Source organism: Novipirellula galeiformis (genome assembly GCF_007860095.1).
GTDB lineage: Bacteria > Planctomycetota > Planctomycetia > Pirellulales > Pirellulaceae > Novipirellula > Novipirellula galeiformis.
Window position 1 is genome coordinate 949939 of record NZ_SJPT01000001.1, and the last position, 57671, is coordinate 1007609.

42 protein-coding genes, 1 tRNA gene and 1 pseudogene (2 of these 44 only partly in view) are annotated in these 57671 nt (G+C 56.6%); 29 read left to right on the forward strand and 15 right to left on the reverse strand.

The window, feature by feature from the left end:
• From Pla52o_RS03395 to Pla52o_RS03405, 3 genes are all read right to left on the reverse strand, one after another.
• Window positions 1-294: the beginning of a dihydrofolate reductase gene (locus Pla52o_RS03395; RefSeq protein ID WP_146593142.1), read on the reverse strand. It extends 321 nt beyond the left edge of the window; 294 of the gene's 615 nt are visible here — the first part of the coding sequence; the start codon lies at window positions 292-294; its stop codon lies off the left edge, out of view.
• A complete protein-coding gene (locus tag Pla52o_RS03400; protein WP_146593143.1) occupies window positions 291-1085 on the reverse strand; it encodes a thymidylate synthase in 795 nt (264 codons plus the stop codon). The genes Pla52o_RS03395 and Pla52o_RS03400 overlap by 4 nt, the downstream gene beginning before the upstream one ends.
• 366 nt (window positions 1086-1451) lie before the next feature.
• Window positions 1452-2117, reverse strand: a complete 666-nt coding sequence (locus Pla52o_RS03405) for a class I SAM-dependent methyltransferase (protein ID WP_231612057.1) — start codon at window positions 2115-2117, stop codon at window positions 1452-1454.
• 333 nt (window positions 2118-2450) lie between these two features.
• Here Pla52o_RS03405 and Pla52o_RS03410 point away from each other — a divergent pair, with 333 nt between their 5' ends.
• The 4 genes from Pla52o_RS03410 to Pla52o_RS03425 all read left to right on the forward strand — a co-directional run bounded on the left by Pla52o_RS03410 (window position 2451) and on the right by Pla52o_RS03425 (window position 8272).
• Window positions 2451-3257, forward strand: a complete 807-nt coding sequence (locus Pla52o_RS03410) for a WecB/TagA/CpsF family glycosyltransferase (RefSeq protein WP_146593144.1) — start codon at window positions 2451-2453, stop codon at window positions 3255-3257.
• A 173-nt stretch (window positions 3258-3430) separates the two neighbouring features.
• Window positions 3431-4477 (forward strand): DUF3500 domain-containing protein, encoded by a 1047-nt coding sequence (locus Pla52o_RS03415; RefSeq protein ID WP_146593145.1) that lies wholly within the window; start codon window positions 3431-3433, stop codon window positions 4475-4477.
• 138 nt (window positions 4478-4615) lie between these two features.
• On the forward strand, window positions 4616-5068 hold the full coding sequence (locus tag Pla52o_RS03420) for a hypothetical protein (protein WP_146593146.1): 453 nt from the start codon (window positions 4616-4618) through the stop codon (window positions 5066-5068).
• 48 nt (window positions 5069-5116) lie between these two features.
• Complete coding sequence (locus Pla52o_RS03425) at window positions 5117-8272, forward strand: M28 family peptidase (protein WP_231612058.1); 3156 nt, start codon at window positions 5117-5119, stop codon at window positions 8270-8272.
• A 133-nt stretch (window positions 8273-8405) separates the two neighbouring features.
• Here Pla52o_RS03425 and leuB read toward each other — a convergent pair whose 3' ends face one another.
• Window positions 8406-9479, reverse strand: a complete 1074-nt coding sequence (gene leuB, locus Pla52o_RS03430; protein ID WP_146593147.1) for a 3-isopropylmalate dehydrogenase — start codon at window positions 9477-9479, stop codon at window positions 8406-8408.
• Window positions 9480-9795: 316 nt separating this feature from the next.
• Here leuB and Pla52o_RS03435 point away from each other — a divergent pair, with 316 nt between their 5' ends.
• The 5 genes from Pla52o_RS03435 (at window position 9796) to Pla52o_RS27640 (ending at window position 15897) form a co-directional block, all read left to right on the forward strand.
• Window positions 9796-11070: a glycosyltransferase family 4 protein gene (locus Pla52o_RS03435; protein WP_146593148.1), complete on the forward strand. Its 1275-nt coding sequence runs from the start codon at window positions 9796-9798 to the stop codon at window positions 11068-11070.
• Window positions 11071-11178: 108 nt separating this feature from the next.
• Window positions 11179-11937 (forward strand): hypothetical protein, encoded by a 759-nt coding sequence (locus tag Pla52o_RS03440; protein ID WP_146593149.1) that lies wholly within the window; start codon window positions 11179-11181, stop codon window positions 11935-11937.
• A 177-nt stretch (window positions 11938-12114) separates the two neighbouring features.
• Window positions 12115-14280, forward strand: coding sequence for a tetratricopeptide repeat protein (locus tag Pla52o_RS03445; RefSeq protein WP_146593150.1), 2166 nt, complete (start codon window positions 12115-12117; stop codon window positions 14278-14280).
• A gap of 173 nt (window positions 14281-14453) precedes the next feature.
• Window positions 14454-15593 carry a bifunctional diaminohydroxyphosphoribosylaminopyrimidine deaminase/5-amino-6-(5-phosphoribosylamino)uracil reductase RibD gene (ribD, locus tag Pla52o_RS03450; RefSeq protein WP_315852933.1) on the forward strand — a complete coding sequence of 380 codons (1140 nt, stop codon included), beginning with the start codon at window positions 14454-14456 and terminating at the stop codon, window positions 15591-15593.
• Between the two features lie 181 nt (window positions 15594-15774).
• A complete protein-coding gene (locus tag Pla52o_RS27640) occupies window positions 15775-15897 on the forward strand; it encodes a hypothetical protein (protein ID WP_261343332.1) in 123 nt (40 codons plus the stop codon).
• 401 nt (window positions 15898-16298) lie between these two features.
• On the opposite strand, the gene Pla52o_RS03455 is transcribed toward Pla52o_RS27640, so the two are convergent.
• Both Pla52o_RS03455 and Pla52o_RS03460 read right to left on the reverse strand, forming a co-directional pair.
• Window positions 16299-16910, reverse strand: coding sequence for an RNA polymerase sigma factor (locus tag Pla52o_RS03455; RefSeq protein ID WP_146593152.1), 612 nt, complete (start codon window positions 16908-16910; stop codon window positions 16299-16301).
• Between the two features lie 362 nt (window positions 16911-17272).
• The gene (locus Pla52o_RS03460) at window positions 17273-17581 is read right to left on the reverse strand and encodes a hypothetical protein (protein WP_146593153.1); all 309 of its coding nucleotides are present in this window, start codon (window positions 17579-17581) and stop codon (window positions 17273-17275) included.
• 255 nt (window positions 17582-17836) lie between these two features.
• On the opposite strand from Pla52o_RS03460, the pseudogene Pla52o_RS27800 reads away from it, so the two are divergent.
• The 3 genes and pseudogenes from Pla52o_RS27800 to Pla52o_RS03470 form a co-directional block, all read left to right on the forward strand.
• Window positions 17837-18058: pseudogene (locus Pla52o_RS27800) on the forward strand (double zinc ribbon domain-containing protein); the annotation flags it as partial.
• A gap of 156 nt (window positions 18059-18214) precedes the next feature.
• Window positions 18215-18721 (forward strand): ComF family protein, encoded by a 507-nt coding sequence (locus tag Pla52o_RS26620; RefSeq protein WP_197168970.1) that lies wholly within the window; start codon window positions 18215-18217, stop codon window positions 18719-18721.
• 220 nt (window positions 18722-18941) lie between these two features.
• On the forward strand, window positions 18942-19925 hold the full coding sequence (locus Pla52o_RS03470; RefSeq protein ID WP_146593155.1) for a DUF502 domain-containing protein: 984 nt from the start codon (window positions 18942-18944) through the stop codon (window positions 19923-19925).
• A gap of 73 nt (window positions 19926-19998) precedes the next feature.
• Here the strand turns inward: Pla52o_RS03470 and Pla52o_RS03475 are convergent, their stop codons facing one another.
• The 3 genes from Pla52o_RS03475 to gpmI all read right to left on the reverse strand — a co-directional run bounded on the left by Pla52o_RS03475 (window position 19999) and on the right by gpmI (window position 27372).
• Entirely contained in the window at window positions 19999-21285 is a 1287-nt protein-coding gene (locus Pla52o_RS03475; RefSeq protein ID WP_146593541.1) for a DUF1501 domain-containing protein, read from the reverse strand.
• Between the two features lie 102 nt (window positions 21286-21387).
• Window positions 21388-25176, reverse strand: coding sequence for a DUF1553 domain-containing protein (locus Pla52o_RS03480; protein ID WP_146593156.1), 3789 nt, complete (start codon window positions 25174-25176; stop codon window positions 21388-21390).
• A 591-nt stretch (window positions 25177-25767) separates the two neighbouring features.
• The gene (gene gpmI, locus Pla52o_RS03485) at window positions 25768-27372 is read right to left on the reverse strand and encodes a 2,3-bisphosphoglycerate-independent phosphoglycerate mutase (protein ID WP_146593157.1); all 1605 of its coding nucleotides are present in this window, start codon (window positions 27370-27372) and stop codon (window positions 25768-25770) included.
• 242 nt (window positions 27373-27614) lie between these two features.
• Here gpmI and Pla52o_RS03490 point away from each other — a divergent pair, with 242 nt between their 5' ends.
• The 5 genes from Pla52o_RS03490 (at window position 27615) to Pla52o_RS03510 (ending at window position 33079) form a co-directional block, all read left to right on the forward strand.
• Window positions 27615-28973 carry a glucose-6-phosphate isomerase gene (locus tag Pla52o_RS03490; RefSeq protein ID WP_146593158.1) on the forward strand — a complete coding sequence of 453 codons (1359 nt, stop codon included), beginning with the start codon at window positions 27615-27617 and terminating at the stop codon, window positions 28971-28973.
• A 37-nt stretch (window positions 28974-29010) separates the two neighbouring features.
• Entirely contained in the window at window positions 29011-29820 is an 810-nt protein-coding gene (trpA, locus tag Pla52o_RS03495) for a tryptophan synthase subunit alpha (protein WP_146593159.1), read from the forward strand.
• A 371-nt stretch (window positions 29821-30191) separates the two neighbouring features.
• Entirely contained in the window at window positions 30192-30605 is a 414-nt protein-coding gene (locus Pla52o_RS03500) for a hypothetical protein (RefSeq protein ID WP_146593160.1), read from the forward strand.
• A 112-nt stretch (window positions 30606-30717) separates the two neighbouring features.
• Entirely contained in the window at window positions 30718-31110 is a 393-nt protein-coding gene (locus Pla52o_RS03505) for a hypothetical protein (RefSeq protein ID WP_231612060.1), read from the forward strand.
• Between the two features lie 232 nt (window positions 31111-31342).
• The gene (locus Pla52o_RS03510) at window positions 31343-33079 is read left to right on the forward strand and encodes a hypothetical protein (RefSeq protein ID WP_146593161.1); all 1737 of its coding nucleotides are present in this window, start codon (window positions 31343-31345) and stop codon (window positions 33077-33079) included.
• 140 nt (window positions 33080-33219) lie between these two features.
• Here Pla52o_RS03510 and thpR read toward each other — a convergent pair whose 3' ends face one another.
• On the reverse strand, window positions 33220-33795 hold the full coding sequence (gene thpR / locus Pla52o_RS03515; protein ID WP_146593162.1) for an RNA 2',3'-cyclic phosphodiesterase: 576 nt from the start codon (window positions 33793-33795) through the stop codon (window positions 33220-33222).
• A gap of 254 nt (window positions 33796-34049) precedes the next feature.
• Here thpR and Pla52o_RS03520 point away from each other — a divergent pair, with 254 nt between their 5' ends.
• The gene (locus Pla52o_RS03520; RefSeq protein ID WP_146593163.1) at window positions 34050-35039 is read left to right on the forward strand and encodes a YheT family hydrolase; all 990 of its coding nucleotides are present in this window, start codon (window positions 34050-34052) and stop codon (window positions 35037-35039) included.
• Between the two features lie 99 nt (window positions 35040-35138).
• Here Pla52o_RS03520 and Pla52o_RS03525 read toward each other — a convergent pair whose 3' ends face one another.
• Window positions 35139-35501, reverse strand: coding sequence for a 2Fe-2S iron-sulfur cluster-binding protein (locus Pla52o_RS03525; RefSeq protein ID WP_146593164.1), 363 nt, complete (start codon window positions 35499-35501; stop codon window positions 35139-35141).
• Between the two features lie 369 nt (window positions 35502-35870).
• Between Pla52o_RS03525 and Pla52o_RS03530 the strand changes: the two genes are divergently transcribed.
• Window positions 35871-39227 carry a DEAD/DEAH box helicase gene (locus Pla52o_RS03530; protein WP_146593165.1) on the forward strand — a complete coding sequence of 1119 codons (3357 nt, stop codon included), beginning with the start codon at window positions 35871-35873 and terminating at the stop codon, window positions 39225-39227.
• Between the two features lie 208 nt (window positions 39228-39435).
• On the opposite strand, the gene Pla52o_RS03535 is transcribed toward Pla52o_RS03530, so the two are convergent.
• The gene (locus tag Pla52o_RS03535; protein WP_197168971.1) at window positions 39436-40362 is read right to left on the reverse strand and encodes a DUF4184 family protein; all 927 of its coding nucleotides are present in this window, start codon (window positions 40360-40362) and stop codon (window positions 39436-39438) included.
• 243 nt (window positions 40363-40605) lie between these two features.
• Here Pla52o_RS03535 and Pla52o_RS03540 point away from each other — a divergent pair, with 243 nt between their 5' ends.
• The 4 genes from Pla52o_RS03540 to Pla52o_RS03555 all read left to right on the forward strand — a co-directional run bounded on the left by Pla52o_RS03540 (window position 40606) and on the right by Pla52o_RS03555 (window position 44831).
• Window positions 40606-42075 carry an anthranilate synthase component I family protein gene (locus tag Pla52o_RS03540; RefSeq protein WP_146593167.1) on the forward strand — a complete coding sequence of 490 codons (1470 nt, stop codon included), beginning with the start codon at window positions 40606-40608 and terminating at the stop codon, window positions 42073-42075.
• A 92-nt stretch (window positions 42076-42167) separates the two neighbouring features.
• Window positions 42168-42240, forward strand: a tRNA-Lys gene (locus tag Pla52o_RS03545).
• Between the two features lie 765 nt (window positions 42241-43005).
• Complete coding sequence (locus Pla52o_RS03550) at window positions 43006-43659, forward strand: hypothetical protein (protein ID WP_146593168.1); 654 nt, start codon at window positions 43006-43008, stop codon at window positions 43657-43659.
• Window positions 43660-43859: 200 nt separating this feature from the next.
• Complete coding sequence (locus tag Pla52o_RS03555; protein WP_146593169.1) at window positions 43860-44831, forward strand: hypothetical protein; 972 nt, start codon at window positions 43860-43862, stop codon at window positions 44829-44831.
• Here the strand turns inward: Pla52o_RS03555 and Pla52o_RS03560 are convergent.
• Window positions 44788-45855: a helix-turn-helix domain-containing protein gene (locus tag Pla52o_RS03560; RefSeq protein ID WP_146593170.1), complete on the reverse strand. Its 1068-nt coding sequence runs from the start codon at window positions 45853-45855 to the stop codon at window positions 44788-44790. The two genes, Pla52o_RS03555 and Pla52o_RS03560, sit on opposite strands and share 44 nt — an antisense overlap.
• A gap of 621 nt (window positions 45856-46476) precedes the next feature.
• Here Pla52o_RS03560 and Pla52o_RS03565 point away from each other — a divergent pair.
• The gene (locus Pla52o_RS03565) at window positions 46477-50052 is read left to right on the forward strand and encodes an NACHT domain-containing protein (protein WP_146593171.1); all 3576 of its coding nucleotides are present in this window, start codon (window positions 46477-46479) and stop codon (window positions 50050-50052) included.
• A gap of 30 nt (window positions 50053-50082) precedes the next feature.
• Here Pla52o_RS03565 and Pla52o_RS03570 read toward each other — a convergent pair whose 3' ends face one another.
• Together Pla52o_RS03570 and Pla52o_RS03575 are read right to left on the reverse strand one after the other, a co-directional pair.
• Entirely contained in the window at window positions 50083-51567 is a 1485-nt protein-coding gene (locus Pla52o_RS03570; RefSeq protein WP_146593172.1) for a HEAT repeat domain-containing protein, read from the reverse strand.
• A complete protein-coding gene (locus Pla52o_RS03575; RefSeq protein ID WP_146593173.1) occupies window positions 51515-52942 on the reverse strand; it encodes a hypothetical protein in 1428 nt (475 codons plus the stop codon). Before Pla52o_RS03575 ends, Pla52o_RS03570 begins: the two co-directional genes overlap by 53 nt.
• Before the next feature lie 706 nt (window positions 52943-53648).
• Here Pla52o_RS03575 and Pla52o_RS03580 point away from each other — a divergent pair.
• From Pla52o_RS03580 to Pla52o_RS03600, 5 genes are all read left to right on the forward strand, one after another.
• On the forward strand, window positions 53649-54095 hold the full coding sequence (locus tag Pla52o_RS03580; RefSeq protein ID WP_146593174.1) for a hypothetical protein: 447 nt from the start codon (window positions 53649-53651) through the stop codon (window positions 54093-54095).
• 152 nt (window positions 54096-54247) lie between these two features.
• Window positions 54248-54667 (forward strand): hypothetical protein, encoded by a 420-nt coding sequence (locus Pla52o_RS03585; protein ID WP_146593175.1) that lies wholly within the window; start codon window positions 54248-54250, stop codon window positions 54665-54667.
• A 204-nt stretch (window positions 54668-54871) separates the two neighbouring features.
• Window positions 54872-56110 (forward strand): lactate racemase domain-containing protein, encoded by a 1239-nt coding sequence (locus Pla52o_RS03590; RefSeq protein WP_197168972.1) that lies wholly within the window; start codon window positions 54872-54874, stop codon window positions 56108-56110.
• A gap of 157 nt (window positions 56111-56267) precedes the next feature.
• The gene (locus Pla52o_RS03595) at window positions 56268-56798 is read left to right on the forward strand and encodes an NUDIX hydrolase (RefSeq protein WP_146593177.1); all 531 of its coding nucleotides are present in this window, start codon (window positions 56268-56270) and stop codon (window positions 56796-56798) included.
• Window positions 56799-57214: 416 nt separating this feature from the next.
• A protein-coding gene (locus tag Pla52o_RS03600) for a DUF1559 domain-containing protein (RefSeq protein ID WP_146593178.1) crosses the window boundary here: on the forward strand, window positions 57215-57671 show its 5' end (the start). 560 nt of this gene lie beyond the right edge of the window; 457 of the gene's 1017 nt are visible here — the first part of the coding sequence; its start codon is at window positions 57215-57217; the stop codon falls past the right edge of the window.

Sequence of the window (57671 nt, forward strand, 5' to 3'; positions counted from 1 at the left end):
CCCTGCGCTGTGCCAATCGGGGTTGCGCGTGATCACGATGGTGCGACGCCCGGGCAGCGGTCGCCCAATGGAATCATAGGTGCGGCGCCCCATGATCAAGGTGCCTCCCATGGTCAGGCTTTTGAACCGCTGAAGATCGCTGCGCAGCCGCCAAGGCATGTCGCCATCCTTGCCAATCACCCCCGTAGGGGTCATGGCAACCAACGCGATTACGCGAGATTGACGGGCCGATCGAGATTGACGGGCCGATCGAGATCGAGGGGCCGAGGAAGTGAGGTCGCCGCTTGGGTTCATACCGCGATCGGGGCTTTGATGCTTGGATCGGGGTTGTAGTCGATCAGTTTAAAGTCGTCGAAAACAAACCCGTCGAGTGTGTCGGGGGCAGATTGAATTTGCATCTTGGGCAGCGGTTTGGGGTGCCGTGTGAGTTGTTCACGCGCCTGATCAAAGTGGTTTCGGTAGAGATGGACGTCGCCGAGCGTGTGGACAAAATCGCCCGCCTCGAGCCCGGTCACCTTCGCCATCATCATGGTGAGCAAGGCGTAGCTGGCGATGTTGAAGGGAACGCCTAAGAACAGATCGGCGCTGCGTTGATAGAGTTGGCAAGACAACTTTCCGCCGGCCACGTAGAACTGGAACAGCAAATGACACGGGGGCAGTGCCATTTGATCGATCTGGTGGACGTTCCATGCCGAAACCACCAGACGCCGAGATTCGGGGTTTTCGCGGATCTCTTGGGTGACTCGGGCGATTTGGTCGATCGTCTCGCCGTTTCCTCCCTCCCAGCAACGCCACTGTTGTCCATAGACCGGGCCAAGGTTGCCATCCTCATCGGCCCATTCGTCCCAAATGCTGACGCCGTTTTCACGCAAGTAGTGGATGTTCGTATCGCCAGAGAGAAACCACAGCAATTCATGCAAAATCGAGCGGACGTGGAGTTTCTTGGTCGTCAGCAAGGGGAATCCTTCGCTGAGGTCAAAGCGCATTTGACGACCAAACAATCCTCGGGTCCCCACGCCGGTGCGGTCGTCGCGGTCCAAGCCATGATTCAAGACTTCATCGAGCAGTTGTAGGTAAGTTCGCATCGTAAGAAGTTTGGGCGGAGGAGGGAGAGAGGTGATCGACGGCAGCGAAGGTTACCGGCCAATCGTGAGTGGCTAAATTCTATGTAGGAAAGTGTTCTCTTCCGAGAGGAAGCAGCGGAAGACTGGGCGATTTTGCGTAGATCCGTAGTGCGGGCCCCGAAAAGGATGCAGGCCCCGGAAAGGTGGACCCCAAAATTGCCTCGTGAAGCGTCAGCGGGGGGAGTGCTTGTTCGCCAAGCGTTCTGTGTTCGCCAAGCGGTGCGGGTAGCGGTGTCCCTGAAAACAATGGGGGGGCTGCTGCTCTCTATCGCGATCCGATTCGCCAGCTGAAAAATCGCTTCATGAATTTATCTTATCGGCTGTGCCTCAGGGACGCGTCCAGTCAATCGTCCAGTGTCGATCGCTCGTGCTCTGAACGCAGTCGGGATCGATTCCACATGCCTGGGCAATCTTGCGGATTTCATCGAGCGTCAGAGCGGCGTGCAGCGATTGTCGCAGCAATTGCTGGGCGACTTCGTTTTCATCACCGGCGTGTAATTGAACGAGCCTTTCCAAAGCCGCTTCGGTGTCCGGACGCATCAGGTCTCGAATGAAGACACGACCTTCGGTTTTGACCAAGCGCATCGCGGTCTTGATCGTGGACGCGGGATTTTCCAAGTGATGTAGCAAGCTATTCGAAACGACCGTATCGGCGATCTCGTCTTCATACGGTTCCATCGATTTCGCATCCGCCTGGTGAAGCGAAATTTGATACAGCATGCCAGCAAGATCAATTTCGATCTTGGCTAGATCGAGCATCTCGCCCGATAAATCGATGCCCATCACTTCGATCGTGGGGGCCCGCGAGGCGATTTCGATGGAGAGGATCGCCGGCCCGCAACCGAGATCGATCACTCGGGGGCCCGTGGATCCGCCAGCGAAGAGGTCGTCGACAAAGCAGCGATTGACCGCCGAATGGTTCATCTCAAGGTAAGCCACCGCTTCGTCAAGCCCATCCATGGTCTCGGGTTCAAGGGTGCGAGAGAGTGTCACGTTGTGGTTCCAGCAAAAAGGATAGCGAGGGAGGCTAACGCGGCGAGCTATTTTTGCGCGTGCATTCTAAACACTCGGCGTTTTATGTGTTTATCTTTCTACTAAAATGGCTGCACGCCTATCCCAAAACGGGGTTTGCTGGCTACGATCGATCCTTCGTGAATACCTCTCTAGGGAGGCGCTTGCTTTGACGGGCCGTCGTGGATGGGGGCCGCGAGTGGACGGTCGACGTCACGGCCCACGCATCGCGGAGAATTGTTCGCCCACCCCGTCGGATATGTTACGGCGGGTCACGCTGGCGAATCCCACTCTTTGAAGACAGCTAGAAAGACGATGATTGATTTAGGAAAGTTTAATGTTCTGGGGATCAACGTCAGTGCGATCGATTACGAATCGGCCGTGCAGCAAGTTGTCGAAGCGGGCCGCAAAGGCGAACCGCTCGCGGTCACCGCGTTGGCGGTGCACGGGGTGATGACAGGAGTCGGAGATCGTGAGCACCAGTACCGCTTGAATCAGTTTGATTTGGTGTGCCCCGATGGCCAACCGGTTCGTTGGGCGCTGAATCGGTTGTACGGGTGTGGGTTGTCCGATCGCGTCTATGGTCCGAATTTGACGTTGAAAATTTGTGAAGCGGCGGCGGCGGCAGGAGTCTCGATCTTTTTGTTTGGTGCGACCCAAGAGATGCTCGATGGTTTTGCCGAGAATCTCGGTGCACAGTTCCCGAAACTTCAAATTGCCGGAAAGCGAGCGTCCAAATTCCGCCACTTGACGGTTGCCGAGCGGGATGAGTTGGCCGCCGAGATTCGCAGCAGCGGTGCTGGGATTTGCTTCGTCGGTCTCGGCTGTCCTCGCCAAGAGGTGTTTGCCTATGAGATGCGTGAGCGAGTCAGTATGCCGATGATCGCGGTGGGAGCCGCGTTTGCATTTCACGCTGGGAAGCTGGCCCAAGCCCCGCCGTGGATGCAGCGTCTTGGCTTGGAATGGCTGTTTCGTTTTACTCGCGAACCGAAGCGATTGTGGAAACGCTATGCCACGACGAATCCCGCGTTTGTCTCTTTGTTCGCGTTGCAAAAGCTGCGTCTTTATAAACGGCACCCCGAGGCAGGGGTTAAACCGCAAAGCGATGTGTTGTTTGGCTAACGCAAACGCGGCACGCGCCGGAGGGCTCTCCGGGCAAGAGCCTGGGAATGAGAGCTTCACGGGGGGCGTATAAGTCCCGTTTTGCGGATCGTAGGGATGTTTATTACACTGTGGGCGTCCCACCTTCCCCCTCCCTCTCTCGTGTGAAAGCCTCTCCTGTGACAAAACCTAGGATGCGTTCGTTCCGTGTCGCTGTTTCCGCCCTCTTGCTGATCGGCGGATGCACCTCGCTTGGCTTGTTGATTGGGATGAAGGTTGCCGATCCGCCAGGGATGCAAATGAAGATGTTCGCCGATGCGTTTTTGGAAACGCTCGACGAAAAGCAAGCCGCTCTCGTGGCGAAAGACTATGATTCGGCCGAACGAGTTGATTGGCATTTCATACCGATGCCAACTCGCAAAGGTTTGGTTTTGAAGGAGATGAACACGGCTCAGCGAACCGCGGCGCTGCGTCTGTTGCGTTCGGCACTGAGCGAAGCGGGTTACGGCAAGGCGAGCAAGATCATGTTGCTCGAAGGCGTGCTTCGCCAATTGGAAGGTCCCGGCAGCGAATCGCGACGCGACTCTCAAAAATATTACGTGACGATCTTCGGTACTCCCAGCGAAACCGAACTGTGGGGTCTCAGCTTCGAAGGGCATCACCTCTCGCTAAACTTCAGCTGCCGTGACGGCAAGTTGGTCGACAGCTCGCCACAATTCTTTGCGACCAATCCGGCAAAAATCATGAGCGATGTCGAAGGACCGCTGGGCAAGGGGACGCGCGTGCTGAGCGAGGAAGAGGATCTGGGCTTTGAGCTCGTCAACCGCTTGGACGAAGCTCAGAAGAAAGTCGCCATCATCGACGAAAAAGCGCTCAAAGAAGTGCGTTTTGCCGGAGAGCCACAGCCTCAAGTCGGTGAGCCTGAAGGGATCGCTTTTGACAAGTTGTCGCCGAAACAGGCCGAGTTATTGAAACGGCTCGTCGGCGTTTATGTCGATGCGGTTCCTGAAAAGACGGCTCAAACGCGTCGTGAATTGATCGAGACCAACGGATGGCAGCACGTCTATTTCGCATGGGCCGGAGCCCTGGAGCCAGGGATCGGACATTACTATCGCATTCGCGGTAAAGATTTTTTGATTGAGTTTGTGAACACTCAGGCGGATGCATCGGGGAATCCTGCGAATCATATCCACTGCGTCTGGCGTGACCTGACTGGCGATTTTGACTTGCCGATCAAATAGACTTCGGTTGGTGAAAGCGAGGGACTGATCAGCGAGGGACTGAGTCAAGAGTGAGATTCCCTCGCTGACACGTTTAGCTTACCAACCCCGGGGCGATCTGCCGGGGAAGGTTTTGGTGATCGTTCCTGGTAAGGCACTATGCTCGATTGGTTAAAGCATCTGCGTGAGCGATGGGATAATTGGTGCGGTGATCGCGACATGGAGCTGGCGATTCGCAAGCATCTTTCGGAAAACGGCTACTATGGCCGCACCGCCAAGTTAAAGAGCGTGCGGATGGTTGCGGTGCAGCGCCCCGGTTGGTTCCAAGTGTTTCGCTTTGAAGCGACCGCGCGTAGGGTACCACCCCATTTGTTAAGCGAGGCCCATTCGTCAGGCCAGGCCGGTTCGTCAGGCGAGGTCGATTCGTCCGACGAGGTTCCCGACGCGGCCCCCGTTTATGACGAATTGTACGGGTTGGTGAAGGATGACATTCGTCACAAGATCAATGTGGTCCGAGTGTTTGACCGCGAAGACGAGCGGCGTGCGCTGTTCGTGCGTTGGAGCGAAGGACTGATTTGCCTGCGTGGTGCTCACGGGCTGAAAAGTCCTTAGAATCGTACGCGTGTGAGACGTGTTTCCCTTAACTCAAATGGATTGAAAATGTCGAGGCTTCTGTGCTCGTTCGTTGTCGTTGCCGGATTGTCGGCAAGTGGTTTGGTCGTGAATTCCGCCGTGGCAGCAAAGCCTCCTACCGTGGCCTCGGCCGCGGTCGCCGAGGCCGCTCGGACCGAAACCGAGCCCGATTCGAAGGCGGATTCCGATTCGAAGGCGGATTCAGCGGCTGTGGCTGCAGCCAAGTCGCAGGTTCCTGAAACGGGAGCCCAAGAGCGGGCCTTGGTCGACAACGTACGGCAGTGGACGTTCGAGGGCCGCCGCGCCGGTGAAGGTTACTTTAGCGCTGATGCTCGTCACATGGTCTTCCAAAGTGAACGGGATCCCGCGAACCCGTTCTATCAAATCTATCTCACCGATCTGGAAACGGGTGACATTGAAAAAGTGTCTCCAGGAATCGGCAAGACGACCTGTGCATGGATCCATCCCGAGGGCAATCGAGTGTTGTTCGCTAGTACGCACGAGGATCCTGCGGCAAAGCAAAAGCAAGAGGACGAGATTGAACTGCGAGCCAGCGGGAAGCAACGCCGCTACGCTTGGGACTACGACGAGAACTACGAATTATACGAGCGGGTTGCCGATGGCCAGTACAACCGCTTGACCGAAGCGCAGGGCTACGATGCCGAAGCGAGCTACAGCCCCGATGGAACTCAGATCGTCTTCGCGTCCAATCGCGAAGCCTACTCGCGTGAATTGACGGCCGTCGAGCAAGCAAAGTTTGAGATCGATCCGGCGTTCATGATCGATTTGTACATCATGAATGCCGATGGCACGAATGTGCGCCGCTTGACCACCGAGCCGGGTTATGACGGAGGCCCGTTTTTCTCGCCTAACGGAGAGCGAATTTGTTGGCGACGTTTTTCCGAGGACGGAGCCACCGCTGAAATCTTTACGATGAACATCGACGGTAGCGACGTTCGCCGTTTGACCGATTTTGGAGCGATGAGCTGGGCTCCGTTTTATCACCCCAGCGGCGACTACTTGATTTTCACGACCAACAAACATGGTTTCGCAAATTTTGAGCTCTACCTCGTTCGCGCCGATGCTCAGGGGGAACCAGTCCGGGTGACGTATACCGATGGTTTTGATGGACTGCCCGTCTTCTTGCCCGACGCTAAGCGATTATCGTGGACCTCGACGCGCAGCAAAGGAAAGCGATCCCAAATTTTCATCGGCGATTGGAACGACGCCCATGCACGTGAACTGCTGAAGCTCGAATCTGAGTCCGAGTCGAGTGAGGATCGCTTGGCTGCGGTCGCGTCCGCAGAACACACCTCGCCCGAGTTTTCACCCGCCGATGTGATGCGGCATGTTGATTATTTGACACGCCCCGAATTGGCCGGACGAATGACCGGCAGCGACGGGGAACGCCGCGCTACGGCGTATGTGGCTGCCTATTTACAAAGCCTCGGGTTCGAGCCCGCTGGTGCCAACGGCAGCTTCTTTCAAGAGTTCGAGTTCCCCGCCGGATCTAGCTTGACCGCTGCGAATGCGATGGCACTGGGCGACAAAACGCTCGATTTGAATCAACAGTGGCGTCCGCTTTCATTTTCAAGTGACGGAGAAATCGAGGCGACGGAAGTCGTTTTTGCGGGCTATGGCATGAGTGTGCCCGGTGGCGACGACGTCGAAGAATACGATAGCTACGTGCATCTCGATGTTGCCGGTAAATGGGTGTTGGTGTTTCGCGATTTGCCCCAAGAGATCACTCCCGAGCGACGGCAACAGATGGCGCGTTACAGTTCGCCACGCCGCAAAGCCACCGTCGCACGCGACCACGGGGCCAAAGGGATCCTCTTTGTGGCGGGGCCAACCAGCAAAGTGACTCGCGAATTGATTCACTTTGATCGCGACGCGTCCCAGGCTGGCGTCAGCATCGCGGCGCTGACGATCACCAATCAAGTGGCGGAGGAAATGTTCCAAATCGCCAACAAGAAGCTGGGCGAAACCCAAGCAACGTTCGATGATGGTTCGCCACAGATGGGATTCCCGCTGGAGGGTGTCTCCGTTTCATCGACCGTGGGTATCGAACGCAAGACGGGGATCGGACGAAATGTAATCGCGCGATTGCCGGTCCAACCGAATCGTCAAACGTATCCGGTCGTCATGATCGGGGCTCACGTGGACCATCTTGGTCGCGGCGGCGGCAGTAATAGTTTGGCTCGTGATGACGAGGAACAGTCCATTCACTTTGGTGCGGACGATAACGCCAGCGGCGTCGGCGCTATGCTCGAAATCGCACAGCACCTTGCCGCTGAGAAATCGGCGGGCCGATTGAAACCGAAGCGAGACTTGTTGATCGCGGCGTGGAGCGGTGAAGAATTAGGGTTGTTCGGATCCCAGCATTTTGTCAGCGAGTTTTACACGCTGTATCCTCAGGCGCCGCAGCCGATAACGAATGCCGCTGCGGATGGCGAGGCGAATCCTCACGCTCATGCTCACGCTCATGGCGTCAGCAGCGATGCGGAGCCTTTGACGCAGGCGATGGCAGCCTACCTAAACCTCGACATGGTGGGACGACTGCGTGAAAAGTTGATCGTTCAAGGGATTGGTTCGTCCCCGGGATTTGAAAACGAGGTCCAACGCCGCAACGGTCCGGTCGGCTTGGAATTGCAGTTGGATAAAACCAGCACGCGATTGCCGACCGATGCATCGGCGTTTGTGGCTCGCGATGTGCCGATTCTGTCCGCGTTCACTGGGGCTCACGAGGATTATCACACGCCACGCGATACAGCGGACAAGGTGAACTATGACGGTGCTGCAAAAATCTCGCGTTTGTTTGCGCTGTTGACTCGCGGGTTTTTGATTGCGGACGAACCGCCCAAGTTTGAACTCGATGAAGGCGAGAAACGGGGGGAAACGCCTCGCGCGGTACTCACCGCCTACCTTGGGACGATCCCCGACTACGCTGCGGGCGAGGTCAAAGGCTTGAAACTGAGCGGTGTTGCCGGCGGGGGGCCTGCGGCAAAAGCAGGGGTCAGCGGAGGTGACGTGATCGTTCGCTTGGCAGGGCGTAAAATCGAAGATATCTACGATTACACTTACGCGATCGAAGCCTTGAAGATCGGGGAGGAAGTCGAGATCGCCGTTCAGCGAGGCGAAAAGACCGTGACCATGAAAATCACCCCCACCGCACGCGAATAGCCTCGGTGGGCTTCGGTTAGACTTGGTGGGACAGTCGTCGAGCCGGTCATCGACGACGCGGGCTAGGCTTCCAAGCGGGGCGTTCCTAAAACGAATCGCGGGAAGCCTATCCCCCTGGGTTCACTTCGTGAAGCTACTTCACCAGTCGCTCGAGCACGGCGGCGCCCATTTCCTGGGTGCCGATGTGCTTGCCGCCGCGAGCGATGTCTTTGGTGCGAAGCCCGTCGGCGAGCACGTTGGCGACTGCGTTTTCGATCGCATTGGCTTCCTCGGTCAGCGACAACGAGTGACGCAGTAACATTGCCGCAGCAAGGATCGTCGCCAATGGGTTGGCAAGCTCTTGGCCGGCGATATCGGGAGCCGAACCATGGATCGGTTCGTACAACCCTGGTCCATCGGACCCCAGCGAAGCGCTCGGCAGCATCCCCAGCGAACCGGGCAACATCGAAGCTTCATCGGTCAGGATGTCGCCAAACAGGTTGCCCGTGACCACGACATCGAAATCGCGTGGGCGATTGATCAAGTGCATGGCCATCGCGTCGACGAGCACGACATCGTATTGGACGTCGGGGAATTCTTCGGCCATCACGCGCGCGGCGGTTTGACGCCATAGCCGACTTGGCTCGAGCACGTTGGCTTTGTCCACGCTGGTCAACCGATTGTCGCGTTGCCGAGCCGCCAAGGCCGCCATGCGAACGATGCGCTCGACTTCGCGGACGCTGTAGGCCATCGACTGGAACGCCGTTTCATCTGGGCCGCTGCCCGATCGGCCCGATTCGCCAAAGTAAATGCCACCGGTCAATTCACGAAAGAACAGGATATCGGTGCCTTCGATGATTTCGCGTTTCAGCGGCGAGGAATCAACGAGTTGGTCAAACAACCGAATCGGCCGCAAGTTGGCGAACAGTCCGAGTTCTTTGCGGATTTTTAGCAGACCCGCCTCCGGACGCGTTTTGGCCGAAGGGTCGTCCCATTTGGGGCCGCCTACGGCGCCCAACAAGATCGCGTCGCTCGCTTTGCACGCGTCGATGGTCGCTTGAGGAAGGGGATCGCCGCATTGATCGATCGAAATGCCACCGATCATCTGAGACGAGAATGCAAAGTCGTGACCAAACAGAGTCGCGATCTTTTCAAGAATTCGCTGAGCTTGGGTGACGATTTCGGGGCCAATGCCATCACCAGGCAAGAGGACGATGTTCGCTTTCAAGGCAGTGCCCTTGGGGCAAGAGGGGTGGGATGGAATAAGCCACTAATTTAGTCCAACAAGCCGATTTGCCCAATCCGCGGTCGTCCTAGAAAAATGCCGCCGTCATACCGCCATCTTCGCCACCCGCGGCGTCACACCCCTCGCACAACCTCTCCATTCGTTGCAACCCGATCAAGGGGGGACCCTGGGGGGAAAGTCCGCTGGGATCGTGCCAGCCCGAGAGGCAAAATCGTCCCAAGCTTCAATATCCGTAGAGATTCGCTCTGCGGACCTCGCGGATCCTTTCGCGGTTTTCTCAAACGTCTCGGCACCCCCCATGTTGCAGAACCAAACCGATCTCACGTCGCATTCGACTCCTGTTCCTGTCGTCGTGCCGAGCGCGCCGTCATCGTCTCGGTCGATCCAAGCAAAGGTATTGCATGTGATCAACGGCGAGCATTTTGCTGGTGCCGAACGCGTCCAGTCACACTTGGGCCGCTGCTTGCCGGCGTGCGGGATCGCCGCCGACTTCGTTTGTGTCAAACCAGGAAAATTCCCAAAAATCATGGCGGAACAGAATCTGCAATGGGGCCGTTGCCACCTGGCCCCGATGAAACATCGCTTCGATGTCCGCGCCGTGCTTCGCGTTCGCGATCTGGTCCGCTCGTATGGTTACGATTTGTTGCATGCCCACACCCCACGCACCGCAATGGTGGCGTCCGCGGCATCGCGGTTGGTGGGCATTCCCTGGGTCTATCACGTCCACAGCCCTGCGGCCCGTGATTCAGCGAACCCCTGGAGCAATCGAATCAATGCGTTGATGGAACGAATGTCGTTGACTGGATGTTCGCATCAAATCACCGTCTCGGAAAGTTTGCGATCGGATTGCATTGCCAAAGGGGGAAACGAGAAGAACATCACCGTGGTTCATAACGGCGTACCTACGATTCGTCCATCACGGAGTCATTTTCCTCGCTCCGGCGAGCGCTGGGTCTTAGGAATGGTGGCATTGATGCGGCCACGGAAAGGTTTGGAGGTCGTGCTCGATGCATTGGCCACCCTGCGTGGGGAAGGGCATGACGTCGTGCTGCAGTGTATCGGTCCTTTTGAAACCGACGCGTACGAGAGCGAAATCAACGCTCGCATCGAACAACTTGGCATCGCTCGCCATGTCCAACGCGTGGGCTTCGCCGACGATGTTCCCGCGGAGCTTGCCAAGGTCGATGCGCTCGTCTTGCCAAGTTTGTTCGGCGAAGGCTTACCGATGGTGGTGCTCGAAGCGATGGCAGCCGCGGTTCCGGTGATCGCGACTCGCGTCGAAGGAACGCCCGAAGCGGTGACCGATGGCGTCGAAGGATTGCTTGCCGAGCCCGGTGACTCGGTCAGTTTGGCCAATAAGATTCGGTTGCTTGTCCGTGGCGAATATGACTGGGCGACCATGGCCGAAGCCGCTTACGAGCGGCAAACGCAATGTTTTTCCGACCTTTCGATGGCGCGGGGGACAGCCGAGGTTTATCGCAGCTTGCTTAACGTTGCCGCCGAAACGCCGCGATCAAGCAAGTCCCATGTGTCGCAACGCGGCAACTTCGTGGCGGTGGGACACACGCGTTAATTCCTAAGTAGACTTTGAGGGATCGCTGCAGACGGCTACCGTCTCCTCGAGCGACTGTACACGCTAAACTGAGGACGCCAGCACCAACAAAGACAAAACGGATCGGCGATGCGAAGCGTTTGGGGAATACTATTCATTGGATTCGCTTCGTATACCGTGTCCGAATCATCGGTTGCGTTTGGTGATGAGCAGAGAGGCGATCCAGCCGATGCGGTGTCACAGCCGATCGTGATCTCGGATTTGCCGTCCCCTCCTGCAGCGATCGCGTCGCTGATCGAACGCGGGAATGTTCGCTTTATCTATGGACCTCGGCCCGATTCGATGCAATCGCCTTGGCAAGAGGATTCCCGCTTGGCGCGGCTGCGGCGAGGCCGACGACTCGCCGCCACCACGGAATATCGGCTGGAGTATCACTTTCGCAGTCGTAATCAATGGGAATTTGAGGATCGCGGTGAGGACGTTCGTGATCTTCGTATTTCGGTGTGGTTTACGGAGGCACGAATCGAGCGAGAGCATACGGTTTGGTTTCGCCAATGCCCCGAATTCGAATCCTTTTGGACGAATCGGCTGGTGCTGCATGAGCTCGACCACGTGCAAATCTCCGTCGACCCGGGATTGGAGCAACGATTTCGAGAGCGTTTGCACAGTCCAACGACGATCAAGCGGCAATTCAAGCGAAACGAGACGGTGGACGAAGCGGTGGTCCATCGGATCGTCGAAGCCCATGTCGCGGAAATGTTCGCACCGATTTCGGATCTCGTCAAAATTCGCTACCAGGAACTCGATCGAATCACCGATCACGGGCTGCTCGATTTTCCCCCTCCGACGTCGATTCAAACGGTCAAGCAATGGACGCCTGAGCGTTAATTGCCGCCCATTCGGGCCCGCGTTCGGCCCGCGTTACCGATGCTCGCCCCCACTTTCCAAAGCATTTTCGTCAGGGGGTTCAGATTCGTAGGTGAATCATGGTAAATTCGTCCACCGAGGCAGCCTCCGCATGGTGCGGCGGGAACCAATTTACCTATTCGCGTAAGCAAGCATCCGATGTCAGTCGACCACTATGCAACCTGCCCTTGTGGCAGTGGAAAGAAAATCAAGTTCTGCAAATGCAAGGATTCCGTTAGCGAACTTGATCGTGTGATGAAAATGGTCGAGGGGGGACAGGTTGTCCCCGCTCTGGATCGTTTGTCCACCATCCTCTCGGAACATCCTGATGCGGCCTGGGCATTGGCGATTCGGGGACGCTTGCTGCTTGATTTGCGTGAATATGACACGTTGGCCGAGAACGCGGATCGATTTATTCGTTTGCAACCGAGTAACCCGCTAGCGTTGACTCAGCGCGCGGCGGCTCAGGTTTTCCGCGGTGACGTCAAATCGGCAACCGATTCGATGCTCGAAGCATTGACCGAAAGCGGTCGCGACGTCGACGCGTTTGTGTTGGATGTTTCCTCGGCAGTCGCGTTTTTGCTCGGACGCCAAGGGGTCTTTCTCACCGCACGCGTCTACGCCAGTTTGGCGATGATGGCGGAAGGCTACGAAGGGAGCCAGATGTCGGCGTCGCTGCTGCGTCAATTAAACAGCTCACCGTCCCTTAGCCAGCTGGTGAAGTCGATCCCTCAACCCATCGAGCGGCCTGCGGATGCAGATTGGGGTGAGCGTTATGACGAAGCCGCCACGCTGCTGCGCAGCAACAAGGTGTTACTCGCTGAAGCCAAGTTCCAATCGCTGCGGCGGACGTTGCCGGACGAGCCCTCGATTTTGTCGGGTTTGTTGACCTGTGCGATTTGGCGTGGCGATGTCCCCGCGCAAAGCGAATTTTTGAAGAAATTGTCGGCTTGCGAATCACTCGATTTTGAACAACGCGTTCAATTCCGTGCGGTATCGTGCCTGGTCAACCCCGAAGACAAAGATCTCGCCGCGGAATGTTTCCGCTTGGATGCGGACATCGAAAGCGCCGAGCCGGTTGAAATGGCGATGATCGCTGATGCTCGTTTTGCACCGCTGCCCCCTGAGATGCTGGCTCAAATGCGTGAGTCCGAGGACGATGTCCCGCCACGTGCCGGTTTCCAAGTGCTCGATCGCGATCGCCCTGAGGTCAGCGAAGGCTTGCCACCGATTGATCAGATCCCCGAAGCCAACGCGATGGCGTTTGTTTATGGCAAGCAAACCGACCGTTCGGCACGCATCGAAGTTCACGACGTGACCTCCTCGGTGCTCGATGATGTGCGCGCTCAAATCCAGAAGGTGATTGGCGATTCGGTGGAATTGCAACAGAAGTCAAGCGATCCGCTTCCCTTCTTGGCCGTCGTGCAACCGCAAGTTGCGATGGTGCGGTTCAAAGCGAGTGCGATGGAAGCCGACGCGATGCAAGAGGAATTGACTCAAACGCGGATGCCGGTTGCGATTGCGAACGCCAAGCTTGGTATCTTGGGCAATGCATCGTTGGTCGAGACCGCCGAGGATGCGACGAAATTGCTCGAGCGAACCGTGGTCGTGCGTGTTGCCGAGCAATACGATGCGTTGATCTCCAAGGGAGAGGACGTGCTCAAGAAAGTCTATGCGTTGGCGAAGCTTGAGCCGCTACCAGCAATCACGCTGCAAGACAGCGAGATTGAATCGGTGTCCAATACCGATTTGAACCGGATTGATTCAAGTCAACTGAGCGAAGAATCGTGCTTGTACTTGCTACAACGGGCGCAACAAATTTCCGCGACTCCGGCAATTCGACACTTCGCCCAACGCATCATTGCGGCTGAGTTGCCCGAAGATCAAAAGATGGCGAAATTGTTGGCGTATTCGACCTTGGTCAACGCCTCGAGCAATGCCCAAGACGCAATCGCGACGATTGATGAAGCCAAGGCGTTCGCCGAAGCAAACCAGTTGCCGACCGCCAATTTGTTGCTCAGCGAAGTCAGCTTGCGATTGCAGGCTGGCGATGGCGAAGGATTCCAGAAGGCGATCGAAACGCTGACGCAGCGTTACGGCAACGAGCCCGAAGTGATGGCTCAGCTGCAGCAGATGTTGATTTCGATGGGCTTGATTCGCCCCGATGGCAGTCCCAAGCGTGGTCCCGGTCCTGGCGGAGTTGCCCCTGCGGGCGCGGAAGCCGCTGGCGGAGGAATCTGGACGCCCGACGGTGGTGGAGCCGCCGCACCGGCAGACCCCGCTTCCGGTGGCGGCAGCAAGTTGTGGGTTCCTGGAATGGACTAATCGATGGAGCCGGCGTAGCCCAGGGGGCGTTGCCCCTGGGCTACAGCGTTTGAATGATGTTGGGAATCTCGGGGCGAGTGCTTCATCCCAATTCAAATTTAGGGTGGCCGAACTCGTCCACGGCGGTCCCTGCTAACTCTTAGCAGAGACAAACCACTCGGGGCGTTGTCTCGGTGACCGCACGCAAAATGGTAGCGATGAACCCTCTCCGCTTAAAAACCGATGACGATTTTATGCGTCGCGCACTCGACTTGGCTGCGCAGGGACGCGGAGCGGTTGAACCGAATCCGATGGTCGGATGTGTGCTGGTACGCGATGGCAACATCATTGGCGAAGGCTACCACCAACGTTTCGGTGGGCCGCATGCTGAAGTCAACGCCCTGCGTTGCTGTGATAATGCCCGCGGCGCGACCGCTTACGTGACGCTCGAACCGTGTTGTCATCACGGTAAGACGCCACCATGTTCGGACGCATTGATTCAAGCCGGCGTGGGACGCGTCGTCGTGGCGATGGCCGATCCGTTTGAAAAGGTGGACGGTGGAGGGCTAACGCAACTTCGCCGTGCCGGTATCGAAACCGAATTGGGAGTGATGCAAGAAGAAGCGTGCGAGTTGAACGCCGCTTACTTGACGCGGATTCGCACGGGGCGGCCCTTCACGATCGCTAAATGGGCGATGACCGTCGATGGACGAATTGCCACCCACACGGGACAAAGTCAATGGATCACCAACGAGGCGTCACGCGCCGATGTGCATCAATTGCGTGGGCGTGTCGATGCGATTGTCGTTGGGATGGGAACCGTCACCGCCGATGACCCAATGTTAACCGCCCGCCCGCCGGGAGTTCGCACGGCAACGCGAGTGGTGTTTTGCGCGCATCGAGTGCCCAATGTGCAATCGCGTTTGCTGCAATCCGCACGTGACGTTCCCGTGTTGCTTGTTGTTGCGTCTGAAATTGAGCAAGCGGCAGTCGCGGCGGCGGAAAAACGAGGGGCCCGTATTTATCGATGTGCAAGTTCAGACCCCGTTGCGATGATTCACGAAGCCCTTGACCATCTGGGCTCCCTTGAGATGACCAACATCATGATTGAAGGCGGCGGCGAATTGATGGCAAGTTTCTTAAACGCCGGTGCAATCGATCAATACGAACTCTACGTCGGTGCCAAGGTGTTTGGCGGACGCGATGCCTTGGGCCCCGTTGCTGGCGAGGGCTTTGCACAAGTCGCTGAGGCAGCGGCGTTGCGATTGGTCGGTCTCCAACGCCTCGGAGAGAATGATGTCAAATTGGTGTACCGGGGCGGTCTGAAAAATTGAAGGCGAGAGCGATCCGGTGGAGGCCCCTAATGACTCACGATTTCGCGTTGAAACGAACGATTTTGAAACATTTTTCGAGTTTTAGTAAACTCGTCTTGACCTGATCAAAAGCGAACCTCTATTCTTCGCCCATCGCTGAGCGACACCCAGTGTGTCGGCCAGTGAGAGGCATTAAAGAATCATGACGATTCTGCACTTGGTAACGAAATTTTTTGTTGCTGCGGAACACGTCGAAGGCACGTTCACACGGATGTGGTCTTGCATCGACGACGATGATTTGGCAATGTTGCGTTCGTCCAGTTGATACAAGGATGTATCTTCTGTGTCGGACCACCAATCCACCGGCTCCCGGAACTGAAGCGCGTTGTCCTCCGCCCCCCTAGGATATCGTACTTTCCGGGAGCTTTTTTTATGCGCCGACCGAATCAAGTTCGTCGGCAAGGTTACCGCCCGCTGCGAGGCTTAAGTGCCGCGCGGTGGCGACCGGGGCGTACGCGTGGAGGTTCATTCGTCTCGTCGCACGCTTGCTTGGCCAACCTCTTCATGCCCAGCGAATCCTCGGGCACGATGGTTTGTCGCTACGAAATGCCGAGCTTCCGCTGTGGCAAACCGCTACAAACGACTGGCTACGAAAGACCAGTCGGAAAAATGAAGCCCGTAAAACCGGCGAGCCTGCGTTGGCAATGTCACTCGCCGGTTTCGGTTTTAGACGGCCTGCAGAAGTTCAGGTTGAGTTTCCGCATCCGTTTCCATCTCCTTTTGCAATCGCTTTCGAGCGACGTGCAAACGGCGCTTGATCGTTCCCACCGGCGCGTCAAACTCGTTGCTCATTTCGAGCAACGACTTGCTGTGCAAGTAGAACGCGCTGAGCGTTTGGCGATCGAGGTCGCCCAGTCGATCAATGCTGCTACGAACCACGGCGGCTTGCTCTCGATCTTCGGCAAACGAGTCAGGGGTACCGACCGCAAAGCAGGTCGCTTCGAGCGTTTCAGGATCGCAAGCGATTGCCGTTCGGTTACGCGTCATGCGGTTGATCGCCATACGATGAACGATTTGTCGCAACCAGCCTCCGAAGGCTTCAGGGACCCGCAGTTGATCAATCTTTTGCATCGCTTGGATGAAGACGTCCTGGGCGAGTTCTTCGGCCTCGTCGGCGTTGCGAACGCGTCGCATGGCGAGTGCAACGATGCCGACGCGGTAACGTTCAAACAATTCGCCGAACGCATCTTGGTCGCCGCTTTGTACCGCCAACACCAATTGGGCGACGGTGCGTGTATCCGAATTTAAGTCGAGGAAGCTATTTTCAGTGATATTCATGTTTTCGGTCCTTCCGAAAATCAACCACGTGCGGCGGCGATGCTTTCTTTCATCGCAGAGGAAATGTGGTTGCGGCCCTACAACGATTGCAGCGTGGGTCACCACGCTACAACGTGCAGCAATGCCTGGGGGGGATTCGGTTCTGGGGCGTTGGGGCCAAGGGGTGGAACGAACCCGTTCCAATTTCCTGTGCCCAAACGAGGGAAACAATCGCCGGATCGCTTCGCCACGACGTCGGGTTCGCTTGGCGAACGGACGAATGCGCGAAACCACACGGATTGTTACCAGCTTGCGGTTCAGGCTTCGGCGTTAACGGCATGGCCGTCAACCAACCGGGCGCTGACCGGGGATGAACGAAGTGTTTAGCTTCGGCCAATACCCGCTGGATAATCCGCGGCTGCCATCGATTGATAGCCGCTCGGATTACCGGTTTTGAGTCCGCGTTTTAGTCGGAGCCGCAGCAGATCACGATCGCTGAGATCACTCAGCAATAACGGTGATCCAGTCGGCCAACTACGCGATCCCGTATAACACGGCATCCCCAGATGCATCCGCGTTTGCCAACGATGGAGGCACGATGCGACGGTGGTCGATACGGCGTTACGAATCACGCGGACTTCGTTGGAGGCGAAGAAGCGAGTGACGACGGCGATAATCGATACGTTACGCATTGGAATCCTCCCGGCACCCGAAAGGTGCGGCGGCGGAGCAAAGGAAAAAACAGAAATTTCCGTTAGCAACGAAATGGGGCTAACGAATGACTTAAACCAACAATATCCCGAGGTCGGCAGGAAATCCAGTTGGAATTTCCAGCGACGACAGGATGGTTGTCTATGGTAATGACGATTTAGACATCGTTACCGACTGGGGGTTCGCGGGTAAAATCAAAAAGTCAGGATTTTTAAAAAACTTTTTGCGATGTTTTCATGTCGACCTTGCTCGCTGGCACGATCGTGAAACTCCGTGTTGCCAGTGGTGCAGTGCGTCGAGGAGCGAGATCGGCAAAAAATGCCGTTCTGGATCTCGCTTTTCCGCCCGCCTGCCGGCTGTGCAGCCAACTGATAGCCTCCGATCGCGATTTTTGCCAGGCTTGCTGGACCGCCCTGACAGCCTCCGAACGGCAAATGAGGCAGGGATGTGAGCGTTGTGGCCACCCCCTGGGATGCCGAACTCAGGACCCGCTAAATCAGGGCCTCGACCATCAGGCTGCGGTCATCCTCGAGAGCCAATCGGACGCTGAGGACGAACCCTCCGGATGCCCTCAATGTCAGGGGGAAACCTTCCATTTTCATCGTGTGGTAGCGATGTGGCACTACCACGGATTGGTTTGTGACGCGGTGGTGGCGGCAAAATATGTCAGTCAATCGCCGCTGGCCGACGCGCTCGGACGACGACTTGGTGTTGTCTTGGCGGAGCAACTTTCCGAAGATCGACCGACACTGGTCACCTACGTCCCCTCGTACTTTACCCGCCAATGGGTTCGCGGCGGCGTTGGCGTCCGCACGATTGCCAATGCCGTCGCTTCGACACTTGGTATTCCCTCTCCCTCCCTGCTGCGAACCGCACGCCAAATTGCCAAACAGGCCTGGCTCGACGATCAAGAACGTCTTCACAATGTCCTCGATGCGTTCCAAATTCGCAGACGATTCGGGGTGCTGCGGTCGCCAGATTTGTCGAATCAGCATATTTTATTGGTGGATGACGTGTTCACGACCGGAGCGACCTCCAACGAAGTCGCCAAAGTGCTTCGCCAAGCAGGGGCCCGGAAAGTGACCATCGGCGTCGTCGCCCGCACCGTGAGGTCTGGATAAAGCGATCACAAAAGACAAAATGGAGATTGTGACCGTAGTGGATGTCGATAAGACCGTTGGAGAGGGAGGCGACTCGTGACCCAGCGCTACTCCCCCAGCGGACGAAACCCCGAGCGGACGAAACGGACACGGATGTTCCGCTAGTGGTGACCGCAGGTTACCTTACCTACTCATTTGACCACCCCCGGCGTTTACGTCGGTCCCCCTACCTTTGACTCGTATGCAACCCACTCATCCTGAAACGGAAACTAATGACTCCCCGTCCAAGCCGTCTCGTGTGGGGGGCTTTCGCCGCGCTATCCTTCGGGGATTGGGCGTCGTGTTGCCTCCGCTCTTGACGATTGCGGTGCTGATTTGGGCCTGGAGCACGATCGAAAGTTACGTTCTTAGCCCGATTGAATCGAGTATTCGATCGGCGATTGTGAAAGGCGTGAGCCACCGGAAAACCTTTTCGCAGGTGCCTTCTGGGGCGACCCCCACCGGCGAGCGCCGGCTCGACGGGTTTTCGTACCAAGGCGACCGGTATGTTCCCGATCCAACGGGGCGACGGTTTTTGCCGGAGTATGTCGTCAAAGTGGTCAACGAGAACGCGGATCGTTTCGGGCCCTACACGGCGTCGCCTGCCAGCGCGAATGCGTTTTGGCATCGCTACGTCGAATTGGAATACATGCCCCGTTCGGTCGTCGTGCCGGTGTTCTTGATCGTGTTTCTCACGCTCCTGTACTTCGTCGGACGATTGTTTACGTTCGGGCTAGGCCACTGGTTTGTCCGTTCCTTTGATGCCGCAATTCTAAGAATTCCGATCGTCAATAAGGTCTACGGCAGTGTGAAACAGGTGACCGACTTTGCCTTTAGCGAACGCGAAATCGAATTCAATCGCGTGGTGGCGATCCAGTACCCAAGCAAAGGGATTTGGTCGCTCGGCTTTGTGACCGGCAATGGCATGCGGGAAATCTCGTTGACCACCGGCGAACCGATGCTCAGCGTGCTGATGCCAACAAGCCCCATGCCGATGACCGGCTTCACGGTAACGGTCAAACGGAGCGAGGCGGTGGACTTGGATTTGACGGTCGACGAAGCGATTCAGTTCGTCGTCAGCTGTGGTGTCGTCGTTCCGCCACAACAGCGATACGAGCACCCGAACTCGGTAAAATCAGTCGCGGCCAATCAACCGGTCGCCCTCTCTAGCAAACGTCAATCTTAGGTTCCAATCAAGAACGTTCCCCTACCCCCGGTGTGTCAGGCACACAGCGTTGCGATCGGCACACAGCGTTGGGTCAGGCAAACAGTTTTGCGATCGGCACTCCATTGTCCGTGATCGGAATGGGGCGATCGCCGTCGTAGAGGTACTTGGCCGGATCGATTCCGAGGGACGCGTGAATGGTGGCAAAAAAGTCTGGCACGCTGACAGGATCGGTTACGATCGATTGCGATAATTCATCCGTTTCGCCATACGCTCCGCGGTGCTTCAAGCCACCCCCGGCCAACACACAGGTGAACGTTTTGCCTTGATGCCCTCGTCCGCCACCTCCATCGAACTGAGGGGGGCGACCAAATTCGCTGGTGATCACGATCAGCGTTTTATCGAGCATCTTGCGGGCTTCGAGATCGGTGATCAAGGCCGCCATCGCGACATCGAGCTCTTGGATCAATTGATGTTGGTTGACAATCCCATCGTTGTGGACGTCCCATCCAGTTCCGTTCAGAAAATTCAAGTTGTGAGAGACCTCGATAAATCGCACCCCGCGCTCGACCAAACGGCGTGCGAGCAGGCATCGTTGCCCAAACTCGCCTCCGTATTGATTGCGTAGGTCGGCGGGTTCTTCGTCCAGCTGAAACACCCGATTGAAATCGGGGCCGCTGAGTTTCAAGGTCTGCGAGAGCGCGTCGTCGTAGTCGGCGACTTTCTTGTCGGCGCCGAATCGTTCACGGGCGGCGCGACGTGTCGTGGCAAGAAATTGCTCGCGACGCGATTGCCGTGAGGCGTTGATGCCGTAGGGATGCGACAGCCCCGACGGGCCTTTGGAGGTATCGGTTAAGTACAGGTAACCGCTCGCTGCCCCGAGAAAACCGGCTCCGCGAGAGACGTTCGGGTAGCCAATCAAAACGTACGGCGGCGCGTCATCGCTGGCCGCTCCCAATTGATTCGCAACGATGGAACCGAGCGACGGATAAACGACGGTGCCGGTGACGGGCCGCCCCGTGTGCATTCGGTTGGACGCTGCGGCATGCTCATCGATCACGTCGTGATGGACCGTTCGCACCGCCGTAACGCGATCCATCAATGGGGCGAGGGTGGAGAGATGTTCACAGACCTGGACACCGTCGACGGCCGTCGCAATCGAGTTGTAGTACGAACCTGCCTTTTTCGCTTTGGGGTCGCCCCGACGTTTGGGATCGAAGGTATCGATTTGCCCCATCCCGCCGCCCAGCCAAATGGAAATGACATGCTCGGCGTTACCGCTTGGCAGCGGCGAAGCTTGCTCGTTGCCGTGAGCCGAGAACGCTGACAAGCAGGCGCCGCCCGCAGCCAGCGAAAGGGCGCTGCGGCGATTGAGTTTCATGCGATCGAGGGTCATGGTCGTTTTTCCAACCTGGGAAGAGGCATCTAATCGGTGTGTTAACGCGGGGGCAATTTCCAGCCGGTTTGTCCAGCAAGCGATCCGTTATGGTACCCATACAAACTCAGGTGAATTGAACACGGACCAAACCACGTCCTCATAGCGTTCACGCCACGCAGGCACGATTCGTGGGTCCGCCGGGTCGCCTTCTCTTGCTCGTTGCTCTAATTCAATTTTGATGCGATTCGCTTCCGCAGCCAAATGATTCGACCACGAGACTCGGCCAAGCATCGGAGGATAAGCAGGCTCGTGGATTTCATTCACCGGAATCCTTCGCGAATCAAATCCGTCGGCCAGGACCGGCTCGAACGCTTCGCGTTCGGCGGAGCTTGGCATTCGTGTCAGGAAACGCAAGTAGATCGATTCGAGCAGCAACTGCGGGGTGGTGGCGGTGACGGCCAAGTCGGCCAGCTCGCTGCGGTCCGAGGCTGACGTGATCCACGAGGCAAATACGCCATTGGCGATCGCACCGGGTTGCAAGACGTTCGCTTCGACCTCACGCTCATTGATCGCCGATTGCCTTGATCCGGTCCACCCAAACGCGGTCAGCACATCGATGACGGCGGTGGCTCGAGGGAACGCCAAGCTCGGCCGATCACGCTCGTTCGAAAGCGTTGCAAACATCCATGCGCGACGCGGTACTCCCATGCTCACCATCGTCGTTGCCGGGCGTTTCGCCTCGGGGTCAAACGAAAGCTCTTCGACATCCAATGGACGTCCCGAAGCGGCGACCATCGAATCGACCACTTGTTCGGCCGTCAAGCGGCGGCGGTCGGGCGATGCAAAAAATCGGTGTTTGGGTTCGGCGAGTCGATTGTTGCCTCGCGCCTCACGTTGATAGACATCGGAGTTCATGATGGTGCGAACGAGACTCTTGAGGTCGTAATCGTTTCGCACCAATTCGTCGGCCAACCAATTCAGTAATTCGGGATGACTTGGCGCTGTCGAATCCCAATCATCGACCGGTTCGACGATGCCAGTGCCCAGCAAACGTTTCCAGAGTCGGTTTGCGATCACGCCAGCGAACCGTTCGTTGGTGGGAGATGTGATCGCCACCGCCAATCGCTCTCGCGAGTCGTTGGGATTATTGATCCATTGGGCATCGAGGTTGGCAACATCGACGATATGAGGAAAGGGCCACTCGGGCAGCACCGGTTCGCCCGGCTTTAGCGTGACCTTGATCAGCGATTCACGCCCCGCATTCTTTTCGAAGAATCCCGCCGACACCGTGCTGGTGGGAGGCACTGTCACGTTGCCGCGCGAGATCATTGCGGCGAGTGAGAACAGGTCGCGCTGGGTGGTGTCGTGATAAGGCGAGTCGTGACAGCGAGCGCATTGCAAATTGATGCCCATGAAGGCCGATGCCAAAATGATACTGCGTGATGCCAGCGGTGCATCGTTCTCGGCGGCCATGCCAAAGCCCGCACTGCCTCCTTCACGCACGCTGCCGCGAAGCATTACCAGTTCGGTGACCATTCGATCGATTGGTTTGTTGTCGCGCAGCGCCTCGTGCAAATACCAACGGAACGGACCGGTATTGTTCAACGAGGGTTTTAACAAGTTGGGGTTTTCCGCCAACACATCTTGCCAATAACTGATCCAATGATCGGCCCACCTTGGATCGCTTAGCAAGCGGTCGATCAGGTGCGCGCGTTTTTGAGCGTCGGGGTCTGCTAGAAAGGCACGCGCTTCCGCTTCGCTCGGTGGGATACCGATGATGTCGAGGTAAACCCGTCGCAAGAATGCGTCGTCGTCAATTTTTGAACCGACCACCCAGGCATCAGGATCCATTTTTTCGACCCAACGAGCTCCGAGTGAAATCCACTGGGTCAGCAGTTCGATCTCGTTTTTCGCGAGCGGTTTTGACGGGGGCATCCGTTCGCCTTCGTCCGTCGTCAACAGTCTCGCAATCAGCTGACTCGTGTGGGGGTCGCCGGCAACGATGCCAGGGACGCCCGAGTCACCGCCCGCCAACAACGATTCTCGGGTGTTGAGTTTGAAGCCTCCTTCGTCGGTTTCACCATGACAACGAAAACAATTTTCGCGGAGGATCGGAAGAATCTGTTTCTGGAAGTCGATGGCGTCGTGATCGGCGTCAGCGTCGCGGTGGACGTCGGTCGATGGAGCGGAGTGCGTTGATTTTGCACGCGAGATTTTCGCGTTCAGAAAACGATCGATCGGATGCGCCGCTGTCTCGCTGGGCTGCACGCTATCGGGCGGCACTTGATCACGCAGCCGATTTCTGGCCTGCTTGTGACGTCGATCCCAATACTCGTTTTGGCTGCTGGCGAGTTGTTGACGCACCGAATCGTCAAAGGCTTGAAGCGAGGATTCCGTTTCTGCGATTCTGGCCAGCACGTTTTCATCGTGGATGACAAAACCGGCGGCATCGCTTTGCGGTGCATCGCTGGCGGGCCGCAATAATTGATAATGATCCACGTTTGGCGGCTGAATCGCCACCATCATCTCACCCGGTTCCGCTCGGTAGGACGAACCGCCCACCAACGTTTCAAAGATCACACGAGCGGTCGTGGGTTCGGCGAAATCGACATCCCCAAAGGACTCCTTCAAACCATAGCCGACGATGCGCATGCCAACGGCCGGAGGTTCCGGAAGGGGATCGACCGGTTGATGTCCATCGGTCGAACCGCCATGCGGGCCTAGGCGAGCCACCGCGTGACCATCGACCCACAAGCGACTGAGGCCGCGAGCGCGAATCAGCAGTCGACTTTTGCCAGCGGCGAAATGGACATCGGCGGCAGCGCGAACCAAAACGGCGCTCTTCCAACTGTCGCGGATTCCCCAGCCATCGTAACGATACGGTAAACGAGGAATTAAAAATTGCTCGGCATACCAGTTGGGGAGCGACGGTTTGGATGGGCTCGCAAAAGCGGGGTCCGTGAACGAGTCCTCGGGCCAATCGCGGTGCGAGCTCGGCGAGTCGTCCAAGGCAACGACCACCTTGCCGGGGACCGTTTCTAATTCCGGTGCCGCTTCGAGCGTCGGTTCGCGAGGGAGGGTTCGGAAACGCTGCTGCATCGTTTTGTCGGTCTGCATGCCGCGATAGATACCGACAAAATCGAGCCAGCCGCGAAAGCTGTTTCCCGGGCTGCCCCCCATCGAAGAGCCGATCCAGATCGCGTCGTTATCCACCACCGGCGGCTGTTTCGTTTCGCCTCCCATGTCCCATTTACCCTGGGATGGTTTTCCGTCAATCCAACCGCGGATGCTTTGGGGGGAACCAAAGCGATAGGAGACCGCGATCGAGTGCCATCCTTTGGCGGGTTTCAAGCCTTGGATCGTGGTCCAGCGATGCCAATGCGATCCGGCGGCAGCGCCTGGTTTACGGGGCGTCGCAAACAGAAAACTAACGCAAACGTTTCCGTTGAGCTCACGCAGTCGTAATGCCCAATTCTGGTTGTCCTGGGCAAACCCTTTTGTATGCGTTCGCCCTTTGCCGATCACGTAAACGTTTTGGCCACGGTGGATGGCGCCGACCTTCACGCACGCTTCCAACGTGATCTCGTCGCCATCACCGAAATCAAACTCACTCTCGTCCCCAGGATCAGGAAAGAAATAACGCGAGCCGCTGCCGTCAAAGCGAACCGACAAATTCGATTCTTCAAAGTCAGGGAATTCAGGCGGACGTGGCCCCAATTGATCGCGATGAACGCTGCCATGCGATTGCAGCGCCGAGGTTTCCTCGCTGCTGAAATCCCAGCGTGCCGTCTCGGTTAAATCCTGGGCATGGCCAAGCACACTCCATGGCAGCAACGCTAAGGCGAGCCTCGGAAGAAGCGTGCTTCGAAAAAATGGGGACGTTGTCCAATGCATTGTAAAGACTCCTAGGATCACCCTCGACAAAACCAATCGATCCAATGCAAACGAGGGCGTCAAACAAGACCATCATCGAGGAAGGTGGGCAACCGAGAGAATCCGTTTTGGCAACCGTTAGGGTCTTGGTGGGGGTGCGAATGTGCCCTTCTACCATAGGCAATCGAGGGCCCGTCCGCAAATTGCCTGATCGCAAGGTTCGATGGATTGCGACAAGTTTCCGAGCCCATGCAACACAGGGGCACCGCCGTGGCTCGACCGATCCTCGCCACCACCGGTGCGGCAAGCCCGAATGGATTGGGTGGAGGGGGACGATGATCCCGCGGGGTGTAAGCAGGGAGGCAGGAATGATGGGGTGAAACCCCATTAGCCATTCGGCGTTAGCCCCGGTTGAACCGCTTGAACCGTGGCTAACGCCAAAACGGCTAATCTACCGAAAGACTCCTGCCTACCTGCTTCGTGAACATACGGGGAAGCAAGAAAACGAGTCGCTTGAACCGTCGTAAAGCGAGTGGAGTGAAACAAAAAAGGACGCCGTTTGAAATTTCAAACGGCGTCCTTTGCTTGGTTTTATTTCGCGTTTCCGTCGGCTTACAACTTCAACAACGGTTCGCCTGTCATCTCGGCGGGGATTGGCACGCCGAGTAGTTCCAGGAGGGTGGGCGCGATGTCGGCTAAGCGGCCACCGGGATTGAGCGTGCGACCTTCGAGCCCGGGTTCGACCACGATCAACGGCACGTCGTAGGTGGTGTGCGCGGTGTGGGGGCCACCGGTGACGGGGTCGGTCATTTGTTCGCAATTGCCATGATCGGCGGTGACGATCAAGGAGCCCCCTTTCTTCAGCGTGGCTTCAACCACTTGCCCCACACAGGCATCGACGGTTTCGACCGCTTTGATGGCCGCTTCGAGGACGCCGGTGTGCCCGACCATGTCGCCGTTGGCATAGTTGATGATCAACAAGTCGGCCGTGCCCGCTTCGATCTCGTGGAGCACCTTTGCGGTGATCTCGTGCGCCGACATTTCGGGAGCTTGATCATACGTGGACACGGTGCGAGTGGACGGTGCCATTTCGCGTGCTTCGTGAGCGAAGGGATCGTCGCGGTAGTCATTGAAAAAGAAGGTGACGTGGGGGTACTTTTCGGTTTCCGCACATCGGAACTGATTCAAACCAAGCGAACAAACGTACTCACCGAGAATGTTGGGCATCTTGGCTGGTTTTTCAAAGATCACCTCCACCGGAAGCCCCGTTTGGTAAGCGGTCATGGTGGCGAAGTAGAGGTTGTCAATTTTGGCTCCACGATCGAAACCGCCCCCTTCGATGTTTTTCCAAGCATCGTCGTCGAAGGTAAATGCCTTGGTGATCTCGCGAGTTCGGTCGCCGCGATAATTAAAGAAGATGACCGCATCGCCCTCTTTGACAAGCGTCGGCTTGCCATTGTGCTCGATCGAGGTGGCCGAGATAAACTCATCGCCTGTACGGCTCGATTCGATCGGGTGATCGTAGTAACGTTGGATCGCTTCGCTGGCGGATTCGGCGGTGTTATCGGCTCCCTTGGTCATCATGTCATAGGTCGCTTGAACACGTTCCCAGCGCAGATCGCGGTCCATTGCATAGAAGCGTCCGATCACCGATGCGATTTGTCCGACTCCCTTTTCCTTCAGCGCTTGCTCGACTTTGGCGACATAGGCCTTGCCGCCGGTCGGCGAAGTATCACGGCCATCGGTGATGGCGTGTACCGCAAATTGGCTGGATTCGAGACCCGAGCGGCGCACCATTTCGACGATCGCGATCGCGTGTTCCAGATCGCTATGGACGCGTCCATCGGACATCAGCCCGAGTAGATGGAGCGTGCCACCGGTCTTCTTCACATGCTCAATCGCACCCAAGAGGACTTTGTTGGCAAAGAAGGATTCGTCGCGGATCGCACGGGTGATCCGCATTACTTCTTGGTCCACGATGCGGCCTGCGCCAATGTTCTGGTGACCGACTTCGCTGTTGCCCATCACGCCGGCGGGTAGCCCGACATCTTCGCCCGAGGTGTGGATCAGGGTATGGGGATACTGGGCCATCAACGCATCGGCAACCGGCGTGTTCGCCAGATGGATGGCGTTGGCATGATTCCACTCGGCATGCGGGTTTTCGCCCCATCCATCGCGGACGATCAAAACAACGGGTTTTCGGCGAACTTGGGTCAAGGCTCTCTCGCTTATTCAAAAAAGGATGTTTAACTGACGCAGGGCAAATCACCTTGGTTTTAGCCAACGCAGCGGAACTTCGGAACCTCGTGTCCGCTTCGAACTTGTCCCGAGGTCGGGTAATCTACCGCAGTAGGCTGCAAAACAAGCCGGCACACGCCGTCGCGGGAGGCCACTTTTTTGAGCTGCCTTGGGGGGGGCTTTCCCTACTACAACTTCCACTTTCCGAAGATTGATCCGTTATGAGTCGATTGCGTTTTGACGCATCCCGAGCCGTTGCCACCGATTTTGGGGTCGCCGAAGAACGCTTGGCACGTGAGCTTGATGAATTCGATTCATGTCGCGCCGAGATCATCGAGGCTCCCTTTTTTCGGCTGCCCGCTCAACAGTTGGCGGATTACGGTGCCGTGCGTGAGGCCTCCGAAGTGGGCCGCATCTTCAAAATCGCAAACACCATTCACGACAAAATCGATGCCGTCGTGGTGCTCGGCTCCGACTCGCATGCCGCTGGTCCGGTCGCCTTGAGGGACGCCTGCTGTGATCCTTATCACAATGAACTGACCCGAGGGGGGCGTGGTAGCAAGCCGCGAATGTACTTTGCCGGCAACTATCTCGACAGCGATTCGATCGGGGCGCTGCTGAATCGGCTTCGCGGAGGCGGTTATGGCGAGAACGCTCCCGAGAGCCGCTGGGCGATGGTCGTGATCGATCCTTGTGGGCAAACTCGAGAAACCTCCGTCGTCCTGCCCCACTTTATCGCTGCCCTCGAAGCATCGTTGGAGGGGGGAGGAGAATCGTCGCGTGCATCCAACGGCGATTACGTTATTCCGATCACCGGGAAATCGGGACCGCTACGATCCTTTGCCACGGACATCGGCTGCAGCGAAATCTACGATCTTCGCGATGACATTCCCGCGTCCCACAGCATCTTTACGGCGGTGGGATTGATGCCAGCGGCATTGTTGGGGCTTGATTGTATGAAGTTGCTCGAAGGGGCGGTGGCGATGAATGAGCATTTCATCTCGGCCGCACCCGCCCAAAACGTTGTGCTGCAATACGTTTGCACGAACGCGTTGTTGGCCCAGCGATGCCGAGTCGTCAACGTCTGGACCGAAGCACTCCAATCGGTCGCTCGTTGGTACACGCAACTCTTGGACGAGCCGCTCGGGACCACCGTGATGACGACGCCTAGCGATCTGGTCCGGCAAACCCGTTCCGCTCGATCGGCGGCATCGGACTCGTGTTGCCAGCCCGGCACGGTGGTGCATCACTGGGCGACATCGGCTTGGCGGATGGACCCCTTGTCGTCCGAGCCATTCCGCGGCGGGTTAGTGAAATCGGCGCAGGTCGAAGCAACCGAGCCGCCCGCGTCTGGGGCACTACCGTCAGAGCCGGATTCGCGGTCGACCGCGACGATCCCCCAATTGCTTGCCGAGCGGATGGGCACGACGCGCGACGCGGTCCATCAATCGGGTTATCCTACGACCTGTTTTGAATTGCCTTACATCGATACTTACACGCTCGGGCAATTGTTCCAGATGTTGATGATTGCCACCGCGATCGAAACCCGTTGTAGGAAAGCTTGCCCGTCTGGCGTATAACTTGCCATCCCTCATTCCTCGTTCTCTGCTTAAGTCTATGTCTGCGATTGACCAACTTTTTACTCAGCTTCGTGCGTCCGATAAAAAGGCGTTGATGCCGTTTGTCACCGCCGGTTTCCCCTCGCTTGAAACGACCGAAGCGGTGCTCCGCAATCTCGGGGCCGCGGGAGCCGATTTGTGCGAACTGGGGGTCCCCTACAGCGACCCGATTGCCGATGGCCCCGTGATCCAGGCTTCCTACCAACAGGCGCTTGAGCAAGGGTTCCGCTTGCAGAGTGTCTTTGATCTAGGGAAACGACTCGGCAGCGAGGTTTCGATGCCGCGCGTCACGATGGTCAGCTACTCGATCATTCATCGCATCGGGACCGAAGCTTATGTGCAAAAGGCGAAGGAGTCCGGTTACGCCGGTGCGATCGTCCCCGATTTGTTGGTCGAAGAGGCCGAGGAGTTTGCCAAGATTTGTCAGGCGGCTGATTTCAGTCTGATCCAATTGGTGACCCCAACCACGCCCAAGTCGCGTCAGGTGCGGATCGCCAATTCCTCCTCCGGATTCCTGTATTACGTTTCGGTCACCGGAATCACGGGCGAGCGAACGAAGCTTCCCACGGATCTGGAGGAAAATGTGCGATGGCTGCGTGGCGAGACCGATTTGCCGATTTGTATCGGTTTCGGGATCAGCAGCCCGGAGACCGCCGCCCAGTTGGCTCCTGTGGCGGACGGGTTGATTGTGGGCTCCGCGATCGTGCGCCGCATCGCCCAGTCCAAGGATGCCCCCGATGCGGTCAAGAACGTTTGCGAGTTTGTGGGCGAATTGCGCCAAGCCATGGACGCTGCTACCGCAAATTGATTTTCCAGTCCCAGTGAGTGCACCCCCCCCTTTTTTCCCTCCTGGGGCTGGGGTGGAGCTTCGCAGCGTTTTATCGCGTCGCGTGTGCCTGCCGCGAAGTGGGATCCTGCCCGTCGTGAAGTGGGATCCTGCCTGCCGTGCTGCGGACTTCCGTGGCGCAACCGGCACGACCGTCACAGCCGGCCCGTTTCTCTAGCCCGCACGGTTTTTCTAACCGGAAAGGTGGACGAAAACAGCGAATTTGACTCAAGGGGTGTGCTAGGTTTCTTTGGCCCAGCACATACCATCGCTGTTACAAGAGTCTTCGCTACAGCTTGCCACTGTCGCAATCCAAAGGCTCTTCACAACACTTCACACGGGACATCACTTCAATGACTAAATTCGTCACTGCACATCCAGCGGAAGACAAAAACATCGTCACTCTTGATCGTCGCGGCATCAGCGACGATCGACGCAGCGGAAATCCCGACGCGGTTGTCGCCGACATGATTGGAAAGCCTCAACGTAAAAAGCAACGTCGTCGTCACATCGACCCCACCACATGTGAACGCGACTACAACGAGCAAGAAATTGAATTCATGCAAGCGATGGACGACTACAAACGGTCGGCCGGACGAATGTTCCCGACCTGTAGCGAAGTGCTCGAAGTGATCCGCGCCCTCGGTTACATCCAACTCAATGCCGACCAACGCGAAGAGTTGTGTATCGACGAGCAAGGCAGCGATTACTTCGACGCCGATTCGAATCTCGAAACCGAATTGGAAGACGAGCTCGCCGGCGCCTAGTCGCCCCTCGGGGGGGATCGAACTTCTCTAAAACAAAGTAACAGCCTGGCTGGCACGTGCGGTAGAATCCGTCATGCTGGCTCAGGCTGTTTTCGGTTTCCAGAGGTCGTTCGTGCGCCTTCTCATTCAAACATTCGCCTATTTATGGGCATCGCCCTACACGATCACGGGCGTTGCGATTGGGTTGATTCTGGGCGGTCGATTCCGCCGCGTTGAGGGGGTTATCGAAATCGCGGGACCGCGAATCGCAGGCGTACTCGATCGCATGCTGGTGCCTGCACTTGCCTTGACCTTCGGACACGTGGTCTTTGCTCGGTCCCAGGAAGCGCTCGATTCCACACGGTTGCACGAACGCGTGCATGTTCGCCAGTACGAGCGTTGGGGGCCTGCGTTTGTGCCGGTTTATCTATTGCTTTCGGTACTGCTATATCTACGCGGCCGAGACGGCTATCGAGAGAATCCCTTCGAGCGTGAAGCCTACGACGTCGAAGATTCCTGTCGCTAAGGCACTGTCGCCCTGGGCCGCGTTGTGCCCCAAACTACGCATTCTTTTTGTTTGCCGCCGCTTATCAATTGCCTGCAATTGGATTGGGGGAATTCTTGATGGTTTGCCGTTGTCGTTAGGACCGCGATTTTTGTAGGGTCGGCGACTGCCGATGCAACGATTGCCGAATTTTGCCGCGGAAGGGTTCCGTCGGCACTCATCGTCAATGCTCAAGAACACTCGCGAGGCCCCGATGCTCTCTCGCTCATCGAAATGGATTTCTTTCTCGCTGATCGCAATCGTGATTGGGGTGTTGGGGTGTCGTTCGCAGATGCCCGTAGGAAATCTTTTCCAAGTCACTAAACGCGATGCCGTGGATCTGCCCGGGGTAGAACCGCCACGTCAACGACTGGCCTCGGCGAGGCCGCGTGCGGGGATCGATCCCGCCGCAGAGAATGTTTTTTCGGCCAGCGATGTATTCGCTAATGACGCTGGAGATTCCACTCCTGACGAGGCAACTCAATCGTCCACTGCGAGGACTCGATCGCGAAGAATGGATCCGGCGGAACGAGAGCGACGTACCCACCACACCGTGGCCACTCGATCGCCAAGCGAGAAGATGCCGCGGGATGCCGAAGCGCAGACCGCAAAGGCACCGTCGCGGAACAAAGCGAATCCCAACGACACCGATCCCAAAAATGCCCAAGAGAATCTTTCGGATGATGAGTTGATGGCAGCCTTTGAAGGCACATCACCCGAGGTCAAAGAGCAGGCGCTGCGTCAGTTGATTGCCGTGTTGTCACGAAGTGCAGAATCCACTGCACAACCCGCCCCGCTCGATCAAGCCTTTCGCGAATCATTGAAACGCGAGCACGATTTGCCAGCGGCGAAAAACGAGATTGCGGCGGAACCGGTTAAGCGACTCGCCCACGATCAGGCTCCGCAAGAAGAAGCCGGCAACGCAGCCCGTTCTCAGCAGAAGAAACAATCCAATGTTGTTATCACTTACGAAAATCCAACAAAAGCCGACCCCACGAAAGCCAGCCCAACCGAGCCAAACCAGGACGTTCCTCGTACCGTCGCCAATGCGTCGGCAATGCCGGAGTTAGAGGAGACGGTTGTCGAGTCGATCACCGATATTGCCAAGAACTACCCGATTCACAGCCACGGATCGGTGAAGCCCGTTTCGGCCACGAGTTCGGACCAGGCATCGTCGCCGGTGGCCACGGCGTCGATGCAGGCAAAAGCTTCATCAGCTCCCGCGGGTGGGGCCTCAAGCGTCGAGGGCGTTTCGGATCAGGTCTTGTACGAGACGCTTTTGAAGCGGGTGGCATCCCCGGTTGCGGGTGAGTCCGAAGCCGAGCGAGCGCGACGGATGATCACGGCACGTCACTTGATGGTCTTGGCGGGAAACCCCGATCAAGCGGTCGAAAAGATCGAAGGGATGACCGACAAGGAGCAAGAATACTTGCGTCATCAATTGCTGGGGCTTTGGACGATGGTCGATCCCGAAGGGCATCCGGTACAAAGTCGTCGGTTCAGTTCGGCGCTACCTCAATTGCGTGAGGCCACCAAATACTTGGCTGCGGCGACGGATGCATTAGAAGTTCGTTCGTTGGCATTTTGCACTGAGATTTTGGCTTACGGCCAAGTCAAACCGTTTGCCTCCAAACGCTTTCAACCCGGCCAGCAGGTCATTTTGTACTGCGAAGTCGAGAATTTCATCGCTCGAAAAAACGACGAGGGGTTTCAAACGCATCTGCAAGGCAGTTACGACATTCTCGACGCCAACAATCAAAAAGTGGCGAGTCAACTCTTGCCCGCCGATCAGCAAACGTCGGCCAACTATCTACGAGACTACTTCATCGCCTACCAAATGCATCTGCCTCAACAAATTGGGCCCGGTGCGTACCGGTTGCAGTTGACGATGGAAGACGTCGAAGGCAAAAAGTACGGGCAAGCAAGTATCTCCTTTGAAATCACCAAGTAGGTGACCCGCGAAGAGGCCGCAGTCGCCGTGATGACCGCGGTTGGGAAGACCGCGATTGGGAAGACCGTTGCGGTCATGGTGGTCGCGGAGGTCACTGTCGCGGAGGTCACTGTCGCGGAGGTCACGATGGTTGAGGGGAGTTATTCGCCCAGTTCAATCGTGTCCATCACTTGATAGCTGGGACCCTGCTTTTCTAAAAAGCTTGCGATCAATTGAACGGTGTCGACGTTCATTTGTCCCAGTTTCATTTCCGTGTTCGCTTTGACCCGGTCGATCACATCGCCACTGGCGCGGCGCGAGCCACTCTTGGTTCGTCCTAGCGTGAGGTGGGGAACATAGTCTCGCGGTTCGGGTTTGAATCCGATCGCGGCCAATTCATCTTCGAGTCGTGCCACGATTCGGCTCAGCGAGTTACTGGGATCGTCGATATGCACGCACAACACGCGAGGCCGCTCGAGGTTGGGGAAACCACCGGCTCCTGCAAAGTCGAGATCAAACGGCTCGAAGTCCTTGGTAATATTGCGGATGATGTTGCACACCTGAGGAACTTCGGTATTGTCGACATCTCCGAGGAACTTCAGCGTGAGATGAAGGTTATCCAGTGGCACCCAGCGGATCCCGTCACCGGGAGCCGAAAGTCTCTCGACCAAGCGAGTCGCGCTGCGTGCGACTTGGTTTGACAGCGGGATGGCGATGAAGGAGCGAATCGTATGCATAAGGGTCAAACCGCTTTTTTAAAGTCAGCGAGTGTGTTTTAAACGAGTGTGGTTAAAGCGAGTGTGTTTAAAGCGTGGAAGGATGGCGGTCGAGAAGTGTAGCGAAAGTCACTGCGATAGTTGTACTCGCCCTGGGAAATTTACATCACACCGGAATACATGCCGCCGGCATAACAGGTCGGACAGGGCTCTGGGCAAAACGCTCGGTCATTCCTGCGGCGCCGATTTACCAACCCGCTACTTTATAGCGAAATATGATTTCATTTCAGCCACCTGCCTTTGAACCTCATCAGCTGCTGCGAGGCGGCCATCTGCAAACCTTGGCCACGGTCGCTCCCGCAGGGCCGATCGGTTTGCCGACACGCAAGCATGTTGTCGAATTGATCGACGGCGATGCGGTGGTGCTGCATGAAACTTGTCCGCCGGATTGGCCCGCGAACGGTCTTGCGGTCTTATTGGTCCATGGTTTGTCTGGGTGCCACAGTGCACCTTACATGATTCGTTTGGCGAAGCAATTTCACCGCCAAGGCGTGCGCGTTTTCCGAATTGACATGCGTGGCTGTGGCGAGGCCTATCGGTTGGCGAAACAATTGACCCACGCGGGACGCAGCGATGATTTGCTCGCGGCACTCGAGACCATCGCCACGCTGGCACCCCAGGGGCGGTTGGGGGTGGTGGCTGTTTCGCTTGGCGGGAACCAGATTTTGCGTGCCTTGGGACGGATCGGGGCGGGGGTGGATACAGGGCCCCTCTGGATCGATCGGCTCGAACGCATTGTGGCCGTTTGTCCACCCATCGATCTGGTCCGCTGCAGCGAGAATATGCAGCGCTGGATCCTGCGGCCTTATAATTATTACTTCATTCGCCATTTGATGTCGCGGATCCCTCCAGGCGTCCGGGCACGCGACGATTTCGAGCTGCGAAAATCACGCCCTCGACCTCGCACGTTGCGAGAATTAGATGAGCAGTTCACCGCACCGCTGAGCGGTTTTTCGGGAGCTTTGGAATACTACGAGCACTCGTCCGCCGCCAATCATATTGGGACGGTCCTGGTTCCCACATTGCTGTTAGTGGCGGACGATGACCCCGTTGTTCCCGTCGATTGTTTCAGCGAGTCAAAACATCCGTGGAGCGATTCGACCACGCGGCTCGTCTCCAAGCATGGCGGACACGTGGGGTTCATCGACCGTCAACGCAATTGCTGGATGGATCGCGTGATTTTGGATTGGTTTGCCCGGCGGTAACCGCAGGCGAGAGCCTGCGACGCGATTGCATGATTCGTTGCGCACGCAATGGCAGGTGCACGCTCGCCCTACCGCTTCGCTCGCAGGCTCAGGGCAGCCTTAGCGGGTCGTCCATTCCGGCGCAGGTTCGATCGCGTCGGCGACCGGTCCACCTTGATCTTTACGGCCACTTCCTTCGAGTCGGCTGATCAGTTCGACGCTCATGTCATGGTCGCAAGCAATTTGGCAACTCAGACGCACGCCAGGATCGGTAACGCCACGGACTTTGAGTGTTTCTTTTTCGGCTTCGGTGATGTTTTTGGGTTCGCCTTCAACAAATTTCACACGACAGGTGGTGCAGCGTGACACGCCACCACAGGCGTGTAGTTGATCGGTTCCTGCGTCCTCAATCAGTGCTTTTACGAGTCTTTTTCCAGCGGGGATATCGAATTCGCCGATACCTTGAACCGTCAATTTGGGCATGAATTACTCCGGAAGGTTACGAGTAGGGAAGATGAAGCTCACGTGAGGCTCCCTAACACTGTACCGAGAAAAAGAATCGAGCAAAGACACCGTGTTTTCAAAGCAGCCGGACGTTAGAATGCCGGATTGGCGCAATCCAGAGAAGGTGCACCGTGATCGAGGTGGACCGTGAATCGAGGGTCACCATTTGCGTCAATGGCGAAGGGGCAAAGGGGCGTTGCGTTTCCGATCCGCATCGTCGATGTGACGTGCCGACGACGTACCGATCTCCCTCTCCTTTTACTTCAGCAGCGCAGCGAGGATCGGCAAGCGTCGATACAATGGTGCCCCTTGGTGCTTCGAGATTCTCCCGACAATGGAAGGCAAAATATGGATTTGATGTCCGACGACGCGATTGCAGCGTTTGGGCTCCTCGTCGGCGAAGCGGTCGAGCGTTTGGTGGATGAGCATGATGAGTCGTTCGATAAACGTGCGGCGATGTTGACGATCGACGCTCCCACGCTCAGTCGCGAAGGGAGCCAGCTGAAGTTTGACTTTAAGGTCAAAGGGAATCGCCAACCCACCGCTGCGACGACCATCGATATTGCAGCGGACGTGGAGGCGGATGACGAAGATTTTGACGGTTCCCCCGACAATACCTCGCTCAAGGCAATTGGGACCTGTGAATGTGCCCAGTTCAAGACTCACTACCAGTGCTCGCACACGCTCTCGGCGGCATGGTGGTTGCAAGAGCAACTGGGGCGTCGCAGCATCAGCGATGTGTTGGGCTTTCTAGGTGAACTCGAAGTCGATTCGGTGAGCGTGGGCCGTGATCTGGTCGACAATATTTTGTCGCTCGCCGAAGAATCATGTCGCCCCGCAGAAGTCGAGGAAGAGGGGACGCGGTTGCTGTGGCGTATCGGTTTTTCTCGCTCTCGATACTACGCCCCGCTCTCGATTACGCCGTTCGAGCAGAAGCCTCGCAAGAACAAAAAAGGTTGGACCAAGGGCAAGGAGGTGCGTGGCTTCGAATTGCTCAAGCGTGACTTTACTGCGTTCCCGATCGATGGAAGAATCGCTTCCTTGGTCGCGTCTCGAAGCTACAGTTTTGATGAGGATCATTACGCCGAGTTCCAAGCCCTTCAATCCCTTGTCGGACATCCCCATGTGGGTTGGGCCGATGGCGACATGAGTGACTTGGATGTGTTTTCCGCCGAGCTGAGTTTGACGCTTGAGCCGGTCGATCGCGAGCTCGATGGCGACGCAGAGGATCTCGAAATCAATCATGACGAAACTGGTTTAGCCACCCATTTTCGCCCGACTCTGCATGTCTCGGGGTTCAATGTCGACGTCAATCAATGCGAAGTGGTGATGGGGCATAGTAGCCCTGTGGAACCGTTGGTGATTTTGGCGGATCGCAAACAGCATCGCTTAATTATTTGCACTTTGCGCGACCCACGGGCGACGAAAGTGGTCCAGTTTTTACTGAAAAGTGAGTTGCAGGACGCGGTCTTGGATGCCCCCTCGGCCGCTCGGTTGGCGATCGGTTGTGCCGCAGTTGACTCCCTCGTTCGCGTCGATTTGCCTCCACAGTTGGCCGGGCCGATTCAGCCCATCGAAGGCGAGTTGGTTTTCGAATTGCGGCCCCGCCCTGGGGCGGGGCTGTTGATTTCGCTCGTCATCCATGAAGAACGTTTTCGCGAAGTTTTGGTCCCAGGGGCGGCTCCCAAAATCGTTCCCTGTTTGACCGAACAAGGGCCCGTGCGGCTGGAACGCGACTTGGAAGTGGAGAAACAGAAAGCGGATACCGTGGTTCAGCGTTTTGGTTTTAACCAGCTGATTCTCGAATCCAGCTATCGATGGGTCGCGGAATCGGACGAGGTCGCGCTCGATCTGTTGGGACGATTGTACGACGGCGGTGCCGAAGCGCCTCGAATCATTTGGCCCGAAGGACAAACGATTCGAGTGCGAGGTGAATTGACGCCATCGGCGCTTCGTGTCCAGATCGATGACAAGCGAGATTGGTTCGGGCTCACCGGCTCGGTCACGATCGATGGTCAAGATATTCCCTTGTCCGAATTGCTCGCGGCGGTTCGTGAAGATCGAGCGTTGGTTCGCGTTGGCGATCGTGAATTTGCGAAAATCAGCGAAGCCTTTCGCCGGCGATTGCAACAGCTTGGCGATGTGATCGTCAGCGACCGTGATTCGATGAAGATCGCCGATGCCGCGATGCCGGTCGTACAAGAATTGCTCAGCGACGATGTCGTGCTGGAAGCCACCGCGCGATGGCACGAATCGGTCAAACGGCTCGAGTCGTTGGCCGATTGGTCGCCGGAGAAACCCGAGGGGCTCGATGCCGACTTACGCGACTACCAACTCGATGGTTATCGCTGGCTCGCCCGGCTTAGCAAATGGGGCGTCGGGGGCGTGTTGGCGGACGACATGGGGTTAGGGAAAACCGTACAAACGCTTGGCGTGCTGTTGGATCGAGCCGCCTTAGGACCAACATTGGTCGTCGCGCCTACCAGCGTGGGGGACAACTGGGTTCGAGAAACCGAACGATTTACACCGTCGCTGAAGTCGTATTTGTATCGCGATTCAGACCGCCAAGAGTTGATTGATGCGGTGGGGCCGGGTGATTTGGTGATCGTGAGTTACCAATTGGTGCAGCGGGATGCGAAGAAATTCGCCGCACGAGATTGGAGTACGCTCGTCCTCGACGAAGCTCAATTCATCAAAAACTCACAGACCAAAACATCGCAAGCGATTCGTATGATCAACGCCGATTGGCGAATCGGTTTGTCGGGAACGCCTCTGGAGAATCATCTGGGAGAATTGTGGAGTCTGTTCCGCACGCTTTCGCCTGGATTGCTGGGATCGTGGGACCGCTTTCGCAATCGTTTTGCCGATCCGATCGAACGCCATAAAGACGACAAGCAACGTCAATCGTTGGCGCGACTGGTTCGCCCCTTCATTCTGCGACGAACCAAGAACAAGGTGCTCAAAGAGCTGCCCGAACGAACCGAGATCACGCTGCATGCCGAGCTCAGCAAGGCGGAGCGGAAACGTTACGAAGACGTGCGGATGGCTGCACTGGCGGAGCTCAGCGGCGAGTCGGCAGATGCATCGCAAGTCGGGCAACAACGTATCCGTACCTTGGCGTGGTTGACCCGGCTTCGGCAATTGGCTTGTCATCCGCGGCTCGTCGATGCGACGTGGAAGAAAGGCTCTGCGAAGCTCGATCTGTTGATGAATTTGGTCGAGGAGCTGCGTGAAGGAGAGCACCGAGCGTTGGTGTTTAGCCAATTCGTCAAGCATTTAAGCGTGATTCGCGAAGCCTTGGATAAGCAAGGTATCCAATACCAATACCTCGACGGGGCCACACCGGCGCCGGAGCGTCAACGCCGCGTCGATGCGTTCCAAAACGGCGAAGGCGAATTGTTTTTGATCTCGCTCAAAGCTGGCGGAACCGGATTGAATCTGACGGCGGCGGACTACGTGATCCATTTGGATCCATGGTGGAATCCGGCGGTTGAAGATCAAGCGACCGACCGGGCGCACCGCATCGGGCAACAGAAACCAGTGACCGTCTATCGGTTGGTGGCCGAAGGAACGATCGAAGAACAAATCCTGCAACTGCACGCGGATAAGCGTCAATTGGTTGCTGGGGTTCTCGATGGTACCGATCGGGCGGCGCGAATGGATACCGATGAATTGATCAAGTTGATCCGAGAGGGGGCGCGGTAACACGCGCCGTTTCGCGGCAATCCAAGCCCCGCCGATGGGCGGGGCTTTTTTCACCGGCTGGCGGCTCGTTCTCGCCAGCGTGGCTGGGGTGATCATTCGCGGATGGTTGCCATTCGTGGCGGAATGTTGCGGTTGTAGCATGATGGATTGTCGAGCGTTCTCGTTGCTCGGGCGTTATCCTTGCTCACGCGTTATCCCTGCTCGAGCGTTACCGATTGTCTCTTGTCGGCGGCGCAGCTTCGCGTGCTTGGAGCGTCCAGAGCACATGCATCGCGACGCAATACAGCAGGATAATGATCATCATCAATGCGCCGCTCTGTTTGACGCTGTAGGCGGTCAGTTGCAGAAACGATTTCCAGGGAAATTGCTGCCGCGTCCAGCCCACATGAATCCCCATGGTCAGCACCATTATCGCGATGGCCGTCCACGAAACCGTACGCGGTAATTGAAAGTGGTTGTGTTGACTCGCGTCTCTCGGTTGCTGCCAAACCCATAAAAAGAAACCGAGCAATAGCGGCGGCAAAAAGACCAGCGAGCTCAAATGTTGCAGTACCGAGTACCACGAAATGACGCGGTCGTTCCAATCGAAGGCCGGCGCGCTGAGCACCGGGAATTGTTTGACGCCCCAGCGTCCTCCGTGCGTGAACGAGTCCCAGAGGACATGCGTCGCTGCTCCGAAAGCGATACACACGATGACCGCGAAGATCGCGGTGACCGAAAAATCAATGGGCTTGTTGAGCCACGGCCAAAGTCGCTCGGACAAGCTTCGGGGGAGTAAATCCGCTAACGGGCGTTTTAGCAGTGATTGATACAAATAGTAAAATGCGATCCCGAGCGGTAAGCAATGGGTGAGCACGCCCCGAATGGAATGGGTTGCGCCATAGTCGACCCAGTGTGGGTAAAAGGCAGCGATGTCAGGGATTGCACAGCCGATGGCCAAAGCGGAAAAGGGCAATCGCCAGCGACAGAACCAAGCGACGGGAATCGCCGCAGCAATATGGGTGACGGTGAACGGCATGGGATCGGTGCAGTGGCCTTGAACTCTCGGTAGCGAAGCTCGCAGGATGAGAGTGTCGCCGATTCTTCGTCGAGCGTGAAGCGGTGCAATCTCGCGGTGAATGCCGGGACGGAGCACGTCGGGTGTCCCCCCCGGCATATTCCACCCGCTCGAAGCGGCCCCCCCAACGCGGAAGGTTTTTGCAAAAGGCTTCGTCTCGCGGGTGAGTCCGCGGGGTATCGGAGTGAATTGGGAACTTTGATGATGTACCGGGGGGCGTCAAACCGTTTTCCTGGGGCACTTCGACCGCTAATTCGCGGTTTCCCATTTTCAGAATCAAGCCGTCTGGAGAAACGCTCGCTTCATGATAGCCTTAGTGCCATGACCCGCTCGACCACCTCGCTTCCCGTGATCCGACGCTTACCCGACGATTTTTCGATCGAGCGAGTTTTTTCACATTTTGCTAGCCGTGCGGGGTGCTTGTGGTTTGATTCGGTTCCCACCGCTCCCTTTGCGGCGTCGGCCGCAGACGACGCTGCTATCGATCTGCCGTCGGCCCGTTATTCCTTTCTGATGTCGGACCCGCTTCGCACCTTGGTCGCGGAGGTGGGCGACCCCGATCCTTGGCCCCTCTTGGAAAAGTGGTTTCGTGACATGCCCTCCGCGGTCGTTCCGGGGTTGCCACCGATGCAGGGGGGAATCGCGGGTTTGATTGGATACGAAGCGGCGACGTGGCTCGAGCGTGTGGGCGTGTCTCGGCAAAACGAGCTTCCCACGCCCGCGATCTCGCTGGGGCTCTATGACTGGACGATTGCGACGGATCACCACCTGGGGCAATCGTGGTTGATCTCTCAAGGGTTTTCGGTCGATGCAGACGCTCCATCCCCAGCGGATCGGTTGCAGCGAGCGAACGATCGCGCCGATCAAGTCGAGTCGCAAATCCGTCTCGCTTTGGAGAGGGCTCCGGAGTCCACCGTTGCGCGGCCCAGTGAAGCTCGCAGCGATCGGAATCAGGTCACCAGTAATTTTAGCAGCGAAGGTTTTCGCGAAGTGATTGCCGAAGTGGTTCAGCGGATTCGTGATGGAGACTCATTCCAGGTGAATTTGGCTCAGCGGTTGTTGCATCCCGCTGTGCTTTCATCGGCTGCGCTTTACCGTCGGCTCCGCGAAGCCAATCCTGCGCCGTACAGCGTTTATTATCACGGCGATGGATTTGACGTATTGAGCAGTTCGCCCGAGTTATTTTTGCAGCTCGATCATCACAAGGTGCAAACGCGACCGATCAAGGGAACGGTGCCGCGAACCGGTGATCACGATCAGGATCAAAGGCTTGCCGAGTCGCTGCAGCAGAGTCTCAAGGATCGCGCCGAAAACATCATGATTGTCGATTTGATGCGAAACGATCTGTCACGGGTCTGCACCGACGAGAGTGTTCAAGTGCGCCAATTGTGCCAAGTGGAACGCTATCAGTGCGTCCAGCATTTGGTTTCGATTGTGGAAGGCGAACTGCGAGACGGGTGCAGCATCATCGACTTGCTCAAGGCCTGTTTTCCGGGGGGCAGCGTGACGGGGGCTCCCAAGATCGAAGCGATGCGGACGATTGCGGAATTGGAGCCCGATCGTCGAGGCCCCTATTGCGGTTCGATGGGGTACATCAGTTGTTCGGGACAAGCGGAATTCAATATCTTGATTCGCACGATCACGGCCACACGAGGGCAATGGCAACTTCACGTCGGTGGCGGCATCACCGCCCGCAGCAACCCGCTCAGCGAAGAGGCCGAGACGTGGGCCAAAGCCGAAGGAATTTTGCGTGCGTTGCCTGCCCCTAATCACGGCCAAGAGACAGTCTAAAAAAGTGAGCAGACTGGTTATTGCGAGAGCTCGCGAACTTGTTAGAATCTGACCTTCGTTGCGGAACGCAAACTAGATTTCGCATCAAATAAGCCCCTATAGCTCAGTTGGTAGAGCAACGGACTCTTAATCCGTGTGTCCAAGGTTCGAGCCCTTGTGGGGGTACTTTTAATCTAACGATTTTCTTAAAAAGCCTGCAGTTCGCGGGCTTTTTTCGTTTTCAGGCGGCGGGGAGTTTCTTTTTCCTGCCGAGCCCCCTGTCCTGCCTCGCCATCCCGGCGAGCTCCTTGTGGCGGTGACCTCATCGCGATACCGCTCGCTCGATTCACCGACGGGCCGATGCAATCCGTTTGAGCCTACTTGCTCGACCCAATTCTTGGGGGGGATGGTTAAGGGAGGCAAGTCACGGACCATTTCGGTCGTTAGGGCGTCTCGGCAGATCAGAGCGGGCTGTCACGTCAGCGGGGCGAGAGACACTTGCCCGGCATTTTTCTTGGATCGTGCCTATCGAGAGGACATCGAAGGGACACTCGATGCTGAATTTCTTTTTTTTGCCGTCATTGTGACTCGCTTCGAACCGCCGAACGCTGGCAAACACAATGGTGCGATTGAGGCAATCGCACCAGCCGATTCGGGGGCACCGGCGGCCTCTCGTTGGCTGCGCCGTCCGCACTATTAAGTCGACATGGAGTTAACTTTCTGACGTCGTTTCCCCACGTCGCGTTTGGCGATGCGTTTTCTCTTTTTTGACTGCTTTATTGCTGGGACATCCTGCTGTCTCACGCATGTCTCGCGATGTCCTTGCCCGCTAGAAGTGCAAGGTCATCGGGAACGCTCCTCCGAAGGTGACCATTGACAACCATGTTGTCGCAAACGTCTTGCGGGTAACGGTCATCATCATTTGAGGAGCGGAAGAAGCATCGGTTCAATATGCGTTCTAGCGGAGTGGGTTTAGCAGGCCAATATCGCTTTCTCTTCGAAGATGTAACGCTCGGCCTCACGATCGCTCGGGACTTCGGGACGGAGAATCGTGTGCATGAGCAAGTGATGCAGGTACGTCGCGAAGGTGGCGGTGAGCAAGAGTACTTTGATTTCGACTCCTATAGTTTTCATTACAGCTTGCTCTACGAAGGACAACCCGTCGGTGCGATGACGGCAACGCGTCCCGTCGATGGAGCGATTGATTGTTCCGATGTGTATGCACCGCAACTGATGACGCGTTACCACGATTGTCTGGTTTCGACGTGCAAGTTCCGCATCAACCGCAGCGGTTGTTCGTCACTGAAAACGTTACGAACGATGGTACGCGAGTTTTGGCGAGACCAAGTCAGTGTTGGTTCGCGATTGAATCTGATCAACGCAGACAAAAAGATGGTTGCGTTCTATCAACGGATGGGGTACTGCGTTGTCGAAGGATCGGATTTCATTCATCCCACGTTGGGCACCGATAGCGTGGTGATGATGATGTCGGCCGATCCCACTCGGAAGTCTTTCTGTACCGATATTTTCTCCAACCTCGATGACGTCCTGTCGATGGACGAAGTCATTACAACCTGTAGCGAAAGTCTACTCGTCGATTTGTAAGCCACTTGGCTGTCGCACTTCGATCGAAATCAAGATCAGAATCTGTAACCCTATCTAGCCGTCGTTCTTTCGGATGAAGTTCTTCGCGAGTGATTTGATCGGTTCCCTTCCCGGAACGTCAAAGGAACGCTCGTTCACGAAGATCGGCTCTCCGGAAGGACAGCGGAGCCTTCCTTTCAAATTTTTGGCAAACAACGACGATGATTAAACCGAATTCGCCTGGGCGAACCGAACTGGGACAACATCAATTATCGTACGCTGCGGGCTCGACATCACTGGAGCCCTATGGCTTCCGGATCTTAGGGCAATCGGATAACAACCGCTTGGATCATTTGTTGTCCTCGTTTCCAGAGCTGTCGCGTTTGCTCCATCGCGAAGCATTGATTATCAGCGCGTATCCTGCGGCGTTGGGGCTAGCCGGTTTTGCGCCGCTGGTGGATACCTACCTTCATCCGCCTACCTTCATTCGTGCGATGAGATTGGCTGCGATCGAAGACCGCTCGGTGGTCTTTGCCGCGCAGCCACTCGCGGGCGTGGATTTGCTGTTACGCGCGATTCATCAACAAATGGAGCTGCCACAGCGAATGCTGTGGGCGGCGGGGGGATATTATTTTCCTCGCTCGCTTGAAGTGTTTATTACAGATTGCTTGGCGCAACAGGGGTGTCAAATTGAGTACCTGCACTGCTACGGGGTTGCTGAGATCGGCCACACCTGTTTCGCCGCGATGGAGCGATTTGATTCGGGGCATCCACGTTTTCGGAAAGTGGCTCCGGAAGTAACCGCTTCGGTGATCGGGGGGAACAGCCAACTTGCTTTGCAACGCAGTGACGGTCGTTCGATCGTAACGGAAGACTATGCCGATGAAATCAACGGCGAATGGTTGATTCAGAGCGGCCATGGCCGAATGTGCCCCGAGGTGCGTGAGCAGCTCGAGTCGTGGTCGCATCAAGATTGGATGCGTCGCACCGGGTATCTCGCCGCTCAAGCAAAAAACACTCGCTATCAGTTACGCGAATGGGTCGAGTGCTGCGGGGATGAACGCGAGCTGCGGTATTTTCGCTTCTGGGAACAGCACGGCGGTTCGCTGCAGTGCAAGCCAAAGTGGAATCGAGCGTCCGCGTCTGCGGTTACGCCACCGAGCGGACCCCATCCCGTCCCGCATCGTATTTGATCGGCTTGACGACGCGTTGGAATGCGCTCAGTGTTCTGGCGATCACGCGGCGGCGTGTCGCCGAGCGGAATTGCGAGCCAACCACGCGATGAAACAAGTGCGCGTAGTGAGTCGTGGTGGAAACCCGCGTGTAGGTTTCGTCCGAGCCGCCATCGTACTCCTGGGCGAATTCACAGATGGGAAAATCATACTCGGGCATCACCTTGGTGGAGTATAAGAATCCAATCGATTTCTGGCGTCGCATGTTGGTCGAGCTGGCACCGAACGAGAGCATTCGGAAATCTTCGGCCAGCGGATCTTTGGCAAGCATCGCGATCTGACAGAACACTGCATAACTGAGACTGTCAGTCACTTTGTACCAAGCCGGCCCACGGGTTTCCGAGAATTCGACGGCCGTGTCGAGCACCAAGTTTTGGCTTTCATCGAGGATATCGTCGGGACCAATATCCATGAACGAGATTTCGCCATCACGTAACTGTTCGTATGCGGAATCGGTTACGGGCAAAACAACACTGGCCCCATTTCGCACTCCTTCGGAGGCGGACACGATCAAGGTTTGCGGATGCCGTTGCCAAAGCGAGAGGTAGCGGTCTTCGTAGCGAAAGTATTGTTCGTTTAGCTTTTGGTTTCCGGCTCGGAAAATTTCGTCATAGTTGCTGGGCGCCGAACACTCCAGATGAACGCCCCAACTCTCTCGCATCCGTTGGATGACGTTGCGGACGTCTTCGTCGTCTTCACAGAAAGCTTGTTGGCTAGGAACCGTCTTGCTTTGGATGAACTGCGACAACGACCATGGCCAGGCGTCAAATTGGTCGTCGGTCGGAGCGCTTTCCTGAATGACTTCTTCGTAAGGGAGGTCCAGGGCTTCGGCGATGCGGCGAAGCATCTTTGCTGACAACCGCTGTTTGCCCGCTTCGGCAAATTGCAGAGTCCGAACGGCAATGCCAGCCTGGACGGCAAGTTCGAGCTGCGAAAGGCCTAGCTCCTTGCGGGTCTGGCTAATCTTGATACTACCTTTTGGCATATTGAGTTACTCAATTCCGAGCTTTAAAAAAAAATTAGCAACCCAGCGGTCAACTTGCGCCATCATTGCGCACAACAATCAACTGCTTATTGTAATCTAGATCGTTGTGGGGTCGGCGGCTTGAGGTGGATCTTTTAGCGAGATCTTTGGGGCATCACCTCAGGCCACGACTCCCTCTATTTGACAGCAACTCTCTCCTGATTGCAAATTCAATTGAGGAGATTGTTTCGCTTAAAAGGTGCGTTTTTAACGCATTTGCGGGCCTCGCATGGCCATCCTGACCCAGCGTGGCTGGTACAGATTGCCAACAAGGAAAAGGGTACCCTGATCGAAAAATCTTCCCAGCAGATATCGGACCGTTTTGGGGGGCGAAATGGCAATCTTGGTTTCGCAATCTTGATCTTGGGTTCGGAATCGAGGTACCGCCCTTTTCTCTAGGTTCCGCCGTTTACCCCCTCCGCCACATCGCTGTCGCGGTGGCTGCTTTGGCGGGGTGAACGTGAGTCACGCCGATGGTATCAAGGCGGGGCGGGATGCTAATTACTTCTTATCCGTGACACGTTAAACATGAGAGTGTGTCACTGAAGATGCACTTTGAAATCATACGCAACGGAGGCACACATGATTGAGGCAAAGACTGCCATGGAGCGGGCGTTTCTGCTGTTGGCGGAGGCGGAGTTGGGGACTTGTTCCACTTGGCCACGTCCTGGTTGGCAGCAGGCAAGTGCCCCCGGTTCACGTGGCTCCCATTCCAATGCGCTGTCTGCAAATGGCCAGGGGCCCGATGAGCACCGTTCCCTCGAAGACCGTGTCGAATCGCTCGCCATTTTGTTGGACATCTTGCCTCGGAGCCGGCGGTCGGAATTAAATTCGCTCGTTAGCATGTGGTCCCAGCATTACTCGGCGAGCCGCTTTGTTAGCGCCGACGAGCTGCGACGGATCACCCGTCGCTGTTTGCGAACGCGAACGGCTCAAACCGCGACGGTTCCTAACTTTTTTGCGACCGCCGCATCGATTGCTCAGCAAGGCCGAGATGCGGACGCAGCGGTTTTGAGCAGCGTGACTCGATCGCAAACCGAGTGTTCCCCCACCGCAGAACAGCATTGCGTTGACGGATTGCAAACCTGGTTTGAGCACTTGCATCGAAAACAGTGTTGGACGCACCTCCCATCGGTGGTGCCCGGCGACAAGCCCGTTGCGGTGAACGAGATGTATGTCGAGCTCTTACTAAAAACGGATCGATCGGGTGAACGCGAGTTGGGTTTGGGCTCTGCTGGCATTGGGGACTTGCCCAACGCGGCGACGTCATGTCGTCATCCCGTGCCGCAATCACACGATGATGTTGGTGATCCAAGCGAGTGGAGAGAAAACGATTCCTTGTTGGACATTCGTACGATTGTTGCACGAACATTGAATCGATGCGTTATCGTGGGTAGCCCCGGCAGCGGCAAGTCGACCTTGATCCAGTGGTTGGCTCAGGAGGTGGTGCGCGGCGGCATCCGAGACTTTGATGTGCCGATCGTGATTGAGTTAAAGCAGTACGCTCGATCGCTTGCGGAGCATCCCGATCTCACGCCGCTACAGCATTTCTTTCGATCGCTGGGTAATCGCCACCTCGATTCGGATGCCGCGTCGGTTTGGTTGCGGCGAGTTTCGCGTAGCCATCATCGAGTGTTGTTGATGTTCGACGGCTGGGATGAGGTTCCCGCTGAATCGCGGGCGAACGTTCGAGAGCAGCTAGAATCCGAAGCGAGTGATTTTGTCACCTTGGTCACCTCGCGACCCTCGGGGGTGCCGCAATCGTTATGTGACCGAGAACACGTCGACTTTTATCGGATCGCGAACCTGTCGTCACGTTCGGCTGCTCAATTAGCGACGAATATTATTCGTAATCGCTTCCACTCCCATCCCGCCGGCGACGGTTACGCGAATGCGATCATTGAGCAAATTCAATCCTCTGCAGAGCTGCGGACGTTGGCCAAAAACCCATTCTTACTTGGGCATGTTGTGCATGTGTTGGCCGATGCGTCGACTCGGCCTGGATCACTTAACCCGGCAAAGGCAATCGAGCAGGTGGTCGCCTGGGTCCGCAAGCAACACAATTTTGTCGCCGATCCCTCCAACCTGCTTCGCGTCGAACATCTACAGTCGCTGAGCCGATTTGCGTTTGATCGACTGTTCGCTGCGGAACGCGGTCGCGAGTGGTTTCACGAAACGCAATTGCAACAAGTCACGACGTCAGACGGGGTGTCAGAAACACCATTGTTACAGAGTCGGTTTATCGATCGGGGCGACGCGATGATCGATGAATACCGGTTTTCCTGCCCCGCGTTTCAGACATTCTTTGCGGCATTGCATGTCACCTCAATTCAATGTGCCACAACCCAAGCCGCGATTTTTGACCAAGCGATCCATGCCTCCAATCGCACCGAGGTACTCAACCACGCCGTAGGATTAAGTGAAGCGTTTCGCAAAGTGAGTCTGGAACGGGCTGCGTATTGGCTGCGGCATGGCGATGGTTTCCACCAGATTCTTTTGCGGTTGGCAAAGCTTGCCGCGATCGCTCGCCAAGTTCAAGGCAACGTTCATGCAAACGATGCGAAGTCCAAGGATTGGTCTAGCTTGATTGAACCGATCCGCAACAAACTGTGGCGATTGACCCAGGAAAGTTGCGATCCCATTGCGACCCGCGCGTACGTTCAAAGTTTAGCGGAATTGGATCCTGCATTCTTGCTTCGCAAAGCGATCTCATCGGTCGACTTGGATGAGTTTGTGCTGAGGTGTATCCACCGATGTCTTCCGGATGATTCCGGTTTCGGCGGCGAGAGGGTCCCGCGGCGAAACGTCACTCGAGAGGGAGGTGACTTGCCGCATGCCACGCTCGTTCCGCTAGAGCGAGATCGTGTGGTTCGTCGATTGGCGGCACTCTCGCCCGATCACCCCGAGGTCAAACAGGGCATCCAGCGGTTGGCGGGCCAGTCGGTTCGCGATGGCGCTAACGTGATCATGGCGATCGCATCGGCGAGCATGGTTTGTGGTGACGTTCGCGCCACCGCGATCGAGATCGCGATGCGGTCTGCGGATCAGCGAATTCTCGATTGCATGGCAAACCAAATCGAGCGGGAGCATGATCCACGAGTTCAAAAGTCGCTGCTGCGTTTGGCCTTGGAACGACCCGTCGCATTCGATTTAGGCTGGCTCGAGACGCAAATTCGGAAAGACCTGGAGCACTCGTTTCATTCCTTGATGGTGCGGGTCTACGGCTGCGGTGCCGCGCCACGGACGCCAGACGAACGTTTGCGAATACGCCGTTTCTTCAGTGATTTGGTCATTTCGGCAATGAACCACGGCGACTCTCGCTCAACTGGATCGCTCACCGAATGTCTCCGCCTCGTTGCTCACACCGATGCGGGCGGGTTGGTGGACGATCGCGTCGTGTCGGCGGCCATCGATCGGATGATTCGTTTTAGCAAGGCACCTCAAAGCCAACGTCCCGAGGGAGTGTTGCTTGCCGCTCGCGTCCTGGTGGGCATTCCCAGCTTGGGGAATCGAATTCACTTGAAAAAGACCTTGGACGTGGCCTTGGACTTGGTTTCGTCGTGGAGCACGGGCACGATTCCGCTGACCGAAGCGGAGGTCATGCGCAGAGAGCGTTTTGCCACGGCGATCGCGCAATGTCTGGTCGAAGTCGATTGCGGCCTCCTGCTTGGTTACGACCGGTCGTGTCGCCCCGTCCAAACGGCGCTCCAATCGGCTGCGTTCGAGCATGGTTGGCTGGTGTTCAACGAACGTGTTCTCGATCGGGATGGAGTTGAAATTGCCATTGCCGATGGCGATTCACTCGATCCCGTCGGTTGCACGACGTCCGAAGCGATTCAAGAAATCATGCACGACCTTCCTCCGCGGCAACGAAGTGACTTTCTTAGTTACTGGCATATGGTTTGCGAAGGAGACGCCGACTATGTGCTCACCGAGCGAGAAACGGTTCATGAAGCCATTTGTACCGTGATGGCATCGGATTTGAATACCGAACTGAGTGAACGTTTATGGTCGTGTTACCAAGAGGGCAAACCTCCTAGTTTCGCTTCGTGGAAAAAGAACCTCGCTCGCGTGGTTCAGCGTTATGAGAATCGTCCTGAATTACTTGCTCACTTGCAGCAATTGGGCTTGGGGATCCATAAACGAAAACCGCGATAGGGAGTGAGGAGTGACGCTCTTCACGCGGTTCTACCGTAGCTTCAACACGCCGCGGATTTTGGCATTGACGATCGGGTCTCGCTCGTCGACGAGTCGTTGACGGAGTTTTTGGTTCATTGCGCTGTCGTTCATCGTGGCGATCACGGAAATCGTGCGCAGCCGCACTTCTCGACTTTCATCGTTCAGCAATAGCGTCAACCACGGCCGAGGGTCATCGATGCTCGAGCGAGAAATCGTATCCACCAATTCGATTCGCGACCCCACGTCCGCAGCGGCTATGTGAGTGGCGATTTCCATTTGCGACTTGGAAAATCCGCGGCGTTGTAATTCATTCTTGGCTCGCTCACGCAAATTCGCTTGCTCGCTGCCCAACCAATAGATGACCGATTCGGTCGTGTAGGTTTCTAGCGGCGACTCGGTCAAAAAACTTGTCGGAACGACGGGGCTCCGAGCCGACGCGGTTGAGGGTGCCATCGACGGCGGAGCCGTGGACGCCTGATCCGTGGATGTTGGGGCCATCCCCCGTGGATCATGAACATCGTTCAACACGATCGATTCGTTGGGATTGACGGGCTTTAACGCCGACGCGGACGAGCGATAGACCGACGGCGCGGGCGGGGATTGCTCGGCGGCAGAGGCATTTTGAGAGGATCCGCCCGAGGAGATAATGGCGGGTTCGGCATCCGGCCATCCTGTCCATGCGTTGTCGGTATTGGCTTCGGAAACCGGCAGCGGTTTGGTGCGTACCGCCAATCGAACCGGCTGTTTGGGATCCAGGGGAGCGTCATCGACAACGCTCGCTCGGGCCCCGTCCGAAAGCGACATGCGCGACAAGGTGGTCGTCGCTAAGTTGTAGAGGGATTGAGATTCTTGGTCACTCTTTTGCACGGACTCCATGATCGTTTGTTGCAACAATCCGCAACTCCAACCGGTCCGCGACTCGGCAAGGGAGTCGGAGACCGTATCGAGTGCCATCACCATCGCGTGGTGGTGTTTGCGAGCGGTATTCCAATCGAGCGACGTCCACGTGTTCTGGGACTCCAGCAGCAATTCGTACGCCGTCCGCGCCACTTCGGGCTGATGGTCGGTCATGGCATGGACCAGCGAATCGATCGCTGGCAAACCGAGTTCCGAAATTTGTAGCAGTCGTTGCTGTTTTTCTGCGACTTGAAGACTCTCAAAGTCACGCATCCATTGTTTGACAATCCATTGTTTGCTGTAACTTCCCACTGCCAACGTCACGCCAAACAAGATCGCCACGATCGAAAAAAACTTGAGTGAGGTTTTGAATGCTTGGCGACCCGATCCCGGTTTCCCTGCGTTTCGCTTGACCGACCCATGGAGGTGCAGTGCGAAAGGATTGGGTAAATCGTGGGGGGCGCCGGATTGCATGTCAAAATCACCAGAATCAAGGAAGCTGCGGTCAATGGATTGTCGTGACAGAGGGCTTCCCGAGGCAAGGTCATTTTGACGCCGAACGGACGAGTCCGCGAGCGACGAGATCGGCGTATTCATCACGTAAAACGCGGCGATACGCGGCGAGATCCTGCGTGTGTTGTTCCTTCATCCGCTGTGGAATATCGACCCCACCGATGGCATCGGCGAGGATCGCCCCCAAGGCCGGCAGCGACTCAGGCGATACGAGCGGCTGGATCCAAACCACACGTGCAGAGGAATCGACTAGCAATAGCGTGCCTGGCGCGATTGATAGCTTTCTTGCCAATTCATTTTCCTGGTCCCAGATCAGGGGCAGTGAGATCGATTGACGAAGGATCTGTTTCACTTCGTCTCGTAGCGAAACGGCGTCATCGAGCAGCAGCACCGCACGCGAACGCTCGGCCAATTCCGCAGGCAATTGTTGGCTCCAATCTTGCAGCACGAGCGCCGAGTTCAACGCGTTGGCGTCGTCAGCAAAATAGACGATCGCCGTCACGCTGGATTCGCTTTGGGGACGCCCCGCCGCAAAATCGTAAGGCTTTCGGTCGGAGGTTTTTAAACGGTTACTATCAATCCGAGTGCCGAGGCTGGATGGCGTCGACGCAGGAGGCAGTGGGACGAAATGGCCGACAAACTTGGGGGATTCGGGCAGCGAGTCGGCCGTCGGGGTTGTCTCCGGCGCGTCAAAGCTCGCCTCACGCAATTCAAGCGTCAACCGAATCGTGTGGGGCGAGGGAGTCGCCGGGATTTGCAGCGACGGAAGATCGACCTGGCGTATCAATCCCTGCTGGGGGTCGACCCAAAAAGCGTAGCGCTGATCGCCGCTAAGCACCTTGATCTCTTGGCAAAGCGTTTGTTCGATCGTCTGTTGTTCGCCGTATGCGAATTCGTGCGAATCATGAAACAGTTGCTTCATCGGGGCTTCGGCAAAGAGCCACTCCAATTGGGGAGGCGGCCCGGCTAATCCCGCAGCGACTTGTTCGACCAAAATCGGGTCGGTTAACAGCTGCTTCAACTCGGGGCGGCGGCCAATCGGCGGCGCCCGCAACACTTGTGAATCAAAGTTTTTAGTGGAGGGGTCGACGATCCAGGCTGTCATTCCTTCGGAATCGGACCACAGCCGAGTGTCGTAGGCCTGCACATAGACGGTGTCATGGTTGGTCCAAACGCTTAACGGAGCCACCTTGGTTTCAGGATGGGAGTTGCCCCCTTGTTCCACCGTCATCCGGACTTGCCCCCGATCGCGGTAAGAGCCTGCGGCGTGGTAGCGAGAAAAGATTGCTTGCAAATAATCACGTGGCTTCATTTGCCGGAATGCAACCGTGCGAACCGAGCCGGATGGGAGATTGTCCGCAGGGGGAACCACGGTATCGTCCGCCGAATCACATCCCGCGATCACACCGCAGAGTAGAAATCCGCCGAGAAGCGAGCGGAGAAGTGAAATTCGCTTCATCGGAATGCTTTGCTTTGCAGGTATTGGCAGGTAAGGGTGGCCAAGGGCGCTGGCACGAAACAGGGTGTGCTAGGCGAGATTACGAAAACCAGGCCGTTGGTCACAATCGCATCTGTTCGTTCCGCTCCTGCAGACGGTTTTTGTCAGGACCTTACAGACTCGGGCCGTAGCTGCGTTCGCCAGAACGCGGTCCACCGTCTGGCGACGGTAACTACCGCACAATTAAAAATGCACTTCTCCTTAAACAAGCAAGGAAAAACAAACAAGGCATTTGTCATTGGATCAATCATTACTTAGCAATGAGTCGTCTTTTGCAAATAATCCTAATTCGGTCTGTGCAATCGCGCTCGACCGTAACTAACCCGAGAAGATTGAGATTACGAATCAAGTGGAAAACCAAATCGAATTAGCGAATCAAAGTTCACGAGCCTCGGGCGTGTGAGCTTCACCCCCCATCAAGCACAACGACCCTGTCGTGCATGACGTTGTCCGATCTAGCGATATCGAGACTCGGGGGCACATCGGCTTTCGATTAGCGTAATTTAGTGCGGATAAGTGGTCAGAAAACTTTGCTGCGTTAACCACTCATCTGCGCTACTCATCTGCGCTAATCGAACACGAGTCAATGCATTGCACACGCGTGAACGACTACAGGTTCGGTTGCCTAGCATGATCTTGCCGCACATGCCCTGCGGGTACGGCTACGTTGGTAATTCACGGGCGCTGGCGTATCATTAGCTATTCGTTCTTCAAAATCGCTCGCCCGTGCAAACTCGGCGTCGGCAAACACTTTCGTTGGGCGACCTGGATGTTTCGTATCGCCACCTCCTTGCTGCTGTTGCCGATGCTTTGCGGTTGCAATTCGCAGACGCCGACTACCGCCCCACCTACTTTGACGGCAACGGTCATTTCGTACGAACCCAATGCGGAATGGGATCACTTCGAGGATGGATCGTTCGCCACCTACGACCACCTGAGACTGAAACTTGATTCCGAAGACTCATTTTCGGTTGCTGTGTCACCGGACGATCTTCCCGACGACTCTCCGTTGCGTCGTTCCGGCACACGATTCACGTTTACGCTTACTGAACCGCTCGATACGGATACACACCTTGCATGGGGTGCGTTCCACAATCCAACGATCATCGACTAGCCGGTCGCCTAACATGGTATTTACGCAAGATCGCTTTGCGATCACCTTCGCTGCTTCGCGGGCGTGGACCTTTATTGGTCAACGGTTGGGTAATTCCGAGTCACTCGCTTTGTCGATGGCGGTGACGTGAAATCTTCTGTTAGGCGGACGAAATGGCGATCAATCCTTACGATACGCCCTCGAAGGCATCGCCCACGCAAACGCCTGCCTACCGCCATTCTCGCGGAATGGCACTCATCATTACCGCACTTTCGTTGCTGGGCTTTGGCGTTGTCGGTTTTCAACTTCTGGCATGGTACGCGTTTTCAACCATGGTTGATCCCGCGTTACCAGAATCGGAACGATCGAGAATCATCGCGGATCGATTTCTGTTCAGCGATGGCTCGTACCAGATTGTCCTCGTCTTTGTGTTTGCCGTGATCGCCGCGACTGGCCTAGCGTCAGGGGGCGTCCATCTTGCCGTTGCCATCTTTCACGCACCGACTGCACGTACGGCAATGCTCTTGAGTTGCACCGGCGGATTGCTTGGAGCGATCACGTTGGTTGCTGTGTTCCTGCTGCGATGCGCGTAGCGCCGCGCAACACTGAATGCCGCGAGGGGCCATCGGCCACACCTGCGATTTGGTCTCAAGCTGCGCCCCATCCGTGGGTGCTGGCGATCGACGCCATTTTTAAGAGAATGGAGGTGGATCGAGCGACAAAAATGTCGTGATGGATCCCTTGGGGACGCCGAACCGCTGGCCCCTTCTTATTCCCCGTTGGCAAAGAACGCTGCATTGAATCAATCTACCAATCCCGCCCCAGTCGCTGAGCGAATCGTTTCTAACGAGATTTGGCAATACGAAAGCGGTTTTAATCGCCGCGTTACGGATGTGGCGGGCGCGACGCGCGATGCCCTTCGCGGCCCCATCGATTTTCCGCCGCTGACCGCTGCGATCCTGCCCGGAGAGCGAATCGCTTTGGCGGTGGATCCCAATGTGCCAGAGGTCGGTGAGGTGATTCGCGGCGTGTTGTTAGCAATCGAAGAAGCCGATTGTGAAGCGATCGACATTGTGTTGTGGGACGAAACGAGCGATGAGCTGTTGCAGCAATTGCAAAGCGAGTTCGAAACGATCGCTCATGTCACTCGTCATGATGCTCAAAAACGCGACTCGCTGCGTTATCTAGGCGTGGATGTCGATGACGAGCCGATTTACTTGAGCCGCTTTCTTGTCGATGCCGACCTGGTCTTGCCGGTCTTAGCCGCCCGTGCTTGGGATGCGGCGGGGGCAAATCCACTGAGCGGCGTCTACCCGATGCTGGCCGATTCCAACACCCGTTTACGACATCAAAAAACACTCCATTCCCCTGCGGCGAAACCGCAAACTTCGAACGAGTCCCAGGTCGGATGGATGCTCGGCGTGCAGATCATGTTGGCGGTCGCAGCGAACTCCGATGGAGAGGTGGGGGCCGTCTTTGCAGGTACGCCCGATGGGATTCGCCCCTCGTTTGAACGTCCTCGTCAAGAAGACGATGAATGCCCACCGGCGCCGCTGGTCGTGGCGACGATCGAGGGTTCAAAGCAACAGCAATCGTGGGCGAATTTTTCACGCGCGATCGCGGTCGCGGCCACGCACGCCGCGCCAGGCGGCACGATCGTGATCTGGTCCGACATTGAGCAACCCGCGAGCGACCGATTGGTGATGCGATTGAGCAGCGAACGCGATTTTGGGGATTTGGACTCCCAGAATGAGGAGTCTGAAGACGACGCGATTGCCGCGCTAGGGCAATCCGATGATGGCTTCACGATCTGGGACGACTCGATCGCGATGGCTCGCTCGATCGAGCGCGTGCGTTGTGAGTACCGCGTGCTGTTCCACAGCAAGCTTGGGATGGAGCTGGCCGAATCACTTGGATTAGGAGCGATCGAATCGCTCGATGCCCTTGAGCATCTCAGCGGATCGTTCGAAGGTTGTGGCATTTTGCGAGCGGCTCAATTCGCCGGGGGAACGTTTGATGAGCCTCCAGTGCACTAAAGAATTGGTTCAGAATTCATTGCGTTCGTTCCGAATAAGCTTTAAGTGGCCTCCTGCGTATTGAGCGTGACTCGCGTAGGAGCGGCAAGCCAGAGTCCGGCGCAATCGCCTGCGGTCGATTCACCCACGCTGCCAACTTTCCGAAAAGCGAGATCTCATGGCCGAAGTCGCGATCGAATATGCTCACCATTTTTGCCCCAATTGTGGGACGCCCAATGCATATCTCGGTAGCGTGCCGTTTCGTTGCAAGCAATGTGGCTTCGCAAACTTTTTTGGCCCCTGTGGAGCGGTGGGGGCTCTCGTGACGAACGACCAAGGTCAATTGCTCTTGGTGCGACGAGCACGCAACCCCGAAAAGGGAAAATGGGGTTTGCCAGGCGGGTTTGTCGATCGCTGTGAAACGGTGGAGCAGGCGCTTGCCAGGGAAGTGTTCGAGGAGACCCAGTTAACGGTTTCCCACCACGACTTTTTAATGTCACATCCCAATGATTACCGCTACGGCGGGATTGTCGTTTCGGTGATCGATCTGTTCTTCGTTTGCCAAGTCAGTAACGAAAACGAGATCGCACTTCAGGAAACCGAGTTAACCGAGTACCGCTACGTCGAAAACGATTCGGAGCTTTTCGATCAAATGGCGTTTCCGTCGAACCGGATCGCGATCGATTATTGGCGGAAGTCCACTTCGTAGCATTAAGCTCAAACGCTGCAGAAAAACGTCTTCGTGCACGCTGGCCGGTGACGGGCTGGCTGTTGACGGGGCGCATTGTCTTGGATCTGCGGCTGCCGATGGTGGACGTTAAAGCGGCGTTTGGTTGGCAAAACTCGCTCCCCGCTAAGTGAGGGGGTGGCCGCGTCCTTGGCTTCGGGACGATTGGGGCTTCGCTGCGCCGCTCATCGATTTGCTTCCGCGTGTGTGGGGTGGGGTGGGGGGGCTTCTGGTTCACTCTTTGGGCCGTTTTCGGTCGGCCATTTTGTGAAATCTTTTTCGCTTTGCGTGTTGCGAATAATCAATCCAATGACTAAATTTCTTCTTGTTGCAAGTGATTCTCAATAGCAAGCCTGGGGTTTCCAGCGAGTGAAACCCCTGATTTTGGAGAGATAAGAATGGGCAAGGATTCACGTCATCGTATTGGTTTCACGCTGGTGGAATTACTGGTGGTCATCGCGATCATCGGCGTTCTGGTGGGGTTATTGTTGCCGGCGGTCCAGGCGGCTCGTGAAGCGGCCCGTCGGATGAGCTGTAGCAATAACTTGAAGCAGATCGGATTGGCGGTTCACAACTATGAATCGTCCACCCAATCGCTACCTGCGGCTTGGTCCAAGCCTGGGATGACGGGGGATGGATGGTCTGCACAAGCTCGGATCTTGCCTTATCTCGAGGCGGTTGCGCTCGGCTCGGAGATTGATTACGGAGCCGGTTACGGTGCCGCGACGATCGAAGTTGACGGGGTCGCGATTCCCATCTCCAGCTTTCGCGTGCCAACCTATTTGTGCCCCAGCGAAGTCAAGGACACCCAGCGTCTCGGCAGTGGTGGTCCCGAACACTACCCATTGAGCTACG

Coding starts and splice junctions, on each gene's coding strand:
- Pla52o_RS03400 (WP_146593143.1), bottom strand. CDS start 1,085: ATGCGAACTTACCTACAACTGCTCGATGAAGTCTTGAATCATGGCTTG.
- Pla52o_RS03410 (WP_146593144.1), top strand. CDS start 2,451: ATGATTGATTTAGGAAAGTTTAATGTTCTGGGGATCAACGTCAGTGCG.
- Pla52o_RS03415 (WP_146593145.1), top strand. CDS start 3,431: ATGCGTTCGTTCCGTGTCGCTGTTTCCGCCCTCTTGCTGATCGGCGGA.
- Pla52o_RS03420 (WP_146593146.1), top strand. CDS start 4,616: ATGCTCGATTGGTTAAAGCATCTGCGTGAGCGATGGGATAATTGGTGC.
- Pla52o_RS03425 (WP_231612058.1), top strand. CDS start 5,117: ATGTCGAGGCTTCTGTGCTCGTTCGTTGTCGTTGCCGGATTGTCGGCA.
- Pla52o_RS03435 (WP_146593148.1), top strand. CDS start 9,796: ATGTTGCAGAACCAAACCGATCTCACGTCGCATTCGACTCCTGTTCCT.
- Pla52o_RS03440 (WP_146593149.1), top strand. CDS start 11,179: ATGCGAAGCGTTTGGGGAATACTATTCATTGGATTCGCTTCGTATACC.
- Pla52o_RS03445 (WP_146593150.1), top strand. CDS start 12,115: ATGTCAGTCGACCACTATGCAACCTGCCCTTGTGGCAGTGGAAAGAAA.
- Pla52o_RS27640 (WP_261343332.1), top strand. CDS start 15,775: ATGACGATTCTGCACTTGGTAACGAAATTTTTTGTTGCTGCGGAACAC.
- Pla52o_RS03455 (WP_146593152.1), bottom strand. CDS start 16,910: ATGAATATCACTGAAAATAGCTTCCTCGACTTAAATTCGGATACACGC.
- Pla52o_RS03460 (WP_146593153.1), bottom strand. CDS start 17,581: ATGCGTAACGTATCGATTATCGCCGTCGTCACTCGCTTCTTCGCCTCC.
- Pla52o_RS26620 (WP_197168970.1), top strand. CDS start 18,215: ATGTGGCACTACCACGGATTGGTTTGTGACGCGGTGGTGGCGGCAAAA.
- Pla52o_RS03470 (WP_146593155.1), top strand. CDS start 18,942: ATGCAACCCACTCATCCTGAAACGGAAACTAATGACTCCCCGTCCAAG.
- Pla52o_RS03475 (WP_146593541.1), bottom strand. CDS start 21,285: ATGAAACTCAATCGCCGCAGCGCCCTTTCGCTGGCTGCGGGCGGCGCC.
- Pla52o_RS03480 (WP_146593156.1), bottom strand. CDS start 25,176: ATGCATTGGACAACGTCCCCATTTTTTCGAAGCACGCTTCTTCCGAGG.
- Pla52o_RS03490 (WP_146593158.1), top strand. CDS start 27,615: ATGAGTCGATTGCGTTTTGACGCATCCCGAGCCGTTGCCACCGATTTT.
- trpA (WP_146593159.1), top strand. CDS start 29,011: ATGTCTGCGATTGACCAACTTTTTACTCAGCTTCGTGCGTCCGATAAA.
- Pla52o_RS03500 (WP_146593160.1), top strand. CDS start 30,192: ATGACTAAATTCGTCACTGCACATCCAGCGGAAGACAAAAACATCGTC.
- Pla52o_RS03510 (WP_146593161.1), top strand. CDS start 31,343: ATGCTCTCTCGCTCATCGAAATGGATTTCTTTCTCGCTGATCGCAATC.
- thpR (WP_146593162.1), bottom strand. CDS start 33,795: ATGCATACGATTCGCTCCTTCATCGCCATCCCGCTGTCAAACCAAGTC.
- Pla52o_RS03520 (WP_146593163.1), top strand. CDS start 34,050: ATGATTTCATTTCAGCCACCTGCCTTTGAACCTCATCAGCTGCTGCGA.
- Pla52o_RS03525 (WP_146593164.1), bottom strand. CDS start 35,501: ATGCCCAAATTGACGGTTCAAGGTATCGGCGAATTCGATATCCCCGCT.
- Pla52o_RS03530 (WP_146593165.1), top strand. CDS start 35,871: ATGGATTTGATGTCCGACGACGCGATTGCAGCGTTTGGGCTCCTCGTC.
- Pla52o_RS03540 (WP_146593167.1), top strand. CDS start 40,606: ATGACCCGCTCGACCACCTCGCTTCCCGTGATCCGACGCTTACCCGAC.
- Pla52o_RS03550 (WP_146593168.1), top strand. CDS start 43,006: ATGCGTTCTAGCGGAGTGGGTTTAGCAGGCCAATATCGCTTTCTCTTC.
- Pla52o_RS03555 (WP_146593169.1), top strand. CDS start 43,860: ATGATTAAACCGAATTCGCCTGGGCGAACCGAACTGGGACAACATCAA.
- Pla52o_RS03560 (WP_146593170.1), bottom strand. CDS start 45,855: ATGCCAAAAGGTAGTATCAAGATTAGCCAGACCCGCAAGGAGCTAGGC.
- Pla52o_RS03565 (WP_146593171.1), top strand. CDS start 46,477: ATGATTGAGGCAAAGACTGCCATGGAGCGGGCGTTTCTGCTGTTGGCG.
- Pla52o_RS03570 (WP_146593172.1), bottom strand. CDS start 51,567: ATGAATACGCCGATCTCGTCGCTCGCGGACTCGTCCGTTCGGCGTCAA.
- Pla52o_RS03575 (WP_146593173.1), bottom strand. CDS start 52,942: ATGAAGCGAATTTCACTTCTCCGCTCGCTTCTCGGCGGATTTCTACTC.
- Pla52o_RS03585 (WP_146593175.1), top strand. CDS start 54,248: ATGGCGATCAATCCTTACGATACGCCCTCGAAGGCATCGCCCACGCAA.
- Pla52o_RS03595 (WP_146593177.1), top strand. CDS start 56,268: ATGGCCGAAGTCGCGATCGAATATGCTCACCATTTTTGCCCCAATTGT.